Here is a 57,671-nt window from a genome sequence, read left to right on the forward strand (position 1 = left end):
AGGCGCCCCGTCAAACACGCTGGCCGAACGCAGGCTTGAATCCGTGGGTAACCCGGCAGGACGCCGGGTTAGCCGCCCCGCGCCATGGATGGCGCGTGGCGGCGGCCCACGGATTCAAGCCGGAGTGAGGGCACACCGAGCCTAGGCGAGGTGCCGAGTGTTGGGGCGAAGCGTTTTTGGTTACTTTTGGCGCTCTTCCAAAAGTGACCCGCCGTAAGGGCGGAACCCATTTCAGCCGTTACCTAAACAACGGATATGTACCCCACCCACACCACCAACATCGACAAAAGAGCACATCCTGCGATCAATACCATTGCTGTCTTTATCCAACTCAAGACCGAACACTACCGCAAAAAAACAGGGCGATCATTGATCGCCCCAAACGGTACATCGAGAGGTCCTTTCCAAAGCCTTACAAACTGATCTGCTGACGCTCCTCATCCGTCAACCGCGCCCGCGCCTGCTCACTCAGCGGCCCCGCGCCCAGCACCTGCACCGGGCTGCTGGGGTTGTACCCGGAAGTTTTCTGCGCCGGCTCCGGCTCACGCGGCAGCGGCTCACTGCCCAGGCTCAACACCTCAACCGTCATGATCGACGGCCGACCCTGCTTGGCCGCCGCCTGCTGACTGCGCGCCGCATCTTCCGCCGCCTGGGACGCCGCCGCCCCCGCCGCGCTGGCCGAGCTCATGGCCCCGGTGTTAACGGTGGCCGACACCGGTACCCCGGACGACTTGCCCTGGCTCTGGATGTTCGCCGCGTTCACCACCCGCAAGGCAGCGATGTTGACGTTACCCGACACCCGAATCCCCGCCTCCCCCGCGTCGATGGTGCCCATCGGTGCGATCAGGTCGATATCCCCCGCCGGCACTTCCGGAATCGGGTTCAGCGTGGCGATCCCCGCACCGGTACTCGGTACCGACGGCGACAGGCCCACGTTGCCCCAGTTGTCATAGACGCGCTTGGGCGGCGTGTACACCACCGTGGTCTTGGAACCGCGCCCGGCGTTGATGTCGCCCTCGCTGGTCCAGGCCATGATCGATCCGCCGAAGGTGGTCATGATGCGGCTCTGGCCGAGCAGGATGCTGCCCAGGGAATACAGCTGAATATCCCCCGAACCCTGGGTGATCAGACCCGCTGTCGACGGTGGCGCAGCGCCTTCGATGCCGAACGTCTGGCGGCCACCCGGCGTGAGCATCTGGATCGAGCCACCGAAGTTGGTGTGCACGCCCGCGCCGCCGAACATCGTGATGTCGCCTTTGTAGGTGATCGGGTTGCCGGCCACGTCGGTCTCGGGGAACAACCGGGCAATCGCCGTACGGCCACGCACATAGCTGCCCTGGCGCACACTGCCGTCCTGGTTGTACTCACGGCCGGCGGCCTTGAGTTCGGCGAAGTACACGTCACGGGCGAAGATCCGTTGTTGTTCGGCGGGCAGTGCGGCGTAGTAGGTACGGGCCTGTTCGCTGTCGCCGGCGAAGCCGAAGCGTTCGGTGAGCCAGGACACCAGTTCATTCTCGTAGGTCTTGGCGACTTTGCTGCCCTGCAACGACTCACCCGGTTGCGCCAGGTTGGCGGGGTTCAGGTAGGCCTCGACGAAGCGGCGGTAGTCCGGGCCGTTGGGGCCCATGCCGGCTTGCATGACGATGCTTGCGCCAGGGCGGCTGTCGCCGGCCGCGACAGCGCCCAGACTGTTCACCGCGACTTTGTCTTCCATCTGAATGTTGCGCCCCGCCGTCAGCTCCAGGGTACCGGGGCCGGCAACGTTAAAGCTGCTGTAGAGGATGTCGCGGCCAGCGCTGGCGATGGAGATATCGGTGGGGCTGTTGTGCACGAACAGGTTGCCGGTAAAGGTGTATTGACCCGTATCCGTGACACCTGCGCTGGCACCGCTCAAGCGCGTGCCGCTGCCGACAATATCGCGTCCGGCTTGCATCCATACCGGGCCTGCGCCTTCGTAAAAGGTTTGCCCGAACCGAGCGTCACCCACCCCCGTGATCGTGAGGGCGCGCCCACTGTTGACGCCCAGCAGGTCCCCACTCAGTGCATAGAAACGCGCGGGCTCCAGGGCATCACCCCAAGCCATGCTGGCGGTGTTGGGGCCAAAGGCAAACAGTGGAGAAACCGTTAAGGTTGCAATGTTGCCATCGCTGGAAAGATTGCCACTGCCCACTATTGCCGTTTTTTGATCAGTCAGGAAACCGGCGAAGGCCGGACGCAGAATAGTCGCCAGGCTATTGGGTGCCGCACTGGAGCGGCTGATCGTCAGATCGCCGCCGGAGATCGAATCACCGGCCAGCAATTCCAGTTGCCCATTGGACGAAGGTGCGAGTACCAACGCCCTGAGCGGCTGCACGTCGCCAGGATTACTGGTCGAGGCGCTGCCGTAATAGAGACTGCCATTAGCAGCAACCGCACGCAATGTCGCGGGATAGACCGCCGCCATATCGGTTTCCAGGGTCTGGGTCAGGGGCGTGAGGTTGCCCCCGGCAGAGAACAGGTCCACTGCTGTGCGGTCGGTCCACAGGCTGAACCAGCTTTGCCCAATCCCGTTGACCCCCTTATTGACGTAGGTCAAGGCGTTCATCTGCGGCGCGCGCCCAGGGTCGGCGACGTCCTGCAACACCAGGTCGCCACGGGTGGACAGGCTGAAAGTGGCGTCGCCCGGCAATAGGCTCAAACCTCCCGCAGCAAAGGCCGAAGTGGCGCGCAACGGATCATAGGCGCGTACCTCACTGGGACTCTGGTCTTTGCGTTGATTGCCATACCGCAGCGTCAGACTGCCCAGGGCGCCGCCGGTCAATTGCACGTGCCCACGCAGGTTCACCAGTGCACCATTGAGGTGCTCTACAAAGGTCTGGCTGGCGGGGTTAACCGCTCCGCCGACCCGCAGGTTCAGATCACCGCCACCCGTCAGTTGCACACTGCCATCGGCCCCGACCCGACCGGTACTGCCGACTGCCAGTACCAGGCCTTGGCTGCGCCGACTGACGTTCAGAGCTGTTGACGAGACAGGGCTGATGAGTCCTGCATCGCCACCCACATCAACATTCAGGTTGCCGCCTCCCAGGGTGCCAAACCCGGTGAACCCGACCATCTGGTCCGCCCGGTCGGTAGCGACGTAGGAACCAAAATTGATCCACCAGGCGGTGGCTTGCGCCTGGCTCCCACTGAGCCCATTGCCCTGACGCCACAGCCAGTTGCCGACGTTGGCTGAATCCTGCCCCTGGTCGCTCGGTACCGGACGACCAACGCCATTCTGCGCCGGGCTGGTGATATTACCCGTCAGGTTGCCGCCCACTTTAAGCAGCAAGTTGCCGCCCGTATCCGGGTACCAGGCACGGTACAGACTGCCGGTGTCTGCGTTGACCAGCTTTTCGTTGCCCCCGGCGTTAGCCAATACCTTGCCATTGCTGCCCAGGGCTCGCTTGAGGTTATACGGATCGTTGGTCGAGGTGCCGGTGGACGAGCTGCCTGCCGTGTAGACGCCGAACAGCGACTCCATGCTCAGGTTGCCGGCGGCCAGCAGGTCAAGGTCTGCAGCGCCAGTGCGGATTACGCTGAAGCGACTACTGCCGCCCACCAGCAGCGTATAGGCCTCACCACTGACAACGCAGTATTCCGGGAAGTCGTCACATACACCTGGGTATTGTATTGCGTCGAAATCAACCGGTTGGCCTACCATGCTGTCATCGCCGAACCACCCTATAGAGCCCTCCTCGGTCCAGACCTGGGCTCCTTTCCCGAACGCCCCATAGTGACTGTCCGCCAATCGCAGATTGCCGCTTACCGGATGCGGTTGCAGCAGGCGACTGTCCGCCGCCTCGGTATCGGCCCCCGCGACCAGGCGAATCGACCACGACTGCGCACCCTCCTCCAGCATGGGTGCAATTGCCCAGTTCTTGCCCGGATGGCCGGCGTCACGCAACGTCACCGACTCCACGCCGCCCGGCAGCTTCACGTCTGTCCCCGACGGCAACAGGGCGCCCCGGGGCAGCACTTGGCTGGCGGTCAGGGTCACCTTGGTGGCCAATGGCACGCCCTTGGGCCAGATCAAGCCGTCGACACTGGCTGACGTGCTCAACAAACTGCCGGCATCCAGGACACTGCCGATGGCGAGGGTCTGGCTCTGAGTCAGCAACGTGCCCGCCGCGAACAGCACATTGCCCGAGGCATCCCGAACAGCCGCCGCCAACACCGTACCCGCCGGGAGTACCAACGGTTGTTTGAGCGTAGCCGCGACGGGCAATCGGGTGCCCGGCGGCAAAAACAGGGGGTTGGTCAGTACATCGAAATTAAGCGCAGCGCCCGCGGGGAACACGGTGCCCACCTCCAGGGTCACGCCGCTGCCCGGTATCACCACGGTGCCGCCGGTGTAGTCGATACCGGCGCGCAGCACCCAGCCATTGTCATCGTCGGTGGCCGGTGGCGCGGCAAAGCCGTCGTTGATGCTGCCATAGATATTCAGGTCGCCACCGGCACGCAGGGTCAGGCTGCCGGACTCGGTCTTGGCCGTTGATTTGAGGCTGGCGTAGCGATAGCTGGAGAGGTCCAGATCGCCCTGCACTACCAGGTCTCCATCCGGGGTTTTGCTGATGATCTCTACGCCGGGGCGCAGGTGGAAAACATCGCCGTACGTGGCGTTGTTCAAGCCGGCGAGTTTGCGCAGCAAGTTGTCGTTAACGCGCGCAGCGTCGATGAATGTCGTATTCGCGTCATTGACGCCCTGCAGGTAGGTCTGATCAATCACTTGGTACGGGCGGCCATTGGGCGTTTCGTCGGTTTTGGTCGGGGCATCGTCGTAGGTTCTCATGCCATTGAGCGCAATCGAACGCGCGCCTTGGATAGTCAACTGCCCACGGGCGTCGATGGCGATGTCATTGCCGCCCACTCGCGGCGCGTTGAGTTCCAGCGTGCCACGGCTGCGCCCGTCATTGCCGGTCGCAGCAGCAGTACCGTGACGCAGGTCGATGCGCGCCCCCTCGGCCAGGGTCAGTTGGCCCAGGCCCGAGCCCAGCACCACGATGGCGCGGTTGGGCGAATCGATGATCTTGCCGTAGCTGTCCACCCGCAGTTGGCTGCCATGGGCATCGAGCACCGCCGTGCCGTCCAGGCTCAGGCCGTTCTTGGCCGCCAGGTTGATGCTGCCCACGCGCTCGCCGCTGGCATCCACCAGGCCGGTCACGCGCAGGCTGCCATTGTCGATCGAGACGTTGACGCTGTTGGCCTTGACGTCATTACCTATCGTCAGGTCGCCCTGCTTGAGCTGGAAGCTGCGCGCACCGTAGACCTGGCCCTGGTTGAGGCGTTGGTTGAGCGCTGCGAACTGGTCGCTGAGCGTACCGCTGCCGCCCAGGCGCTGGGCCTGGATCTCCACCGCACCCGCGAGGTAGGGCACCCGCGTGCCACCGGCATCGTAGTCACCGCTGCTGCCAGCGATGATCTTGCCTGCCAAGTCGACGATCCCCGCAGCACCGTCCACCGCCACCGCGCGCAACTTGCCCGCCTGGTTGTGCTGCGCCGACAGGTCGATGGTCGAACCGGCGGCCTGCTGCACATTGCCGGCACGGCTTTCCAGCAAGACCTCGCCGCCTGCGCTGTATTTGGTCAGGTCGTTGAAGGCAATGGCCCGGCCGGACACATCAATCGAGGCGGCATCGGTCAATACCACGTCGCCCCGCGCGCCCAAGGTCACCTTGCCGCTGGGCAGTACCACGGCAGTGGCCAGGCGAAGGCTATCGCCTTGCAGTGACAATTCGCCGCCGATACCGTCCACCTTGCCTACTGCGCCAGCCGAGGCGCTGACATCAATCGCGCCACCGGCGGTAATACGGTTGACCGAACCGGCTTCACCGGTCATCAGCGGCGTGAGGATATTCAGGTTGCCGCCGCTGTAGGCAAAGCCCTTGATCGCATCAAACGCGCCCTGGCTCTGGTACACCGAGAGGCTGCCCTTGTGGTTGGCGGTGATGCGCTCACTGGCAATGAGGTTGACGTTGGCAAAGCCCAAGGCGAGGCGGTCGAAGGTCTTGGTCGTGCTCGGCTGGGCAAAATCCCCATAGCCGAATTCGATACGCTCGGCATTGATGTCCAGGCGCCCGCTGCCGGTGCCAGCACCGCCGGTCACCGCCGCCACAGGCGGCGCGACGGCACCTTGCCAGATCAGGTTGGCGGTGTGGACAGTCGCCACGTCGTTCAAGCCGCCAGAGCCGTAGATCGCCGGCGTAGAGAGCATCAGGTTGCTCAGCATCGACTTGCCGGTCACGGCGTCATAAGTGTCCAGGGTGGTGGTGCCGTAGAAGTTAAAGCTGTCACGCGCTGACAGTTGCAGGGTTTCCAGGGCCGGGGCGCCGAATTGGGTGTCACCGCGCAGCAGGCGTTCCAGCACTTGCTGGTTGAGGGTCATGCCTACCGGCAGGCGATTGTTGGCGGCTGCAGCGGCCAGGGCTTCGGGACTGCCGACGTTGATGCTGGACACGCCCAGGTTCAGGTGACGGGTGCCATAGCGCACCTCATCGCCCATCTGCAGGGAGCTGTCGGTCAAGGTAACGATGCTGCCTTCGGAATACAGGGCTGTCTGGCCGCTGCAGGGCGCGCTGTTGCACACGCCTAACTGGATGCCCCCACTGATGACTTCGCCCAATGACGGCGCGGCGACTACGTTGAGCAAACCGTTGGACACCGCCAGCACATTGCTCAGGTTGTAGATAAAGCCGTCACGTGCGTCGTAGCTGGCCTTGCCCTGGCCTATCGTGTTGATCGAGGCGCCTTGTTCGAGCGTAATTTTTCCGGTGGAGGTCACCAGTAATACCTCCGGTGCCGCCAGGTTCGCGCCGTCGCGCAGGATGATGGAACTGGTGATACTGCTGGGGAGGTTGATGTAGTTGCCACCCTGGCCGTACGTGACATAGGTCATTCCACCGATCAGCAGGCGAGCCGCGCCCATTGCATTCAGGCTGTCCGCATCCACCGTAATGCCTTTGAAATTGGCGGTAGCCGCGTTGCCTGCCGCGACAATTTCGATGTCCCTTCCCAAGCTGCCCTTTTCTTCGTTTATCAGCGATACGGTACCGCCGTAACCGCCATCAGCGGCCTCGAAGCGGCCGATCCCCTGGAACGAAAAGGCATCCGCACCTGCGCCTGGCCGCAGGGCCAGTTGCAGGGTTTTGGCATCCACCGGCAGCAGTGCCCGAGGTATACCAAGCCTGGTGGCGTCGGCCACGGCGAACTGTGCGTAGCCGGTTTCGTTGTATTGGGAGTAACGACGCAACATATCGGCCGACGTGAGAATCACCTGGCTGGCCGTGCTGTTGCTGATACCGGTATTGGCGATGGACAAGCGCCCTGCCGTGGCCCATGAGCCATTGCGCAATGCCTGGGTCGCACCGTCGGCGCCCATCCCGGCCAGGCCGTTGATCTCCAGCCGGAAAGCCCCAGGCATCAACGCATAGGTGGACGGCATCAGGGTATAGGTGCCGGCCGCCAGGCCCGGCACGCCGGCGCCGATTGTGATCTGCTGGCCGATCAACGGATCGACCGCGCCACCTTCCGGCGCCACCGGGGCATAGCCCGGTTGCACGCCCGGCACAATCGCATAGATCGGGTTGGTGCTCAGACCCGGCAGTACAAACCCGCCGTTCGCACCGAACTGTACCAGTGGGTTGTAACGTGCATCCGTAGACCCCCCGCGCCCGGAAATAAATCCAGCGCCGAGCAGTTCACCACCGCCGGACAGATCCAACGTCGCCTGCGGCAGCACCTCCACCGCCTGGCCACCGAGAATCACCCCGACGTTCAGACTGCCTGCAACGTTGCCGCCACCTTGGCCTATAAACGTTACTGTCTTGCCGTTGTACTTGTAGATCTGCCCATCCACGGTCCCGCCGTAAGGCAATACCAGGCCCTTGCCACTCACCGACGTGAGGCTGCCCGGCAGCAGTTGCACGTCTGTAGAACCCAGGTTGCCGATCTCGATCAGCCCCAGGGGCGCACGCACCACCCCGCCCTGCTTGATGGTCGGCCCGCCCAATTGCAGACGACCAAAGACCGAGTAAGGCATGGCGGCATTGCTATTGGCGGTGCGTGCGATGGTCAGGGTGCGTGTCGGATCATAATTGAAGCCTGTGCCATTGCTGGCAGCATTATTCACATAGCCCGCCAGTACCCGGGCGCCGACTTCAGTCGCCGGATACAACTGCGCCGCACGCAGGGTCATGTCACCACCGGTCACTAATTGCGTGCTGATGCCCTGGGCAATCACATCCGCACCGGCCCCCGCCAGGAAGCGCAAGTCGCCCTGGCTGGTCAGTTGCACATCATCAAACCCACGCCGTTCAAGGCTGGCCTGGCTGTTGTCGGGCCGCAACAGATAGCTCTTGTTGCCGAACACCACATTGCCACGCACGTCGATCAGGTTGGCGTTGGCGTTGAACTGCGCCGTGGTGGCCAGCACCGATGGATTGGGCAAAACCGGCACTGCACGGGTGTAGGCCTCCTTGCCGGTTTCTGCGGGCGCGAGCAGGCCGGCCAACAGCAGGTACGGCGCCGACAGGTTGACCCGTGAATTGGCCGCGGCGCTTTCACTGAGGTTATAGCTGCCACCGTACAGGCGCAGGCTCTGGCCCATGTTCAACGACACATCACCGTCAAAACTCAGCAAGCCGTTGCTGAGCAGCGCAAGATTGTCAAAGCCGCCGGCGGTGACCTGGTCCACCCCGAGATGGCCATGGCCGTATTCCAGGTTGGCGTTCGGGCTGGTTTGATGGGTCTGGCTGAGCACCAGTTCACGTACGTTGAGCACACTGTCGTTGACGCCGGCCTTGAGGTAATACGGGCTTTCCAGCGCAAGGGCCAAGCTGCCGCCCGCCGCCCCCGCCCCGCCCGCACGGGCAACGAAGCTGCCGTCCAGGTACAGGCCGTTGTTCGACGCAAAGCTGATACTGCCGCCATTGCTGGATACCGGCACACGGCCCTGACCGGGCACGTCGAGCATCGCCTGGGCACCGGACGCGTCCAGGCGCGCGCCCTCACGGACCACCACAAACACATCGCCGGCACTGGCAATCCCGGTGGTCAGGTTGATATCGCCGCCAATGCTGATCTTGCCGCCATTGAGGACCTGGCCGTACACGTTGCCCCGATTGCTCACCGCCGTGACCGCTCGCGATGCAACGTCAATCAGCGCATTTTCTCCCACCCAGATCGAGCGGTCATGGCCAGCCGCAATCGGCTGTTCCCAGGCCTGTGGCGACACGCTCAGGCCGCCCAGGCTGACACTGCCACCCCAGGCATTCAGGCTGCCGTTCAGGGTCAACTGGCCAACGCTGCGCAGGTTGATGCCCTGGCCGGGGTCGACATTGATCACCGCGCCCTGGCCCACGGTCAGGGCGGTGGTCGCCAGTTGTGCGGCGGTGGAGTCCTTGGAGCCAGCCGTCAACGTGAGGCTGGCACCGCGACGCTGGGTCAGGACGCCTTGGGTCGGGTTTTCCTGGTAGAGCGCTGGCGTCCAGCGTTCCAGTGCGTTGGCGGGGTCGCTGCCACTCGACGCAGCCAGTGTCTGCTCGCCCAAGCGGTAGACCGGCGTGGTGACATCCACCCGAGTGCCGTCAGTGACGAGCAGCCCTTCGTTGCCGGTGATGTCATAGGCCGAGAAGCCCTTATTGAAGAAATCGCCCGACAGTTGCACGGTGCCCGCGTCGGGCGCCGTGGCGCGGGTGCCGATCTGTACCTTGCGTGCCTGCAACGCCAGGGTGCCGCCACCGCTGACGCCATAGCCGCGAATCTCGCCGTCCAGCCCGAGGCTACTGAGGGACGCCAAGGTCACATCGCCGCCCTTGCCACCGATGAGCTTGCCATCCAGGCCGAGGATGCCGCCGGAGGATGCATCCACCACACTGCCGGCCGCCAGGTTCACGTTGCCGGTGCTGCGCAACGACACCTTGCCGCCGTTCACATAAGCCACGCCGCTGTTGTTGGTCGGTTCCAGCAGCAGGTTGCTCCAGCGCCCAGTGGTGTCCAGCTTGACCCCGGAGGCCAGGTTGACGCCGCCATTCCCCGCCACGATTGCATCGAGGACAGTGCCTTTGAGCGGATCGACCTGGTTGAGGATGTTACCGGCATTGATGCTGCCGCCGTGGGCGGTGAGATTGGCAGTGATATTGACGCCAGGCCCGAACAGGGTGATATCACCACCGTCCGCCACCTGGAGCGCGCCGTTGACCGTGATCTGCCGGGTGGCCCCGACCTTGATCGCGCCCAGCTCATAGCCATTGAGCTGATCACTGTCGAGCACCATCTTGCCCTGGCGATCCGCCGGCAAGGCGGTGGTGAGGTCCAGGCCGTCGGCGATTTTCTGCGTGTTGCTGTCGATCAGTACCTGGTCGGCGTTGCCGGTCAGGGCATACCGCAGGGTACCGGTGGTCTTGTTGTAGACCGGCGTGTACCCGCCAATGATCAACTGCGCGCGCTGGGCCATGGCCTTCTGCGACTGTTGGTAGCCGTCGAGGTTGATGTTCGGGGCCTGGGTCTGGCGGGTGCCCTGGAACACGTCGCTGATCACCTGGCCTTCGAGCACTGCGCTGGTGGTGCCGATCACCAGCTTGCCGGCATCACGGCCGACGGTGTAACCGCTCTCGTAACGGCGTTGCTTGGCGATCATCGGGTTGTAGTAGTAATCGGTCTGGCCCCAGCGCTTGCTGGTGTCTTCGTAGCCCTTGTAGAACCCGGAATAGAGAATATCGCCCGGCGCATTGGACAGCTCATACAAGCGCCCGTCCGGGCCCTTGAGCCAGGTCTGCTGGATATACCCGGCCTGCACATCCACGGTGCCGCCCGACAGGTTGATCTGCGCGCCCTGCTGGGTCACGACATCCTTGCCGGTAAAGGTCACGGTGCCGCCCTGGGCCATCCACTCGCCCACCGAGTGACCCTGGGTGCCGAGGTAACCGCCCACCTCCAGCAAGCCGCCGGCGGTGTACCAGCGGTCCGTTGCGTAACCGTTGGTACCGGCCGGCACAAACACCAGCTCACGCAGGTCGACCCACACGTCATTGTTGATCAACTGGCCGCCGTCACGGTTGACCGGCGCATCGCGCTGCTCGTTGCCCTGCACGTTGATCTTGATGTTGTTGGACTCCATCGACACCCTGACGCCGATGGCACCAGACACGTCGATCATCGCCCCATCACGCACCAGGCTGCGCCCGGCCGCGCTGACCGCCACCTGCCCGCCCGTGGCCAGGGTGGTCGAGCCTTTCTGGAAGTCCACGGTGCCGCCGCTGACGATCTCGATACGCGACTGGTCGGTGCGGTCGGCCACGGCGCTGAGGTTGTTGAACGCGCCGGTAATCAGGTTGGCGGGGGTGCCGTCGAGCTTGATCAGGCCGTTGCCCTTTTGGCTGTTCAGCGCGGTACTGCCGCTGCTGTCCAGCAGGATCGCGGTGGTGCTGCCTTCGCCCAGGGTCACGCTGCCGGTGCTGTCGCTGGCAGCGTTGAGCAAGTGAATGGTGCCGCGGGTGTCCACCGACGTGCTGGCCAGCGCAACGCCGTTTTGCTGCACCTGATGCCCGGTCAGGGTGATGTCGCCGGTAGAGGCCATGATCAGGCCGCTGTTGGTGACCTTGCCGGCGCTGCTGCCGGCGTTGAGGCTGGTTGCCACTTCGTTGCCACGGGTAGTAGAACGATCGTTGCCGGTGGTGCCCACGCCCTTGCGGATGTAGAAGCTGTCGCCGGCTGCGAGGGTGGCCTGGCCCTTGGCAGTAGTGATCGTGCCGGCGTTTTCCACTTCCGAACCGAGCAGCAGGGCGTAACCGCCCGAATCGGTGGAGGTCGCCGGGTTGTGGGTCTGGATCAATGCACCGCGCTGCACCTGGACCTTGCCCGCCGCGTCGGTAAAGGTCGGCTGGGAGCCCGTGCCATCGACATAAATCCCGCGCTGGGTGAACTGCTCATCGGTGATGTTCGCGGCGGCGGCCACCAGGTTACGTACGTTGACCTGGCTGGTGCCACTGAAGACCACACCGTTGCGGTTCACGATCATCACCGTACCGGCGCCATTGATCTGGCCCTGGATCTCACTGGGCCGCGCATTGGGGTCGTTGACGCGGTTGAGCACGGCCCAGCTGGACTGCTGCTGGAAATCCACGGTGGTGTTGCGCCCGACGTTGAAGGTCTCCCAGTTGAGGATCGCCTTGTCGGCGGTCTGCTCGATGGTCACCGTGGTCTTGCCGCCGGACTGGCTCTGGGTCGGGTTCTTGGCGTTGATCCAGCCCTGGGTCAGGCTGTTGTCGACCTGCAGGCCGCCCTTGCCCAGGCCATCCGGAATCGTCGAGACCTGGCCGAACGCCGCCTGGCGTCCCGCCGCTTGCGCGGCCTGCTGCGCGGCAATCGCCGCCACACTGGTATTCAGCGTACTGATGGAGCGCGCCAACTGCTGGTTGACCCGCGCTTGCTCGTTCAGCGACGGAATACCCGGCACCTGCCCAGCACTGAGCCGCGCCGCCGTTGCCGCCTGGGTCGCGCCTTTTTCGGCAAACCAACTGGAACTGAACGCCGTGGCTGCATGGGCATTACCGGCCACCATCAACAAGGCAATGGCCTGAGCCAGGGGCTTGAGGCGCAGCACGGTTTCTTGGGCTTTCAGGTTGACCGGTGATTTGCAGCGGACCATCGGGGTTCTTCCTTCTTTGTTATCACGCAGGGAGCAAGACAGGCTCACGTATGAGGGTTAGGCGGTTGGCGAGGGGCGCGACTGAACTTCTGTCATGCAAAGTTCATAGAGGGCTGGTAACGGGTCGAAAAACCGCACAAACGCAAAAATCAGCAACGGCACGGGCCGTTGCTGATCAGGGGGTGCAGGTCGTTGAAAGCGTGGGTTACAGCGGACGACCGATACCGTTGCAGACGTTGGTGTTGCCGATGCTCAGGGCGTTGCTCGCGGTCAGGAAACTGGCGCGAACGGTGGCTTTCCAAGCGGTTGGCAGTGGAACGAAAGCGTTGGCGGTGATGGCTGCATCGTTGTTGTTGGAGGCGCCGTAGTGCTTGGTGAAGAAATCACGCACTTGGGTGGTCTGGGTCGCGTCGGCGTAGCACTGGCTGAAGATCAGGTTGGTAAAGCCCAGGATCGGGTAGCCCGAGGTTGGGTAAGGCTGTACACCGGCGGTGTTGTCCGGACCGAAGACTGGAACCCAGGCGTCCGGGTTGGAACGATCAGCGGCAGCCGGTACCGGTACTGCGCCGATAGCGGCAGACACGTTGGCGGCGGCAGGCGAAACGCCCTGGGTGTTAGTGGCGACGTTTTTGCCCACGCGAGCCACTTTGGTAGCGTCGTCCAGACCGGCCAATGTAGGGGCGGCGAAGTCAGGGCTCATGTAGGTGATGCGGCCATCGCCGGCGGCCAGGGCAGTCATTACACCTTGGCTGCCAGTAGCAGCAACGGCGCCGGCAGGCAAGCCACCGGAGAAGCTGGTGCCGAAGGTGGTGGTGACGGCGAAGTTGCCTGTTTCTGCGTTGCACTTGGCATTGAGGAAACGGGTGAACAGCTCAGTGGTACCACTGCTTTCGCTGCGATAAACCACAACGATCGGACCGGTACGGCCAGAACCGGAAATACCGTCCCAGGTATTGATACGGCCCGAGAACACGCCGCACAACTCTTGAACGCTCAGGTCTACAGCGGCGGAACCGCTTTTATTGAAAGGAATGGCAACCGAAGTCCCCACCGATGGCACCTGGATCAACTTGCCCCAGGTCGGTTGCTTGGCAGACGCGTAGGTCGACAACTCAGTGGCGCTCAGCTTGGAGTCGCTGCCCGCCCAGTGCACGTTCTTGTTCGTCACGCCAGCCTGGAACTTGGTGTAGTCGTTGTTCAGGAAGGCTGCCTTGCCGTTACCGCTGCCGACACCAATGTACTGGGCGAAACCGGCAGTCAACACGCCGGAGGTCTGGTACAGCGCTTGTGGCAGGGTGGCACCACCGCCATTGATGTCAGCCATTGCAGCCTGTGCCGAGCACAGTGCAGCGAGGGTCATGGATACCGCGAGAACGTTGCGCTTAAACATGAAGAATCTCCTTTCGTCGTGTTTGTACGTTGGGGTAGATGGCTCTTGCATGACGCCATGGCTTCGGTCCCAAGCCGGTTTGCGGGGGTGGCGAGGGGTGAGGCCATGGGTAGGAAATTTCGCAGCTTCCGATGACAGCAAAAGGAAAAAACCTCGGGAGGAAGGGCTTGATTTTTAAAAAGATTCTCGGGTGTTTTGGTCATGGTTTTGAGCGGTTTGGAGGGAAGTGACAGCGAGGTTTCAGCCTGCGGGCCTGGAGGCCGCGTAGGGGGCGAGATGTGACGGAATGAGGAACCCGAGAACGCTGAAGAACCAATGGGGCCGCTTCGCAGCCCAGCGCGGGGCAAGCCCGCTCACCACAGGAAGTCCGCGCACCACAGGCAGCTCGCTGCCGTATTTGGAGGGGGTCCGGTCAGTGCGCTAAGTGACCAGTTGGTTGATCTCGATGATCGGCAACAACACCGCCATGACGATCACCAGCACCACGGCACCCATCACCACGATCATCAGCGGCTCCAGCAACGCGGTCATGCCCATGGCGCGGCGTTCGATGTCCCGCGACAGCGTCTGCGCCGCGCGCTCGAGCATGGGGGGCAGCGAGCCGGTTTTTTCGCCGCTGGCGATCAGGTGGATCAGCACCGGCGGGAACACCTTTTCTACCGCCAGTGCCGGGGCCAGGTTGACGCCTTCGCGCACTTTGGCGGTGGCGTCGTTGACGCACTGGCTCAGGCGGTCATTGGACAGGGTCTGCCGCGCCGCTTCCAGGGCACGCAACAGCGGCACGCCGGCCCCGCCGAGAATCGCCAGGGTCGAGGCAAACCGCGCGGTGTTCAGGCCCAGCACAAAACGCCCAATCAGCGGCAGGCGCAAGACGCGGCTATGCCAATTCAAACGCGCCACCGGGTTGCGCAAATACAGGCGCCAACTCCAGAAACCGCCGACGATCCCGGCGAAACACAGCCAACCCCAGGCGCGGATAAAGTCACTGGCGTTGAGCATCGCCAGGGTCAGCCCCGGCAGGTCCTGGCGCGCCTGGGAAAACGCGCTGACCACCTGGGGCACCACGTAGCTCAACAGGAAAATCACAATGCCAATGGACACCAGCCCCACTACACCGGGGTAAATAAACGCGGTGAGGATCTTGCCGCGCAGGTTGTTGCGCTCCTCGATGTAATCGGCCAGGCGCTCCATCACCTGGGCCAGGTCGCCGGACTCCTCCCCCGCCGCGATCAGCGCGCGGTAGATCGACGGAAAATCCCGTGGCCGCGCCGCCAACGCCTCCGCCAGGCGCATGCCGCCACGCACATCGGCGCGCACACCGGCGAGGGTCTGGGCGATGTGTTTTTTCTCGGCCTGCTCCACCGTGGCGCTCAACGCCGCCTCCAACGGCAGGCTGGCGCCCAGCAGGCTCGCCAGTTGCCGCGTGGCCCAGGCCAAATCATTGTCTGAGAGTTTGGCAGTGAACAGGCTGCTGCCCGCCGCCGCTGGCTGGCCGCCTTCGATCTGCACCAGCAACGCGGTCAAACCCCGGCTGCGCAAACTGGCGAAGGCCGCACTCTGGCTGTCGGCCTCCACATGCCCGGCCTCGACTTTGCCGCTGGCATCGGCGGCCTCGTAGCGATAGCGATTCATCAGGCGTCCCGTGTCACGCGCAGGATTTCTTCGGGCGCGGTGGCACCGCTGCGCACCCAGCGTTCGCCGTCTTCACGCATGCTGAACATCCCGGCGCGGCGTGCGGCCAGGCGCAAGTCCTGCTCGTTGGCGCCCTGGTGGATCAGGCTGCGCACATCGTCGTCGACGCAAAACAATTCATGGATACCGGTACGCCCGCTGTAGCCGATCTGGTTGCACTGCGCACAGCCCACCGGGCGCCAGGTGCCGGGCGCCGCAGGGTCCTCCTGCTTGCAGTGCGGGCACAGGCGGCGCACCAGGCGCTGGGCCAACACGCCGAGCAATGACGAAGCCAACAGAAACGGTTCAACGCCCATATCGATCAAGCGATTGACCGCCGACACCGCATCGTTGGTGTGCAAGGTCGCCAGCACCAGGTGACCGGTGAGCGAAGCCTGCACGGCGATTTGTGCGGTCTCCAGGTCACGGATCTCACCGATCATGATGATGTCGGGGTCCTGGCGCAGGATCGCGCGCAGGGCCAGGCCGAAGGTCATGTCGATCTTGGCGTTGACCTGGATCTGGCTGATGCCCGGCAGGTCGTATTCCACCGGGTCTTCCACGGTGAGGATATTGCTGGTGCTCGCGTCCAGCCGTGCCAAGGCGGCGTACAGACTGGTGGTCTTGCCGCTGCCGGTAGGGCCGGTGACCAGCACGATGCCGTGGGGCTGGCGGATCAGCGTATCCAGGCGCGCCAGCAACTGCGCCTCCATGCCCAGGGTTTCCAGCTGCAAGCGCCCGGCTTGTTTGTCCAGCAGCCGCATGACGACTCGTTCGCCATGCCCGGTGGGCACGGTCGACACCCGAATGTCGATGGGCCGCCCGGCCACACGCAGTGCAATACGCCCATCCTGGGGCAGGCGTTTTTCGGCGATATCGAGCTGGGCCATGATCTTGATTCGCGACACCAGCGCGCCATGCAAGGCCTTGCGGGGTGAGACCACGTCCCGCAGGGTGCCGTCGACGCGGTAGCGCACCACGGAGTGGGTTTCGTAGGGTTCGATGTGGATGTCGCTGGCCTCGTCGCGGGCGGCCTGGGTGAGCAACGCGTTGATCATGCGGATCACCGGGGCGCCGTCCTGGGTGTCGAGCAGGTCGGTGATTTCGGGCATGTCTTGCATGAGGCGGTCGAGGTCCACCTCGTTTTCCGCCGCGCCCACCACGGCGGCGGCGCTGCCAGTGTCGGCGTAGGCGCTGGCCAGGAGGCCGTCGAGTTCGTCATCGCGTATCTGCTCAACCTGCGACTGACCGAACTGGCGCTGCACCTCGCTGATCGACCAGCCGGGGGTTGAGGGGCAGACGGTCAGCAGCATGCCGTTCTCGCCGGGGCGCAGGAGGATGCGTTGGGATTTGGCCCAGGCGTAGGGGAGCAGGCTCATTGGGTTGGGCCTTTTTTTGGGTGTACATATCCGTTTTTTAGGTGATGGCTGATAGGGGTTCCGCCCTTACGGCGGCTCACTTTTGAAAAGCGCAAAAGTAAGCAAAACGCTCTTGCCCCAACACTCGGCACCTCGCTCACGCTCGGTGTGCCCGTAATCCGACAGGAATTTGGGGGGCCGCCGCCACGCGCCATCCATGGCGCGGGGCGGCTAAACCGGCATCCCTGCCGGTTTACCCCCCAAATCCCTGCCGAATTCCGGCCAGCGTGTTTGACGGGGCGCTTGAGATCAAGATCAAAAGCAAAAGCACAGCGGCCTGACAGCCGGCTTGAGTGGTGTGAAGCAAAGGCAAAGGCAAACGCGGCGGCCTTAAGGCCGACCAGTATTGAGAGCCGATCTCGGTTCAAATGTGGGAGCTGGCTTGCCTGCGATGGCATCACCGGGGTATCCCTGACGTACCGAATCGCCTGCATCGCAGGCAAGCCAGCGCCTACATCTGCCTGCTTTTGATCCAACCACTCAGGTCGGCTGTCAGGCCGCCGTGCTCTTGCTTTTGCTTTTGATCTTAGGCGCCCCGTAAAACCACGCTGGCCGAACGCAGGCTTTGGAGCGTGGGTAACCCGGCAGGACGCCGGGTTAGCCGCGCTGGGCCAAGGATGGCCCATCGCGGCGGCCCACGCTCCAAAGCCGGAGTGAGGGCACACCGAGCCCAGGCGAGGTGCCGAGTGGTGGGGCGAGGACCTTTTGGTTACTTTTGGGTCCTTCCAAAAGTGACCCGCTGTAAGAGCGGAACCACCAGCAGCCGTTACCACAGGAATGGATATGTACACCGACCCAACGCCTTCGCGGGCAAGCCCGCTCCCACATTTGAGGCGTGGGGCATCAGGTAAAGGGTGGTCGGCCGTCGGGCCGCCTTCGCGGGCAAGCCCGCTCCCACAGAAAAGCAGATCCGCGTTTGATCTGGCTTTTGATTTTGATCTCAGGCGCCCCGTAAAACCACGCTGGCCGAACGCAGGCTTTGGAGCGTGGGTAACCCGGCAGGACGCCGGGTTAGCCGCGCTGGGCCAAGGATGGCCCATCGCGGCGGCCCACGCTCCAAAGCCGGAGTGAGGGCATGCCGAGCCTAGGCGAGGTGCCGAGTGGTGGGGCGAGGACCTTTTGGTTACTTTTGGGTCCTTCCAAAAGTGACCCGCTGTAAGAGCGGAACCACCAGCAGCCGTTACCACAGGAATGGATATGTACACCGACCCAACGCCTTCGCGGGCAAGCCCACTCCCACATTTGGAACGTGGGGCATCAGTTAAATAGGGGTCGGCTATCACGCCGCTATCGCAGGCAAGCCCGCTCCCACACTGGAATCGCGTGCACACCGTCAAATCCCACATAGCTCACGTAACAGTTCAGTATCCAAATGGTTTTCCACCAAGTCAGCCAGACGCTCAATATCACGCTCGCGCAAGGCGTGATAGTCCACTGCCTGCACATCCTCCAACCCCGCCCAACGCAGCAAAGCACTGCACGCCGCCGCCGTTTCGAACAAACCGTGCAGGTAAGTGCCAAGGATCTGCCCATCCGCACTCTGGGCGCCATCGCTGCGCCCGTCATCCAACAACACCGCAGCATTCGACAGGCCATCGCCGGTCGTCACGCCCGCATGGATCTCATACCCGCTGACCTGCGCATCCTCGAGCAACAAACGCCCGCGCACGTTGCGCAGCTGCTTCTCTTCTTCCAGCGTGGTGCTGAACGCCAGCAACCCCAGGCCATCGCTGGAACCGGCGGGCCCTTCGAGGCCCAGCGGGTCATGCACCTGCTCGCCGAGCATCTGCAAACCGCCGCAAATACCGAGCACCTTGCCGCCATAGCGCAAGTGCCGTGCCACGGCGGTTTCCCAGCCGTTGGCGCGCAGATAGGCCAGGTCACTGCGCACGCTTTTTGAGCCTGGCAGGATGATCAGGTCGGCGGCAGGAATCGGCTGGCCTGGGCCGACGAACTGCAGATCCACTTGGGGATGCAGGCGCAGCGGATCGAAATCCGTGTGGTTGCTGATACGCGGCAACACCGGCACCACCACCTTGAGCACCTGCGCCGCCTTGTCGATCTGACGCCGGTCGATGCCGTCTTCGGCTTCCAGGTGCAGGTCCATCACGTAAGGCAATACGCCCACCACCGGTTTGCCGGTGCGTGCTTCCAGCCAATCCAATCCCGGTTGCAGCAATGCAATGTCGCCGCGAAAACGGTTGATGATGAACCCTTTGACCCGCGCCTGTTCCGTGGGCGACAGCAATTCCAGGGTGCCGACCAGGTGGGCAAAAACACCGCCGCGATTGATGTCGGCGATCAGCAGCACCGGGCAATCCACCGCCTCGGCGAAGCCCATGTTGGCGATGTCATTGGCGCGCAGGTTGATCTCGGCCGGAGAGCCTGCGCCTTCTACCATCACCACCGGGTAGGCCTCGCTCAACCGTGCGTGGGAGGCCAGCACCGCTTGCATCGCGATGGCTTTGTAGTCGTGATAGGCCACAGCGTTCATGCTAGTCACGGCGCGGCCATGGATGATCACTTGGGAGCCGGTGTCGCTGTTGGGCTTGAGCAGCACCGGGTTCATATCGGTGTGCGGCGCCAGGTTGGCGGCCTGGGCCTGCACCGCCTGGGCGCGACCGATCTCGCCGCCTTCGGCCGTCACCGCGCTGTTGAGCGCCATGTTCTGCGGTTTGAACGGTGCCACCGCCACGCCCTGGCGTATCAGCCAGCGGCACAGCGCCGTCACCAAGGTACTTTTGCCGGCGTCTGAGGTGGTGCCTTGCACCATCAGCGTACTCATGCAGTTTCCTTATAGGCGGCCAGGGCCTCGTCGAGGCGCAGCCAGTCGACCTCAGTGCCGGGCAAGCCAAAACGCAGGCTACTGTCGTGAACAAACAGGCGCAGCAGGATGCCGCGCTGGGCCATGAATTCGTACAGGCGTTCGGCGTGGGGCGTGATCAGCCATTGGAATAAGGCGCAGCCGCCCTGGGGTTGAAAGCCGTGGCGCTCAAGCAAGGCGAACAAGCGCTGTCCCGCCTCGATGCAACGCACGCGTTGCCGCGCCTGCCCGGCGGTGTCGCGCAGGCACACTTGGCCCAGCACCCGCGTCGGGCCGCTGACGGCCCAAGGCCCGACCTGTTCGGCGAGCAGCTTGAGCAGCTTGCGTTCGGCCAATACAAAGCCCAGTCGCACGCCGGCCAGGCCGAAGAATTTACCGAACGAGCGCAGCACAATCAGGCCGACTTGATGCGCCTGGCCCGCCAGGCTCAGTTGCGGGGTGACGTCCATGAAGGCTTCGTCCACCACCAGCCAGCCGCCGCGCCGGGCCAGCCGCGAATGCCAGTCCAGCAAGCGTTGCGGGGTGAGGCTCAGGCCAGTGGGATTGTTGGGATTGACCACCACCAGCACGTCGAGGCTATCGAGAAAGAAGTCGACCTCCTGCTCCTGCACTTCGCGCACCACGTAACCGGCACGGCGCCAGGCTTCGGCGTGTTCGGCATAGCACGGCGACAACACCCCGACCTTGCCGGCACGGCGCAGGCGTGGCAGCAACTGGATGGCCGCCTGGGAGCCCGGCACCGGCAATAAGTGCGCAGCGCCGTAATACTCGCCGGCAGCCTGCTCCAGGCCGTCGTCGGTTTCCGGCAGGCGCGCCCAGGCGCGCAAGGGGATCTCGGGAATCGGCCAGGGCCAGGGCGCGAGGCCGCTGGACAGGTCAAGCCAATTGGCTTCGGCTATCCCGTACTGAATCGCTGCCTTGCGCAGCCGGCCACCGTGTTCAAGCATAGAATTGCGCCCCCGCACATAGGATCAGCAGCCACAACCATACGCCGCGCTGCACCAGTTGCCAGCCCCGGTCGATGGAATCGGCATCCGCCGCCGGGCCTTCGCCCAATGGCGGGCGCTGGTGCACTTCACCGTGATAGATCGCCGCGCCGCCCAGCTCCACGCCCAGGGCGCCGGCACCGGCAGCCATCACCGGACCGGCGTTGGGGCTGTCCCACGTCGGGCCTTGAGTGCGCCAGCATTGAAGCGCCAGTCGGGTTTTGCCGAGTACGGCGTAGGTCAACGCCACCAGGCGCGCGGGAATGTAGTTCAACACATCGTCGATTTTTGCCGCCGCCCAGCCGAAACGTTCAAAGCGATCGTTGCGATAGCCCCACATGGCATCCAGGGTGTTGCTCAGGCGGTAAAGCACTACGCCCGGCACGCCAGCGACCACAAACCAGAAAATCGCGGCGAATACCGCATCGCTGCCGTTTTCCAGCACCGACTCGGTGGCGGCGCGGGCGACTTCGGTGCGGTCCAGCTCACTGGTCTGGCGACTGACCAGGTAGCTCACACGCTTGCGCGCTTCCTCCAGGTCATCGCTGCGCAGGGCCTGGGCCACGGGCATCACATGTTCGCCGAGGCTGCGCATGCCGAGTGCGCAGTACAACGCCAGGATCTCCAGGACCCAACCGATATACGGCGCCCACGACAAGGCGGTGGCCAGAAGCGTCAACGGCACCACGGCGATCACCCACGCGGTCACGCCATGGCTGCGCCAGCCGCGACCGCCGCTGTTGAAACGTTGCTCGATGCGCCCGGCGAAATTGCCGAACGCCACCAGCGGATGCCAGCGCCTCGGTTCACCCAGCAGCGCGTCCAGCGCCACGGCAGCGACACACAGCAAGGCCACACTCATTGACTCACTCCCCACACATTCTCATACAACATGTCACTCAATGGCCGAGGTTCGGTCCAGCCTTCGAGCTGCAACATCGGTGCCGGGTAGAACGCGTCCACTGGCCCCAGGCACAGCACGGCCAAGGGTTTCGCGCCGGGCGGCAAACCCAGCAGATCGGCCAGGGCCTGAGGCTCGAACAGCGACACCCAGCCCATGCCCAGGCCTTCGACGCGGGCCGCCAGCCACAGATTCTGGATCGCACAGGACAACGACGCCATGTCCATTTCCGGCAAGGTACGCCGGCCGAAGATGTGCCGCTCGCGATCGTCCATCAACGCCGCCACCAAGACTTCGGCGCAATCGTGAATACCTTCGACCTTGAGCTTCATGAACGCGTCGGAACGTTCGCCCAGGGCCTCGGCGGTACGCACGCGCTCTTCTTCCACCAACTGTTGAATCTGGCTACGTAACACGCGGTCGCTGATGCGGATAAAGCGCCAGGGCTGCATCAGGCCAACGCTGGGGGCCTGGTGCGCGGCCTGCAGCAGGCGGTGGAGCAATTCGGGGGCGACAGTGCCGCCGCTGAAGTGACGCATGTCGCGGCGTTCGGCGATGGCACGGTAGACGGCCTGGCGGTCGGCCTCGGGGAAGGCGTTGTCGGTCATGGCCTCTTCGCGGGCAAGTCGAATCGTCGCACCGCCCCTCCCACAGGTTGATCTGTGAACACTGTCGAGGTGGGAGCTGGCTTGCCTGCGATGGCGGTCTCAAGGTCCGGCGCAAACAAGGCGGCCACCGCGGCCGGATTCGACGGGAAATAAAAATGCACGTAGGAAGCCGTCATCCGTCCCTGCCGATACACCGCCTCGGCCCCGCGCCCACCGTTGGGGCTCAGGCCACGGGCAATCGGTTGCCACTCGGTGCTGGTCAGGGAGTGATGATAGGTATGGCCGCGCAGGGTGCCTTCCGGCAACTCGACACTTTGCAGCGCCAGGGCCGCCAGTTTCTTTTGCATCACGGCATCGCCTTGCAGCAGGCCGAGCAGTTTGGCACGGGTGCCTTCGACGTCAGTCAGCGAGTCGAGCAGGTAGAGCATGCCGCCGCACTCGGCGAGCAAGGGTTTGCCGGCCACGTGATGGGCACGGATGGCGTCGAGCATCGAGGTATTTTCCGACAGCGCCTGATGATGCAACTCCGGGTAACCACCCGGCAGATAGAGACTGTCGGCGTCAGGCAATTCGCGATCGTGGATCGGCGAGAAGAAGCTCAACTCGGCCCCCATCGCACGTAGCAGGTCGAGGCTGGCGCCGTAGGTAAAGGCAAAGGCTTCGTCGCGGGCCACAGCGATGCGCACGCCATTGAGCAACGGCTCAGCGGGGATCACTTGCGGCGCGGCAAAGGTCACGGGTGGCGGCAAGGCCACTTCGCAACTGCTGCCCAGCGCTTGCGCAGCGGCGTCCAGGCGCACATCGAGGTCATTCAGTTCACTGGCCTGCACCAGGCCGAGGTGCCGGCTGGGTAATTCGATACCAGTCTCGCGGGACAATGCGCCGTACCAGCGCAAGCCTTCGGTGAGGCTGCCTTCAAGCAATTGCGCATGCCGCAGGGTGCCGACGCGGTTGGCCAGCACGCCCGCGAACGGCAGGTCCGGCTGATAACGCGCCAAGCCCAACGCCAGCGCGCCGAACGTCTGCGCCATCGCGGTGCCGTCGATCACACCCAGCACCGGCACGCCGAAGTGCCGCGCCAGGTCGGCGCTCGAGGGTGTACCGTCGAACAGGCCCATCACGCCTTCGATGAGGATCAGGTCCGCCTCCCCTGCCGCTTCCCACAGCAAACGGCGACTTTCCTGCTCGCCGACCATCCACATGTCCAATTGATACACCGGCGCACCGCTGGCACGTTCGTGGATCATCGGGTCGAGGAAGTCCGGGCCGCATTTGAACACGCGCACCTTGCGCCCCAGGTTGCGGTGCAAACGGGCCAGTGCGGCGGTGACGGTGGTTTTGCCCTGGCCGGACGCCGGTGCGGCGATCAATACGGCCGGGCAATGACGGGGCTGATTCAAAGTTCGACGCCCTTCTGTGCCTTGATACCGGCCTGGAACGCGTGCTTGAGCATGCCCATTTCGGTGACGGTGTCGCCCATTTCGATCAGCTCAGGCTTGGCGCCACGGCCGGTGACCACCACGTGTTGCATCGGCGGGCGGGCTTGCAGGTCGCTGAGGACCTGGTCCAGGTCGAGGTAGCCGTGCTTGAGGGCGATGTTCAATTCGTCCAGCACCACCAGGCCGATGGTCGGGTCTTGCAGCAATTCACGGGAAACCGCCCAGGCGGCTTCGGCGGCGGCGATGTCGCGCTGACGGTCCTGGGTTTCCCAGGTGAAGCCTTCGCCCATCACATGGAAGCGCACTTGCTCGGGGAAGCGGCGGAAGAACAATTCTTCGCCGGTGCTGTTGCGCCCCTTGATGAACTGCACCACGCCGCACTGCATGCCGTGGCCCATGGCCCGCGCCAGCATGCCGAACGCGGAGCTGCTCTTGCCTTTGCCGTTGCCGGTCAATACCAGCAGCAAACCGCATTCGTTGGGGGAATTGGCGATGCGTTCGTCGATCACGGCTTTTTTGCGCAGCATGCGCGCCAGGTGGCGTTCGTCGCGTTCGGGGGAATCGGTCATGGCAGCTCTCCGTTGGGGCTGGACAAAAACGGCGGGCAGGAAAAAGAAACACAGACAGCCAAGCATCGCCCACCGTGATGCTGTTGGATGTTTCAGGCCGGTCTCCGGGCTCATGAGTGGCGCTTGCGTTAATCAAGCAGGCAGGCCGACGGTGCGCCTTCCCATATCGCTGGCGATACAGTGGCAAAAGGCACCGTCTTGACTCATTTACCGTTGCGGGGGCAGCGCCGGAATTGCGGCAGCACTGTGTACAAGTGCGCTCACTCACCGGCTTCCCTGTTTCACTCCGTCGACCCATGGGTCACGGAGCACCTGGAACAAGCCGCGAAGGTTAGTGGGTTGGGGGTGGAGCGTCAATTAAAGCTGGCCTTGGACTTGAACCAACGCCTCGGCTACCTCCTCTACCCTTACAGGTATTAAGGAGAACACCATGCATAAAACCAGACTTGCCCTACTCATCATGGTCGCCGGCACCCTCGCCGCCTGCGGTGAAAGCTCCACCCTCCAGGTCTCCGACGGCACCGGGCCTTCGCCCAAATTGCCGGAACCGAACAAAACCCTGATCCCCACGGTGAATATCGCGCCCGCCATCGGCTGGCCCGAAGGCGTGAAGCCAACCGCCGCTGCCGACACTCAGGTGGCGGCGTTCGCCGAGGGCCTCGACCACCCGCGCTGGCTGTATGTACTGCCCAACGGCGACGTGCTGGTGGCGGAAACCAACGCGCCCCCCAAGCCGGATGACTCCAAAGGTATTCGTGGCTGGGTCATGGAAAAGGTCATGGGCCGCGCCGGTGCCGGGGTACCGAGCCCGAATCGCATCACACTGCTGCGTGATGCCGACCACGACGGCGTCGCGGAAACCCGCACGGTATTCCTGGAAAATCTTAATTCGCCCTTTGGCATGACACTGGTCGGCAACGACCTGTACGTGGCGGACTCGGACAAGCTGTTGCGCTTTGCCTATCAACCGGGCGAAACCGCGATCAAGCAAGCCGGTACTAAGGTGGTCGACCTGCCAGGCGGGCCGTTGAACCACCACTGGACGAAAAACGTGGTGGCCAGCAAGGATGGCAGCAAGCTGTACGTGAGTGTCGGTTCCAACAGCAACGTGGGGGAAAACGGCCTTGAAGCGGAACAGGGCCGTGCGGCGATCTGGGAAGTGGACCGCGCCAGCGGCCAGCACCGCATTTTCGCCTCCGGCCTGCGCAACCCCAACGGCATGGCCTGGGAACCGCAGACCGGCAAGCTGTGGACAGCGGTCAACGAGCGCGATGAGATCGGCAGCGACCTGGTGCCGGACTACATCACCTCGGTCAAGGATGGCGCCTTCTATGGCTGGCCGTTCAGCTACTACGGCCAGCATGTAGACGTGCGCGTCAACCCACAGAATCTCGACCTGGTGGCCAAAGCGATTGCACCGGATTACGCGGTAGGCCCCCATACGGCGTCGTTAGGCCTGACATTCGCAGAGGGCAGCAAGCTTCCAGCGCAATTCAGCCACGGCGCGTTCATCGGCCAGCATGGTTCGTGGAACCGCAAGCCGCACAGTGGCTACAAGGTGATCTTCGTGCCGTTCGAAGGTGGGCAGCCCAAAGGACAGCCGGTGGACGTGCTGACCGGGTTCCTCGACAAGGATGAGAAAGCCATGGGCCGGCCGGTAGGTGTGGTGATTGATCAGCAGGGGGATTTGCTGGTGGCCGATGACGTGGGAAATAAGGTGTGGCGCGTGTCGGCGGCTAAATAAACACCGCAAAGCCAATGTGGGAGGGGGTTTGCTGTGATTAGGGGAGGCGCGAAGATTCGACTAGTCCCCCGCCGGGTTCACTGAGGATCCGGTGGGGCCGCTTCGCAGCCCAGCGCAGGGCAAGCCTGCTCACCACAGCAAGCCCACCTTTGGGCCTGGGTTTAATTCAGGGATTACGCGCCAGATTCGCCGGCAACACGCGTTTGGCGCTCAGGTAGGCATTCTGCCAATACGCCTTGGACAGGGTATCCAGCTTCACCGTACCGCCGGTTTGCGGCGCGTGCACAAAGCGGCCCTCCCCCACGTAGATCCCGGCATGGCTGACCTGGGAACCGCCACCGGTGGCGAAGAACAAGAGGTCGCCGGTCTGCAGGTTTTGCTCGCTGACATCCTGGGCGCGCATCACAATCAGTTCACGGGTGGTACGCGGCAAGGAGATCCCGGCAGCATCACGGAAGACAAACCCAATCAGGCCGCTGCAATCAAACCCCGAGTCCGGGGTATTCCCCCCCCAACGGTACGGCGTGCCGACCAGGCCAAGCGCACGGAAAAGCACGTCTTCGGCCGCAGGCGAGAAATTCTGGGTGGAGTAGTTGAACACCGGCTTAGGTTTCACCGCGACAGGCGCGGGCGACGGTGGACGGCTTGCGCAGGCGCTGAGCAGCGCGGCGCAAACAATAAGAATCAGGCGGGCCGAGGTCGACATGTGCAGAACAATCCTGGTCTGGATGCGGCTTTCGCTGCCGAACGCTGAAAACCAGAACGCGCAAGCAAAGCTCGCGCGAACGGATTACAACAATGTCCAGGGATTCTAGCGCTTACACGTCAAACTTCAAGTATCACTTTAAGTTTACTTGCTAGCGGTAACCGTAGTCGGGGCCATGGCGAGTGCGCGCTTGGCTTCGATGAAGGTTTTGCTCCAGTAGCTGTCACCCAGGTTGTCGACTCGAACACCGCCACTGCGACGGCTGCTGGAGTGGATAAACTGGTTATCGCCCAGGTAGATACCGGCATGGCTCACTCGACCACGGCCAGCTGTACTGAAGAAAAGCAGATCACCGGGCTTGAGGTTGTTGCGTGCGACCAACGGTGCATTCACGTTGATCATTTCGCGGGTAGAACGCGGCAGGTTCATGCCAGCTTCTTCGCGAAACAGGTAACCGATGAAGCCGCTGCAGTCGAAACCGGCTTCAGAGGTACCACCGAAACGGTAACGGGTACCGATCAGGGACATGCCGCGTTCGAGGATGCTGTCGGCCAGCACTGGAAGCTGATAAGGCTTGCTGCCGGCGAAGTTGGCCAGCTCTTTTTCGGTTGCCATTTCTTCTTCGTAAACAGAAGCAGACTGTGCAGCAACGAACTTTGCCTGATTTTGAACCTGTGGTTTTTGCTGTTCCGCCACCTGCTGAGGGTGGGAGGCGCAACCAAACAACAGGGTAACGAGTGCGAGAGGCACGAGGGGTGCGAAGCGATTTAGCATGGGCACGACCGTGGCTGATATGTAAAGAAGTCGAGACTATGCCCACTATCACATCGATTTGCAAATTCAATCGTGATCTATGTGACTTCGCGATTGGACTATGACATCTAAGCCGTAATTCCATTTATCGGTTCAAATGCGTAGCCAACGCGGCTCAAACGCAGGTTTCCTGGCGCCTGAAAACTGGCGAGCCCCGTAAATTCAACGAGTTACCAGCCCAACGTTTCCTTGAGAAAAGGGATCGTCAATTTTCGTTGAGCTTGCAAAGAAGCCTGGTCGAGCTGTTCGAGCAAGTCGAACAACGCGCTCATGCTGCGCGTGCCACGGGTGAGGATAAAATGCCCGACCTCGTCGGTGAGGTGCAGGCCGCGACGGGAGGCACGCAGTTGCAAGGCGCGCAACTTGTCTTCGTCGGACAGCGGGCGCATTTGGAAGATCAGTGCCAGGGTCAGCCGTGACTTGAGGTCGGCCAGCTTGATCGGCAGCTCCCGTGGCGAGCTGGACGCCGCAATCAGCAGGCGCCGACCGCTGTCCCGCAAGCGGTTGAATAAGTGAAACAGCGCTTCTTCCCAATCGGCCTTGCCGGCGATCGCTTGCAGATCGTCCAGGCATACCAGCTCGTATTGCTCGAGGTGGTCGAAGATGCCGATGCCACGGTCCATCAACTCAGCCAGAGGCAAGTAAACCGCCGGCTCACCCATCTGCTCGAAACGCAGGCAAGCGGCCTGCAACAGGTGGGTACGCCCTACGCCGTGCTTGCCCCACAGATAGATCAGGCTTTCGGTCCACCCGGCGTCGGCTTCGCAAAGCCGCTCGACATAGCCGAGTGCAGCGGCATTGGCGCCTGGGTAGTAGTTGATAAAGGTGGCGTCATCACGCAGACGCACACCCAAGGGCAGCTGAATCGGTTTCATGCTGACTGAACGGCTCCAAACGAACCGTTAGTGGCCTCTGTGTAAAGTTTGCAAAGTTTATACCCGTGACGCCGGGCGCACAATGCAACAGACCCCAAGCAAAATCAAAGGTTTGCGTTAACTTGTTGGATTTACGCAGATTGTTTGACGCCGCTGCTCCAGAAACAACAAACCCGGCCTGGGCCGGGTTTGCAAAGAAGCGGTTACAGGTCGGGGTCTTCGACCCCTGTATACACCTCCGAATCCTTGTACAGATCATGCACATGGCGCACCAGCACCATGATCACCGCCGCCACCGGCAGCGCCAGCAGGATGCCGGTAAAGCCGAACAGCTCCCCGCCCGCCAGGATCGCAAAGATCACCGCCACCGGGTGCAGGCCAATCCGATCGCCTACCAGCAACGGCGTCAGCACCATGCCTTCCAAGGCCTGGCCGACCATGAACACCGCCACAATGCCCAGCATCGGATACAGGTCACCGCCAAACTGGAACAGCCCGGCCACCAGTGCCGCACCGATACCGATCACAAAGCCCATGTACGGCACGATCGCGGCGAGGCCGGCGATCAGGCCGATCAACAGGCCCAGTTCCAGGCCGATGGCCATCAAGCCGGCCGCGTAGATGATCCCCAGGGCCAGCATCACCAGCAACTGCCCACGCACGAATGCACCGAGCACCTCATGGCATTCCTCGGCGAGCGAGACGATTCGCTCCTCACGGTTGCGCGGCAGCAGGCTGCGGATCTTGGCCATCATGATGTCCCAGTCGCGCAGCAGGTAGAACGCGACCACCGGGATCAGCACCAGGTTGGTCAACCAGCCAATCAGCGCCAGGCTGGATGCGGTTGCCTGACTGAGAATGACACCGACGATATCGGTGGTCTGCCCCATGTGCTCGCTGATGGCCGCCTTGACCTTGTCGAACTTCCAGAAGCCATCCGCCAGGCCTAACTTAGCCTGGGCCCACGGCATGGCCGTGTGCTGCAGCCAATCGAGCATCTGCGGTGCCAATTCATACAGGCGGAACAGCTGCTTGGCCAACATCGGCACCAGCACCAACACCAACGCCGTGATAATCAAGGTAAACAGCGCGAACACCGCCACCACCCCCCAGGTCCGCGACAGCCCGGCCTTCTCCAAGCGATCCACCACCGGATCGAACAGGTAGGCCAGCAGCAACGCGACCAGGAACGGCGTCAGGATCGAATGCAGCAAGAAGACAAAAACGCACAGCAGGACGACCCCGCCAAGCCACACCCAACGACGCGTATCCGCCATATACCACTCCACCTATATAAAGAAGAAAACTTCTACCAACGAAAACGCAGCTGCGCTTGAGGCTCAGGTGCTACCGCAGGCTGCGTGCCATCTGTCACGGGTTGCTGGGCCGGCGCCTCGCCTGCGGGAATCTCCTGCAACTTGGCCAAGCTCAACTGGATGCGCAACTGATCGGCACTGCCGTTGACGCGATACACAATACGATTGCCATCCACTAACTGTGGTTGGCCGCCAAAAGGCTCCAGCAGATGGCCCAGCGCTGCATAGCGCTCCAGGGTCATGCCTTGCACTTCGAGCAGTTGTTCCGTGCTCACACCCGGCTTGACCGCAAAACGTGGCGCCAGCTTCTGGCTGACCGCCAGCATCACCGCATCCGCCACGGCGCCGGTGTCGGCCCCTTGGGCGGTGCCCTGCTCGCTCTTGTCGCCCAACCACAAACGCCATTTGGCTTGCCATTGACTCCCTTCCTGGCGCGCATGCACAGCCAGCAAGGCGTCGGCGCCGTAACGCTCGGAAGCGGCACGCAAAGGTGTGGCGTCAGCACTTTCCAGATTCGGTGCGGTGGCGACCACCTGCTCATCCAAGTCACCCAGCGGCAGGCGCAGCGGCAGGCCACGGTGTTGTGCCGCACGACGCAGCGCCTGGGCCACGGCCTGGCCATCGCCCACCAGGCTGCTGCCTTCGGTGGAGTCGTTCAGCCACCAGCCGAGGATCGATGGCCGATTGCTGCCCCAGATCGACAGGCCCGCTTCACGCAGGACGCGATCAGTGCTCACCGGGTCGAAATCCACTTGCAGGCTTTCCGGCGGGCCGGCGTCGTAGCCGTATTGGCTGATGATTTGTTGCGGGTCCTTGCGAACCGCCGCCAGGCCCGGGCCATCGGCGGCCTTGGCGTCGCCGGTCAGGCGGATCACCAGGGTCTGCACGGCACGCTGGGTGGCTTGGTCGCGCTCTTGCGGCGATTGGCTGCTGACGGGTTCGAGTACTTGATAAAGGCCATTGAGGGTTTCGGCATGACTCGCCAGGCTGACCAACGACAAGCAGCCTACAAAGAAGAATTTACACAGACGCATGGAAGATTCCCGAACGACAAATTTAGCGGCTGGAACAGACCGCGTGAACTCGGTTTGGCAAGGCTGTGACCACAGCCACCGGTAAAACATTCACAGGGTCTTGGTAAGTTTTCGTACTGTCATAACGATAGCGGGTTAAAGGCTATACCTTAATACGCGCCGAAGCAGACCCCATCAGCATTTTTTTAACCGGCTTTTTTAACCTATATGGCCCTGCCCGTCGGCCCGAGGATGGCCGCTGCCCCTCAAGCCTGATAAAATCGCGCGCCTTCGCAGACCGTCAACGGCTGGGCCTTTTACCAAAAGCGCCTGCCCGCTCGGTCGTTACCCCTGAATCCCCCCTAAAGGCCTGGATCATGAGCAAGCAACCCTCCCTGAGCTACAAGGACGCCGGTGTAGACATCGACGCCGGTGAAGCATTGGTCGAACGCATCAAGAGCGTCGCCAAGCGCACTGCGCGCCCCGAAGTCATGGGCGGCCTGGGCGGTTTTGGCGCCCTCTGCGAAATCCCGGCCGGCTACAAGCAGCCTGTCCTGGTGTCCGGCACCGACGGCGTGGGCACCAAGCTGCGCCTGGCACTGAACCTGAACAAGCACGACACCATTGGCATCGACCTGGTTGCCATGTGCGTCAACGACCTGGTGGTGTGCGGCGCCGAGCCGTTGTTCTTCCTGGACTACTACGCCACCGGCAAGCTGAACGTGGACACCGCTGCCCAAGTGGTCACCGGCATCGGCGCGGGTTGCGAGCTGTCGGGTTGCTCCCTGGTCGGCGGCGAAACCGCTGAAATGCCAGGCATGTACGAAGGCGAAGACTACGACCTGGCCGGCTTCTGCGTCGGCGTGGTGGAAAAAGCCGAAATCATCGACGGCTCCAAAGTCGCTGCCGGTGACGCCCTGCTGGCCCTGCCCTCTTCCGGCCCACACTCCAACGGTTACTCGCTGATCCGCAAGATCATCGAAGTGTCCGGCGCCGACATCGAGAACACCCAGCTCGACGGCAAGCCGCTGACCGACCTGCTGATGGCCCCGACCCGCATCTACGTCAAGCCACTGCTCAAGCTGATCAAGGACACTGGCGCAGTCAAAGCCATGGCCCACATCACTGGCGGCGGTCTGCTGGACAACATCCCGCGCGTACTGCCAAAAGGCGCCCAGGCGATCGTCGACGTGGCCAGCTGGCAGCGTCCTGCGGTATTCGACTGGCTGCAAGAGAAAGGCAACGTTGACGAAACCGAAATGCACCGCGTGCTGAACTGCGGCGTCGGCATGGTCATCTGCGTGGCGCAAGAACACGTTGAAACCGCGCTGAACGTATTGCGTGAAGCCGGCGAGCAGCCATGGGTCATCGGCCAGATCGCCACTGCCCCGGAAGGCGCAGCTCAGGTCGAACTGAAGAACCTCAAGGCTCACTGATGCCTCAGACCTGTGATGTCGTGGTGCTGCTTTCCGGCACCGGCAGTAACTTGCAGGCCTTGATCGACAGCACGCGCACCGGCGACAGCCCGGTGCGCATTGCTGCGGTGATCTCCAACCGCAGCGACGCCTACGGCCTGCAACGTGCCAGGGACGCGGGTATCGAAACCCGCTCTCTGGATCACAAGACGTTCGATGGCCGCGAGGCCTTCGACAGTGCCTTGATCGAACTCATCGACGCCTTCAACCCCAAACTCGTGGTACTCGCCGGTTTCATGCGCATCCTCAGCGCTGATTTCGTGCGGCATTACGAAGGGCGCCTGCTCAATATCCACCCTTCCCTGCTGCCCAAGTACAAAGGCATGCACACGCACCAGCGTGCGCTCGACGCCGGCGACAGCGAGCATGGCTGCAGCGTGCACTTCGTCACCGAGGAACTCGATGGCGGGCCTCTGGTCGTACAGGCAGTGGTTCCGGTAGAGTCTGACGACTCGGCGCAGAGCCTTGCGCAACGGGTTCACACCCAGGAACACAGGATTTACCCGCTGGCCGTTCGCTGGTTTGCCGAGGGGCGGTTGATTCTCGGTGACCAGGGTGCATTATTGGACGGTCAGTTACTTGCGGCCAGCGGCCACTTGATTCGAACCTAGGAGATTTTATGCGTCGCGCCCTGCTCTTCGCTTTTGCGCTGTTCGCCTTGCCTGCCGTGCAAGCAGCAGACCTACACCCTTTCTCCGTCAGCTACACCGCCGACTGGAAACAGTTGCCCATGAGTGGTTCGGCCGAACGCAGCCTTGCCAAGAATGGCGATGGCACTTGGACCTTGAACTTCAAGGCGTCCATGATGATCGCCAGCCTGACCGAAACCAGCGTGATCCAGTTTGACAAGGACACCCTGCAACCGAAGAGCTACACCTTCGAACGCGGTGGCCTGGGCAAGGCGAAGAAGATCAACCTGGACTTCGACCAGACCGCCAAGAAAGTCACCGGTTTTGAAAACAAAGACCCGGTCAACGTCGCCCTGCAAAGCGGCATGCTCGACAAGTCGACCTACCAGTTGGCCCTGCAGCGCGATGTGGCTGCCGGCAAAAAGAGCATGAGCTACAACGTGGTCGAAGGCACCGACGTCGACACCTACGACTTCCGCGTGATCGGCCCGGAAAAGGTCCAGACCAAGGTCGGCTCCATCGACGCCATCAAGGTCGAGCGCGTGCGTGACCCGACACAAAGCAAGCGCATCACCCAGATGTGGTTTGCCAAGGACCAGGGCGGCATCCTGGTTGCTCTGCGCCAGGTGGAAACCGACGGCAAGGAATACAACATCATGCTGCAGGACGGCACCGTTGACGGTAAGGCTGTCAAAGGTAGCTGATCGGTAGCTGGAACAAGGAGCCTCGCGAATGCGGGGCTTTTTTTCGCCTGTCGATTGAGCTGCCCCTGACGCGAACATGAAACTTTTGTCATAAAACTCAGCACCCTGCGGCGCAATGTCGCGGTTTACGCGGCCTGCAGGACTGTTGCATTTGCTGCAATGAATTGTTGCGCGAAAAGTCGGTTTACTTAGCAAGCTAACAAAACATATAACAAAGGCCTGCGACGACTTGCCGCAGATCCACCAGAGATTGGAGCAAGCAGATGACTGTAAAAGTAACTGAACGCGACGACGAACATATGTCCCACGAAGCACTGGGCCATGGGATTCACATCTGGGATGTACACCAGCAAGACCTGCTGGTCGGCATGTTTCACAATGAGAGCGACGCTCATAATTATAAAAACGAGCTTGAATCGCTTGAGATGAAACGCCAGGCACAAAGCTCCTGAAGTTACCGTGTAGTGAGCGGGCTTGCCCCGCGCTGGGTGGCGAAGCCGCCCCACAAAAAACGCCGCATTCTTTCAGGGAGAATGCGGCGTTTGCGTTTTCGGGGCCGCTTCGCAGCCCAACGCAGGGCAAGCCTGCTCACCCCAGGCAAGCGCGCTCACCAAAGGACAAGCCCGCTCAGCACAATGGGTTGCTACCGCCTTACCACATCAGATCATCCGGGATCTGGTAGGCGGCGTACGGATCATCCTCGTCCGGCACCTGGCTTTCGGTGAGGATGTTGAGCTGCACGATACGCTCAGGTGCGCGCTCCTGGATCTTCAGCGCCGCTTCGCGCGGGATCACCTCATAGCTGCCACCGTGATGCACGATCGCCAGGGAGCCATTGCTCAGCTTGTTGCGCATCAGCGTGTTGACCGACAGGCGCTTGACCTTCTTGTCATCCACGAAGTTGTAGTAGTCCTCGGTGGTCAGCTTGGGCAGGCGCGAGGTCTCGATCAGTTGCTTGACCTGCGCCGTGCGGGCCTTGGCCTCGGCTTTTTCCTGCTGCTGGCGGTTCAGTTCCTGGTCGCGCTTGACCTTCTCGGCATGTGCCTCGGCTGCCAGGCGGGCCTGGGTGTCATCGACCTCGGCCTGGCCTTTGTGAACCAGGCGTTGCTGTTTCTGTTTCTCTTTGCCGACCTGCTTGGCCTGCTTTTGGTTGACCAGACCTGCTTTGAGCAACTGGTCGCGAAGGGAAAGGCTCATGGTGCTTACTCACTTAGGCAACTGCTCAACCGCAGCTGGACACGTTCTTTTCCTGACGTTTGGCTTCGCCCCAGAGGGCATCCAACGTTTCGAGGGTGCAATCTTCTATGGGTTGGTGCGTGTCGCGCAATGCCTGTTCGATAAATCGGAAACGTCGTTCGAACTTGGCATTGGCCCCACGCAAAGCGGTTTCCGGGTCGACCTTGAGGTGACGGGCCAGGTTGACCGCGGCAAACAGCAGGTCACCGACCTCATCGGCAATGGCCGACGGATCGTTATCGGCCATGGCCTCGAGCACTTCATCCAACTCTTCGCGCACGTTATCCACCACCGGCAAGGCAGACGGCCAGTCGAAACCGACCTGGCTGGCGCGCTTTTGCAATTTGGCGGCACGGGACAAGGACGGCAACGCGGTAGGCACATCGTCCAGCAGGGATAGTTGCTCCGGTGCGTCGGACTTTTCCGCGCGCTCCTCGGCCTTGATCTGCTCCCAACGTGCCTTGACCTGCTCTTCGCTCAGGTGCGGGATATCCAGCGGCGCATACAGATCGCCGGTGGGGAACACATGGGGATGGCGACGGATGAGCTTGCGCGTAATGCTGTCGACCACTCCGGCAAATTCGAAGCGTCCTTCCTCCCGTGCCAGCTGGCTGTAATACACCACCTGAAACAACAGGTCGCCCAGCTCGCCTTGCAGGTGATCGAAGTCACCGCGCTCGATGGCGTCGGCGACTTCATAGGCTTCTTCCAACGTGTGCGGGACGATAGTCGCGTAGGTTTGCTTGATGTCCCATGGGCACCCGTATTGCGGGTCGCGCAGGCGGTTCATCAGGTGCAGCAGGTCTTCGAGTGAATACATCGGTCTCTTTCCGCTGAAGATCAAATGTGGGAGGGGGCAAGCCCTCTCCCACATTTATGACCGCATCAAGGGGTGCGGTTGCGCCGGGTTTCAATGATGTTCGGCAACTGGGAAATCCGCCCCAGCAACCGCCCCAATGCGTCCAACCCCGGAATCTCGATGGTCAGGGACATCAACGCGGTGTTGTCCTCTTTATTCGAGCGGGTGTTGACCGCCAGCACGTTGATGCGCTCGTTGAGCAGCACTTGCGACACGTCACGCAGTAAGCCGGAACGGTCGTAGGCGCGGATGATGATGTCCACCGGGTAGGTGAGCACCGGTACCGGCCCCCAGCTGACCTGGATGATCCGCTCCGGCTCACGCCCGCCCAGTTGCAGCACCGAGGCGCAGTCCTGGCGGTGAATACTCACGCCACGGCCCTGGGTGATGTAACCGACGATGGCATCGCCCGGCAACGGCTGGCAGCAGCCGGCTATTTGCGTCATCAGATTGCCCACGCCCTGGATCTGGATATCGCCGCGCTTGCCGGGCTTGTAGCCGGTGGCCTTGCGTGGGATCAGTTCCAGCTGTTCGCTGCCGCGCTCCGGCTCGACCAACTGCTGGGCCAGGTTGACCAGTTGCGCCAGGCGCAAGTCGCCGGCACCCAGCGCGGCAAACATGTCTTCGGCGATCTTCATGTTGGCTTTTTCGGCCAACTTGTCGAAGTCCACCTGAGGCAGGCCCAGGCGTGCCAGTTCGCGTTCAAGCAAGGTTTTACCCGCCGCGACGTTCTGGTCACGTGCCTGCAACTTGAACCAATGGACGATCTTCGCCCGCGCCCGCGACGTGGTGATGTAGCCGAGGTTGGGGTTCAGCCAGTCACGGCTCGGCGTGCCGTGCTTGCTGGTGATGATCTCGACCTGCTCACCGGTCTGCAGGCTGTAGTTGAGCGGCACGATGCGCCCGTTGATCTTGGCGCCCCGGCAGTTGTGACCGATTTCGGTGTGTACGCGGTAGGCAAAATCCAGCGGGGTGGCGCCCTTGGGCAGGTCGATGGCGTGTCCGTCGGGCGTGAAGATATAGACCCGGTCCGGTTCGATATCCACACGCAACTGTTCGGCCAGGCCGCCGATGTCGCCGAGTTCTTCGTGCCATTCCAGCACTTGGCGCAGCCAGGAGATTTTCTCTTCGTACTGGTTGGACCCGGCCTTGACGTCGGTGCCCTTGTAGCGCCAGTGCGCACAGACACCCAGCTCGGCCTCTTCGTGCATGGCGTGCGTGCGGATCTGCACTTCCAGCACCTTGCCCTCGGGGCCGATCACCGCCGTGTGCAAGGAGCGATAGCCGTTTTCCTTGGGGTTGGCGATGTAGTCGTCAAACTCCTTGGGAATGTGCCGCCACAGGGTATGGACGATACCGAGCGCGGTGTAGCAGTCACGCATTTCCGGCACCAGCACACGTACGGCACGCACGTCGTAGATCTGGCTGAAGGCCAGGCCCTTGCGCTGCATTTTGCGCCAGATGGAATAGATGTGTTTGGCGCGACCGCTGATGTCGGCCTCGACGCCGGTGGCCTGCAACTCGGAGCGCAACTGGTTCATCACGTCGGCGATAAAGCGCTCACGGTCGAGCCGCCGCTCGTGCAGCAAGGTGGCAATCTGTTTGTATTGATCGGGTTCGAGGTAGCGGAAGGACAGGTCCTCCAACTCCCATTTGATATGGCCGATACCCAAGCGGTGCGCCAGGGGTGCATAGATGTCGAAGACTTCGCGGGCAACGCGGTTGCGCTTTTCGTCGTCGGCCGTCTTCACCGCCCGGATGGCGCAGGTGCGTTCGGCCAGCTTGATCAGGGCCACACGAACGTCATCGACCATCGCCACAAGCATCTTGCGCAGGTTCTCGACCTGGCCCTGGGTGCCCAGCACCATGGATTGACGCGGGCTGAGGCTGGCGCTGATCGCGGCCATGCGCAGCACGCCGTCGATCAGCTTGGCCACCACGGTGCCGAAACGCTGGCTGACGATGGGCAACGCGATGTGCCCTTCGCGCACGCCGCGATAGAGTACGGCGGCGATCAGCGAGTCCTGGTCCAGTTTAAGATCGGCGAGGATCTCGGCGATCTCCAAGCCGGTGCGAAAACTTGAAGTGCCTTCGGCCCACAGGTTCTTGGCCGCATTGTCTTGCTGCTCAGACTCACGAGCGAACTCGCAGGCTGCTTTCAAGGCTTCACGGTCCAGTGCCGGGTCGACACTGACGGCATGATCCAGCCATGCCTCGAGATTGATACTGCCGTCGGTGTTGATCGGCTGGTGTGCTCTCACCTGTACCATCTTGCTTACCTTCCCTACGACGCACCTTGGATGCGTCAAAAATCATCGCTGACCTGCTTTACCTTGATAAAGCTTACACACACTCCCTGGCAGGTCGCGGCCTTGGAGAATGCAGGCCAGTCGGATTAAACGGGCATCCTAGCCCGCTTCAAATAACGCCATGGCCTCGACATGCGCGGTTTGCGGAAACATGTCGAGGATCCCGGCACGTTTTAGCCGGTAGCCTTGCTTGACCAACTCAACCGTGTCCCGCGCCAGCGTGGCCGGGTTGCAGGACACATACACCAGACGCTTGGCCTTGAGGGTCGCGAGCTTGCGCACAACCTCCAGGGCACCGTCACGAGGTGGGTCCAAGAGTACCGCAGAAAAGCCCTGTTTGGCCCATTCCGCGTCGGTCAAAGGCTGAGACAAATCGGCCTGAAAAAACTGCGCATTATGCAAATTGTTGCTGACGGCGTTGACGGCCGCCCGGTCCACCATGGTCTGTACGCCTTCCACCGCCACCACTTCGCGCACTTGGCGAGCGAGCGGCAGGGCGAAATTGCCCAGGCCGCAAAACAGGTCCAACACCCGCTCATCGGGTTGGGGCGCCAGCCATTCCAGGGCCTGGGCGACCATCGCCGCGTTGACCCCGGCGTTGACTTGGACAAAGTCTCCAGGCCGGTAAGCCAGTTCCAGATCCCACTGTTCCAATCGAAACCCCAGAACCGCATCGGCGTCGACCGGTTCCGGCTGACCCTCGCCATGCAGCCACAGCTGGGCATCATGAAAGGTGCAGAATTCTTTCAAAATGTGCAGGTCCGCTTCGGACAGCGGCGCCATATGCCGCAGCAACACGGCGATGGACGTCCCACTGAACACTTCCACATGCCCCAGCGCCTGAGGTTTGCTCAGGCGGCGGAGCATGTTGGGCAGACGCTGCATGATCGGTTGCAAGGCCTGTACCAGTACCGGGCAATCGTCAATGGCGACGATGTCCTGGCTGGCCACGGCGCGGAAACCGACTGCCAGATGCTTCGCCTTGGCGTCCCAACGCACGGCCACACGGGCGCGGCGACGGTAGCCGAATTCCGGCCCACTTAAGGGTGCGGCCCACTCTTGCGGTTCGACACCGGCCACACGGGACAGTTGCTCGGCGAGCATGCGCTGTTTCAGGGCAAGTTGTTCGGCGTGGGGCAAGTGCTGCACGCTGCAACCGCCGCAGCGGCCGAAGTGCGCGCACGGCGCCGGACGCCGGAGTTCGCTGGACTTGAACACCCGTTCGGTGCGCGCCTCGACGATTTTGCCGTGGGTGCCCAGCACGCGCGCTTCCACGTCTTCGCCGGCCAGTGCGCCGTTCACAAACCAGGTGCGGCCTTCAAAGAACACGATGCCGCGGCCGTCATTGGCCAGGCGCTCGATGGTCAAGCGTTGTTTCTTGCCTACCGGAATCTGCGGGGCCCGGCTGCCGCCCGTCGGCTGGAAGCGCAGGCCTCTCTCGTGCTTGGCCATCAGTTGGGTTCGTCGAAAATGCCGGTCGACAAGTATCGGTCGCCTCGGTCACAGATGATCGCGACGATCACCGCGTTTTCCACCTCTTTGGACAAGCGCAACATGCCGGCCACGGCACCACCGGAGGACACACCGCAGAAGATGCCTTCTTCACGGGCCAGGCGGCGCGTGGTGTCTTCGGCTTCACGCTGGGCCATGTCGATGATGCGGTCCACGCGGGTCGCGTTGTAGATCTTCGGCAGATACTCTTCGGGCCAGCGGCGGATGCCCGGGATGGCCGCGCCTTCCATCGGTTGCAGCCCAACGATCTGGATCGCCGGGTTTTGCTCCTTGAGGTAGCGCGAGTTGCCCATGATGGTACCGGTGGTGCCCATGGAACTGACGAAATGGGTGATGGTGCCCTGGGTCTGGCGCCAGATTTCCGGACCGGTGGTGGTGTAGTGCGCCTCGGGGTTGTCACCGTTGGCGAACTGGTCCAGCACCTGGCCACGGCCTTCGGCGGCCATGCGCTCGGCGAGGTCGCGGGCACCTTCCATGCCCTCTTCCTGGGTCACCAGCACCAGTTCGGCGCCATAGGCGGTCATCGCCGCCTTGCGCTCGGCGCTGCCGTTGTCGGGCATGATCAGCACCATCTTGTAACCCTTGATCGCCGCGGCCATGGCCAGCGCGATCCCGGTGTTACCGGAGGTGGCTTCGATCAGGGTGTCGCCGGGCTTGATCTGCCCGCGCAACTCGGCGCGGGTGATCATCGACAGCGCCGGGCGGTCTTTTACCGAACCGGCCGGGTTGTTCCCTTCAAGCTTGAGCAACAGGGTATTGCTGGTTTCACCCGCCATGCGTTGCAAGCGGACCAGGGGGGTGTTGCCGACGCAATCGGCGATTGTAGGGTACTGCAAGGTCATGGCGTATTCGCAATCCAGACTGCGGGGGCGAACATCATACCGGGAAAGGCCGGCGGGCCATATCACGCAAAGTGCGGTGCTTATGGCTTATAGGAATAAGCGAGCGAGGTGGTGGCTGGGCAGACGCTATCGGGAGCAAGCCCCCTCCCACATTCGCGCGCATTCTCATGCTGGAATTCGGTCAACTGTGAGAGGGGGCTTGCCCCCCGATGGCCGCACCTCGACAACCCGCCTAGCCCAAATGTCGATCGCCATGGTTTTTCTGAAAAACCTCCTCCCCCATCGCCGCAATCTGCCCGTCGATCAGCGCCTCAAAGGGTTTGAGCAGCAGCTCGAACGATGCCGGTGCCTCCAGCACCTGCAACGCCTGCACAATGGCCTCAACCGTTGACAGGGCTCCCGGCCCGGGCGCTTTGCGCAGCCGATAACGCGACACAGCGCCCTCGGCCAGCGTGACCCGTGGCAGCGCTGCCAGCAACGGATTGAGGTGCAGCAATTTGCGCGCCTTGCGCCAGGTGCCGTCGGGAACCACCAGCAACAGCGGTTGATCCCCAGGCACATAGGCTTGCAGCGGCTGGGCGTCGTCAGCCGGAAACAACAGCCGCACCTGATAGCCAGGCGGGTTCAATAAGGCCGGCAGATCATCAAAGACCTCACCCACTATCAACTGCGCATTGTTCAACCCCAACGCCGCCAACCGCGCGGTATTGAGCGCATGGTTGACCTCGCTCGGGTGCTGCAACAGCAACACGCGGGTGCGGCTGTCGAGGCTCGGGATCAGCGCGCACAGGCAATGGGTGGCGGGTCGCAGGCAGCGCGGGCATTGGGGTCTGGACATGGATTATCAGGCCTGGTTGAGCTGGGCTTTGAGCAGATCGCGGAAGGTCTGGATCAACGGTTCACGGCTGCGCCCGCGGCGCATGATCATCGAAAACGGCGCCTGGTAACCGAAGGTGGCCGGCAGCAATACGCGCAAATCCCCCTTGTCGGCCCAGGCCTGGGCGTAGTGCTCAGGCAGGTAGCCGATATAGGCGCCGGACAGCACCAGGATCAACTGAGCCTCCATACTTTCCACGGTCGCCGCGCTGTGTTTGAAACCATGGCGCGCCAGTTCGGCCTGGCTCCAGTAGCCGCGACCGACCATGCGTTGCTGGGTGATCACTTGCTCCGGGATGCGGCGCTCGTTGAACAGCGGGTGCCGGGTGCTGCAATACAACCAGTGCTGCTCGCGGTACAGCGGCATGTAGATCAGCCCGCTCATGCGGTTGGAGAAAGCGCCGATGGCCAGGTCGAGGCGATTGTCCTGCACACCGAGTTGCAGTTCGTAGGGGCTCATCACCGACAAATGCAGGTGCACCGCCGGGTGCTCCTGGCTGTAGGCGCCGATGACTTCGGCGAACGGCAGCGCCTTGTCGCTGACGGTAGAGTCGAGCACCCCGAGCTTGAGGGTGCCACGCAACTCGCCTTTCAAGGCTGCGGCGTATTGCTCGAAACCTTCCAGTTCGCCCAGTAACCGCAGGGTTTCCTGATGGAACAGCTCGCCTTTGCTGGTCAGGCTGAAACCGCCCCGGCCGCGATGGCACAGCACCAGGCCCAACGCCGATTCCAGTTGGCTCATGTAAGTGCTGATGGCCGACGTGGACAGGTTGAGTTCGTGCTGGGCATTGGCGAATCCCTGATGCCGCACGACGCTGGCGAAGATCCGCAGGAGTTTCAGGTCGGGCAAGGCGTTGGCCATGGGGTCTCCAAGATGATCGGGCTACTTGTAGTGAGCGGGCTTGTCCCGCGCTGGGGGGCGAAGCCGCCCTAATGAGGACGCCGCAGTGTTTCAGAGAGACCGAGGTGCCTGGGTTTAGGGCGGCTTCGCCCCCCAGCGCGGGGCAAGCCCGCTCACTACAGTCCAGCTGTCGTAGTTTAACCGCTGGTATTAGTTTAGAAAAATCTGAACTAAGTATTTGCCCCTGCCGATTCTTTCGTATCGGTGTATTTCGCAGAATCGGCCCCTAATAAACAAAACAACGATGAGGCACTCCCGTGGACAAGATTTTCCACCAACCACTGGGCGGCAACGAAATGCCGCGCTTTGCCGGCATCGCCACCATGATGCGTCTTCCCCACCTGCAAACGGCCAAAGGCCTGGATGCCGCCTTTATCGGCGTGCCGCTGGACATCGGCACCTCGCTGCGCGCCGGTACCCGTTTCGGGCCGCGTGAAATCCGCGCCGAATCCGTCATGATCCGCCCCTACAACATGGCCACCGGCGCCGCACCGTTCGACTCGCTGTCGGTCGCGGACATTGGTGACGTGGCGATCAACACCTTCAACCTGCTGGACGCCGTGCGCATCATCGAAGAGGCCTACGACGAGATCCTCGAGCACAACGTAGTCCCGATGACATTGGGCGGCGACCACACCATCACCCTGCCGATCCTGCGGGCGATCCACAAGAAACACGGCAAGGTCGGGCTGGTGCACATCGATGCCCACGCCGACGTGAACGACCATATGTTCGGCGAGAAAATCGCCCACGGCACCACCTTCCGCCGCGCGGTTGAAGAGGGCTTGCTGGACTGCGACCGTGTGGTGCAGATCGGCCTGCGCGCCCAAGGCTACACCGCCGAAGACTTCAACTGGAGCCGCAAGCAGGGCTTCCGTGTGGTCCAGGCCGAAGAATGCTGGCACCACTCCCTCGCGCCGTTGATGGCCGAAGTGCGTGAGAAAGTCGGCGGCGGCCCGGTGTACCTGAGCTTTGATATCGACGGCATCGACCCGGCTTGGGCGCCGGGCACCGGTACGCCGGAAATCGGCGGGCTGACCACCATCCAAGCGATTGAGATCATCCGCGGCTGCCAGGGCCTCGACCTGATTGGTTGCGACCTGGTCGAAGTTTCGCCGCCCTACGACACCACCGGCAACACTTCGCTGCTGGGCGCCAACCTGCTGTACGAAATGCTCTGCGTACTGCCTGGCGTGGCCCATCGCTGATGAGCACCCACGAAGTGCTGCAAGCCGCCGCCGACCTGGTCGCGGCCTTTGCGCGCAATGACCGCGCCGCCTACTTCGGCGCGTTCACCGCCGATGCGAGCTTTGTGTTCTACACCCTCCCCCAGCCACTGCTGAGTCGCGATGCCTACCAGGCGTTGTGGGACAGCTGGCGCCGGGACGAGGGGTTCGAGGTGCTGTCCTGCACCTCAAGCAACGCCGTGGTCAGCCTGCAGGGTGACGTGGCGATTTTCATGCATGACGTGGCCACCGAGTTGCGCATGAACGGGGAGCAATTTTTTAGCCAGGAACGCGAGACCATCGTCTTCACACGGCAAGGGTCTGGCAAACAACAAAAACAAGGCCTGTGGCTGGCCTGTCACGAACATTTGTCCGCTATGCCGGAAGGGCTGCCGCCCCCTTAGCCAATGTGATCGGAGCTGATCATGAATAATAAAAACAACGATAAAAGTATTCGAAAGATAGAAACCAACGGGGTCGAGCAGATCCCGGACCACGAACGTACCGCCGGCCCCAAGGATCTGTTCCGACTGATCTTCGGCGGTGCCAACACCTTTGCCACCGCCGTGCTGGGCTCCTTCCCGGTGTTGTTCGGCTTGTCGTTCCAGGCCGGCGTCTGGGCGATTGTGCTGGGCGTGCTGGTGGGTGCGCTGATCCTGGCGCCCATGGGCCTGTTCGGGCCGATCAACGGCACCAACAACGCGGTGTCTTCCGGTGCGCACTTTGGTGTGCACGGGCGGATTGTCGGCTCGTTTCTCTCACTGCTGACGGCGATTGCCTTCTTCTCACTGTCGGTGTGGAGTTCGGGCGATGCGCTGGTGGGGGGTGCGAAACGTCTGATCGGCCTGCCGGAAACCGACTTGACCCTGGGCCTGGCCTACGGCGTGTTCGCCATTCTCGTACTGACGGTGTGCATCTACGGCTTTCGCTTCATGCTGTGGGTCAACCGCATTGCGGTGTGGGCGGCGAGCCTGTTGTTCCTGTTGGGCATCTTTGCCTTCGCGCCGGCGTTCGACAGCCACTTCGCGGGCACTGTAGCCATGGGCCAGACGGGCTTCTGGGCCGCCTTCATCGGCGCCGCGCTGGTGGCCATGAGCAACCCGATTTCCTTCGGTGCGTTCCTGGGTGACTGGTCGCGCTACATCCCGCGTGAGACGCCGAAAATGCGCATCATGCTGGCAGTGGTGCTGGCGCAAATCGCGACGTTAATCCCTTTCCTGTTTGGCCTGGCCACCGCGACCATCGTCGCGATCAAGGCGCCGGACTACATCGCGGCGAATAACTATGTCGGCGGGTTACTGGCGGTAGCGCCGACCTGGTTCTTCCTGCCGGTGTGCCTGATCGCGGTGATCGGCGGCATGTCCACCGGCACCACGTCGCTGTATGGCACCGGACTGGACATGTCCAGCGTGTTCCCGCGCCTGTTGTCACGGGTGAAAGCCACGCTGCTGATCGGGGTGATGTCGATTGCCTTCATCTTTATCGGACGTTTCGCCGCCAACCTGGTGCAAAGCGTGTCGACGTTCGCGGTACTGATCATCACCTGCACCACGCCGTGGATGGTGATGATGATCATCGGCCTGATCGTGCGTCGCGGCTTCTACTGCCCGGATGACCTGCAGGTGTTTACCCGCGGTGAGACCGGCGGGCGCTACTGGTTCAGCCATGGCTGGAACTGGCGCGGGTTGGGGGCGTGGATTCCGAGTGCATTGGTGGGCCTGTGTTTCGTCAATTTGCCGGGGCAGTTTGTGGGACCGCTGGGCAATTTGGCCGATGGCATTGATATCAGCTTGCCGGTGACGCTGGGGTTGGCGTCGGTGGTGTACCTGACCTTGCTGCGGGTGTTTCCGGAACCGGCGGCTGTCTACGGGCCGACCGTTGTGGCGAGGGAGCTTGCTCCCGTTCGACCGCGAAGCTGGAGCCGGCTTTTTTGGGGCCGCTTCGCAGCCCAGCGGGAGCAAGCTCCCTCGCCACAACACGCGCCTTCACCACAGCAAGCACGCTCACCACAATAAAAAATAATTGGAGAACCGCCGTCATGGCTTTGGATTTATTCGTCGTACTCATCTACGCCGCCGGCATGCTCGTGCTCGGCTATTACGGCATGCGCCGCGCCAAGACCCACGAAGATTACCTGGTGGCCGGACGTAACCTGGGCCCGTCGCTGTACATGGGCACCATGGCCGCCACGGTATTGGGCGGTGCCTCTACCGTCGGCACCGTGCGCCTGGGCTATGTGCATGGCATCTCCGGCTTCTGGCTGTGTGCCGCGCTGGGCATGGGCATCATTGCGCTCAACCTGTTCCTGGCCAAGCCGCTGTTGAAGCTGAAGATCTTCACCGTGACCCAGGTCCTCGAAAAACGCTACAACCCCATGGCCCGCCAGGCCAGTGCGGTGATCATGCTGGCCTACGCGCTGATGATCGGCGTGACCTCGATCCTGGCCATCGGCACCGTGCTGCAAGTGCTGTTCGGCCTGCCGTTCTGGATCTCGGTGCTGCTCGGCGGTGGTGTGGTGGTGGTGTACTCGACCATCGGCGGCATGTGGTCGCTGACCCTCACCGATATCGTGCAGTTTGTGATCAAGACCGTCGGCCTGATGTTTATCCTGCTGCCAATCTGCCTGTACCGCGTCGGCGGCTGGGATGAGCTGGTGGCCAAGCTGCCCGCGTCGAGCTTCAGCTTCACCGCGATCGGCTGGGACACGATCATCACCTACTTCATGATCTACTTCTTCGGCATCCTGATCGGCCAGGATATCTGGCAGCGCGTGTTCACCGCCCGTGACGAAAAGGTCGCCAAGTACGCAGGCACTTTCGCCGGTTTCTACTGCATCCTCTACGGCCTGGCCTGTGCGTTGATCGGCATGGCGGCACACGTGCTGATCCCGGACCTGGACAACGTCAACAACGCCTTTGCCGCTATCGTCAAAGTGTCACTGCCGGACGGGATTCGTGGCCTGGTGATTGCTGCCGCACTGGCGGCGATGATGTCCACCGCCAGTGCCGGCCTGCTCGCCGCCTCCACCGTGCTGACTGAAGACCTGTTGCCGCGTTTGCGTGGCGGCAAACAGTCGAGCCTGGCCGTCAACCGCCTGTTTACGATGCTGACCGGCATTGCCGTGCTGGGCATTGCGCTGGTGGTGAGCGATGTGATCAGCGCACTGACACTGGCCTACAACCTGCTGGTGGGCGGTATGTTGATCCCACTGATTGGCGCGATCTTCTGGAAACGCGCGACCACGTCGGGGGCGATCACCTCCATGACCCTGGGATTCGTGACCGCGCTGGTGTTTATGCTCAAGGATGGGCTGGACGCGAACACGCCGATCTACTACAGCCTGGCCATTGGGCTGGTGAGTTTTGTGCTGGTGAGCGTGTTGTCGCGCCGGCCAGAGGGTGTGGCGACCCGCGCCGTTTGATCAGCAACAGGCGTTAAAGCGGTTTCTTCAGCGGGTGCGACGTCGGATGTCGCACCCGTTTTTTTATTCGTCGCTATTGCGCCGCGCCTTCAAACAAATCACCGCAATCCTTGCAGCCAAAATACTGCTCGGTCGCCGGGCACTCAATTTCCCCGGTTGCCCCCGCCCTCACCCGCCAGACGCAGGCCGTTTGCTGATATTTCAGCGTGCCTTCAAGGTAACAAGGGGCCCAGTCAAACTCATCGTGCAGCGTGCGACCATCAATAAGCGCGGCGCGTTTGAAAAAGGACGCTATCTGCCGCTCATCCAGCGCAACGTCACTGGGTCGGCAGCGTTCGGGCTCTTCGGAGTGAAAGCCAGAGATGCGAATGTCGTCGAGATCCAGCTGGGAGGATGAGCATCCGGCGAGTAACAGGGAAAAGGTGAGGATGACGGATAAGCAGAAGGGTCCGACGATGAAGCGCACCTCATCACACAGGGTACGCATCAAATGACGGCTGCGCGCAGATGACAGGCGCCTCATCACGCCATGAAAAACGCCCGATAGTACAGCGCCCGCACGGTGCGGTTGCGTGAGCGCTTCAGGGCTTACCTGCGACGTGGGCGACGCTGCTCATCATCGGTGCGAATCGGCACGGGTTGCAACGGCGGCTCGATCAAGCCCAGTGCAACACCCAGATCATGGAGCCAGTTTTGAATTTTCTCTTTCATGGTTGCCCCCTTTGAGGGTAATGCTGGTAGGCGCAAGTTCTTTCGCCTTTTCCTACACTGATAGTAGCCCTAAGTCCTACGTATTGCTTGAACGAAAACACAACGAACTATTACTGAATTGATCCAAATCCTGACGGATCGCTCAAGCAATCGCGCGTGCGTCGTGCAGCGCCTCAGCCCTGTCGGCTTGCTGCAGGTCGATCCATGCGTTGAGGTTAGCGCCGAGCATACCCTTTCGCCACATCAGCCAGGTGGTCGCAGTGGCAAAAGGCCCTGTCAACGGATGAACGGACACACTGTCCTTGCCTGGCAGGCTGTTGAGCATGGACTCGGACATCAACGCCACCCCGGACCCAGCGATCACACAGGCGAGCATGCCTTGGTAGGACTCGATCTCAATCGCCCGCCCCATGGCCACGTGCTCGTGGGAAAACCAGGTTTCCAGCCGCGCGCGGTAGGCGCAACTGCGGCGGAAGGTGAACACCGACCGGCCCGCCACATCCTGCGGCCCGCGTACCGGCGGGTGATCGGCCTCGCAGATCAGCACCAGACGCTCCTCGCACAGGGGAACACCGTCCAAGGACGCGATGGTGATAGGACCGTCCACAAAGGCAGCATCGAGGCGACCGGTAATCAAGCCTTCGAGCAGCTCGCCACTCGGCGCCGATTGCACCTGTAGGTTCACCGTCGGGTAAGCCTTGTGGTAACGCGCCAGCAGCTTCGGTAAATGAACGGCGCCCGTGCTGTACATGCTGCCTAATACAAAGTCGCCAGCCGGTTGCCCACCCTGCACGGCGCCGTGAGCTTCGTCGTGCAGGGCCAGCAGACGGGCGCTGTAGTCCAGCAACACTTTGCCCGCCGGAGAAAGCTGCAGGCGTTGGCGCTCGCGCACGAACAGCTCCACACCGAGCTGTTCCTCCATCTGCTTGAGCCGGGTCGACAGGTTTGACGGCACGCGATGCAGGCGCTCGGCGGCACGGGTAATGGAGCCCTCTTCCGCCACCGCCTGGAAAATGCGCAATTGACTGAACTCCATACCTTTCTCCAAAACTGAACAAGTTGCTCACTATTATTCAATTTTACAGAAAGTCAATGCGCTTTAGCCTGAGGGTATTCGCTTATCCGCAGGAAACCTGACCATGTCCCCCTTGATTCGCTTACTTGCCAGTGGTGTCGCCTTGATGATGGCGATGGGCATCGGCCGCTTCGCCCTCACCCCACAAATGCCGCATCTGCTCAGCGAGGGGCAGATCGACCTGACCGGCGCTGGCCTGATCGCGGCCGCCAACTACCTGGGCTACTTCGTCGGTGCGGTGGATTCGATCTTTGCGCGCAGCCATCAGCATGTGCGTGGGCGCTTGTACGGCGGGTTGTGGCTGTGTGTGCTGCTGACCCTGGCGTCCTACTGGGCTCATGGCTTCTGGCCGCATCTGTTGCTGCGCTTTGGTACCGGTGTCGCGAGTGCCTGGGCATTGGTGATGATCACCAGCCTGAGCCAGCCGCTGGCGATTGCCGCCGGGCGTCCGCGCCTGGGCGCATTGGTATTCGCCGGGCCCGGACTGGGGATCCTGCTGACCGGGTTGCTGGCGTTGGGCTCCAACTTGCTGGGGCAAAGCTCGGCAACCTTGTGGTGGGTGTACGGCACGGTGGCGCTGGTGATGTTGTTGGCGATTCTGCCGTTCCTGCCCAAGCCTTCTGCCGCCAGTGCCTCGGTTGCCAGCCCTACGGACGCGGGCAGCAACGGCAGCATTGCGCATTTGTGCTGGATCTATGTGTTGTTCGGCCTTGGCTACATCATCCCGGCGACGTTCCTGTCGCAGATGGCCAGTGCGCAGTTCAAGGGCGCCTGGCAGGCCGATCTGTTCTGGCCGTGCTTTGGCCTGGCAGCCGCGATGGGCGTCGGCGTGGCGACCCTGCGCCGCAAGGATCCGCACACGACTCGCCGCTGGCTGATGACCACCCTATGGCTGCAAGCGGCCGGCGTGTTTGCCTGCTTGCTGGGCAATGGCTGGGGCCTGGCATTGGGGGTGTTGCTGTGCGGCGGGCCATTCCTGGCGTGCATGCAACTCGTGATGGCACGTTTGCGGGACGTCGCGCCCCACGGCTACCAGCGCAGCACCGGGCTGCTGACCGCAAGCTTTGCCATCGGCCAGTTGAGCGGCCCTTTGTTGGCATCGGTGAGCAGCCACCTGAGCGGCGGCCTGCAACCGGCGCTGGTAGTCGCCGGTGCAGGCTTGCTGGTGGCGGGTTCGGTGTTGGTCAGCCGGCAACCAAAGGCGCAGGTGCGCGCACCTGTTCACGCCGTGCCAGCACCAGGAAAAACAGCCCACCCAGGAAGCATCCGGTAAACCAGGCGAAGTTGGCCATGCCCTGCAACGCAGGGGTGAAGGTGATCGCAACGCCCGCCAGCGTTGCGGGCACCAACGCCTTGACCGCCGTCCAGTTCACGCCACCGTCGAAGTAATAGCGCCCGCTGGGGCTGTCATCAAACAGCGCATCCACATCGATCTTCTGCTTTTTGATCAGGTAGAAATCCACCAACAGGATCCCGAACAGCGGTCCGATAAAGGCCGCGAGGATATCCAGGGTGTAGTGGATCATCAGCGGGTTATTGAACAGGTTCCACGGTGTAATGAAGATCGATGCCACGGCAGCGATCATCCCGCCTGCGCGCCAGCTGATTTTGCTGGGGGCGACGTTGGCGAAGTCAAACGCCGGGGAGACGAAGTTGGCAACGATATTGATGCCAATGGTCGCAGTGACAAACGCAAAGGCGCCGAGCAATACCGCCACGTTGTTATCGATGCGCGAAACCGTGGCGATCGGGTCGTGGAGCATTTCACCAAACACCGGCAACGTGCCCGAGACGATCACGACGGTGACCAGGGAAAACGCCAGAAAATTCACCGGCAGCCCCCAGAAATTGCCGCGTCGTACGTCGTTCATACTGCGGCAGTAGCGGCTGAAGTCACCGAAGTTCAGGGTCGGCCCGGAGAAATACGACACCACCAGCGCCGTCGCCACGATCACCTGGCCAAACGCCTGCCATCCCGACAGCGACTTCTCCGCCAAGGTAAAGCTGATGTTCGACCAACCGGCCTTCCACACGATCCAGCCGGCCAAGGCAAACATCACCGCATACACCACCGGCCCCGCCCAATCGATAAAACGGCGGATGGACTCCATGCCCGCCCAGAACACCGCCGCTTGCAACAGCCACAGGCTGAGGAAACCAAACCAACCAAGGTAGGAAAGCCCAGCGAAATGCGGCTCTGCGTACACGGCCATCTGTGGGAAGAAACGCAGCACCACGATGATCAAGGCACTCGACGCCAAATACGTCTGAATTCCGTACCAGGCCACCGCGATCAAGCCGCGAATCACCGCAGGAATATTCGCGCCGAACACCCCAAACGCCAACCGACAAATGACGGGGTAAGGCACAGCGGCTTGCTGGCTCGGCTTGGCCACTAGATTAGCGATCAATTGCACAATGCAGATACCGGCGAGCAAGGCGATCAACACCTGCCAACTGGCCAGCCCCAAGGCAAACAGGCTGGCGGCAAACACATAACCGCCGACGCTGTGCACGTCACTCATCCAGAAGGCGAAGATGTTGTACCAGTTCCACTTTTGCGGCAGTGGCCCAAGGTCCTGGTTATACAGGCGCGGGCTGTAGCCTTTGGGCAATTGTTCGGTCATCGCTGGGCTCCTCGAAATACCAGCCTGCACGTGCGTCGCGGTGTGCATACGGAAGGCGGCATGGTTTGTATACGAGAGAGTCAGCAGAATACGTGCCAATTGAACGCAATCCCTCTGGCACGGCGCTCCAAAGGGATTGATATGGGTATAGACATGGGACGATGCTCAGCAACGGTGCACCGAAATCCTGTACACAATCAGCGGTGCACTCGATGTGCACACCAATGACCCACCGTGCAGCACGCGGCAGTCAGGAAGGTGCCCCAGGCCATGTCCATGATCGCTAAATGGGCTGACCAGCCCTGCAGCGTGGCCCAGTTACTCAGGTCGTAGGTGCCATAAGCGACCAGCCCAAGCAACGCCCCCCTGCGCGCAGCGCGCTGCCAACTGGCACTGGGCAGAACCACGAATACCACGCAACCGAACACATAGAGGAGGTAGAAGAGCAGAGCCGGCAATAGGCGGGGCTGGTCCAGCATCAGCGGGCCCAGCAGGGACTTGTAGGTTGGCCCCATGAGCACGCCGAGCCAAAGGCCGTCGAGGACCAGGAAAGCCAGCAACGTGCCGAGGTAGGCGAAAGATGTTTTCTTGGTCATTGATGCACCTCTGTAAGCGCCAACGGGCGCCTACAGAAGAGCAAAGCGTACTCAGCTTAGTTCAATGCGATCCGCGTGAATCACAATCTGGCCCTGCTTATACAGCGCACCAATGGCTTTCTTGAAGTTACCCTTGCTCACGCCGAACAAGTTGCTGATCACCGCCGGGTCGCTCTTGTCGCTGACCGGCAAGGTGCCGTTGTTTTCACGCAACTTGGCAAGGATCTTCGAGTTCAGGCTCGAGGCTGCTTCCTGGCCAACCGGTTGCAGGCTCAGGCTGATATTGCCATCCGCACGGATCTCCTTGATAAAGCCTTTTTCTTCCTTGCCCGGGCGCAGGAACTTGAACACTTCATTCTTGTGGATCAGGCCCCAATGCTTGTTGTTGATGATCGCCTTGAAGCCCATGTCGGTGGCTTCGGCCACCAGCAGGTCGACTTCCTGGCCCACCTGGTAATTGGCAGGCGTCTTGTCCAGGTAGCGGTCCAGGCGTGCGGTGGCCGTGATGCGCTTGGTGTGTTTGTCGAGATAAACGTGCACCACGCAGTATTCGCCAGCGGTCATCTGACGCTTTTCTTCCGAATACGGCAGCAACAGATCCTTGGGCAAGCCCCAGTCGAGAAACACGCCGATGCTGTTGACTTCCACCACTTTCAAACTGGCGAATTCGCCCACTTGGACTTTGGGCTTTTCGGTAGTGGCGATAAGTTTGTCATCGCTGTCCAGATAAATGAAAACGTTTAGCCAGTCTTCATCTTCACTGGGAATATCTTTGGGGATATACCGATTAGGCAAGAGGATTTCGCCATCTTGCGCACCGTCCAGGTACAAACCAAAGTTAGTGTGTTTAACCACTTGCAAGCTGTTGTAGCGCCCGACTAAAGCCATTTCCAAATACCCTCATTGCGTGGGCGGCATTCTACCCGAGTTGCGCTCGTCACGCGCGCGCGCCTGAAAAATCACGGCCTGGCGTGGCCTTGCGATGGCATCGCCCCGCTCGTCCGATCAATCCGGCTGATTTTTCTCAGGCAACCCACCGCAGCCAGCACCAGGGTTTCGAATTAAAACAGTAAGTTAGGGGTTCATTTCAAAGATGAAACTTGGCTATTTTCAGCCGCTGCACTTATTCTTCGAGGATATTTACCAAGCAATTGTCAAGTATTTCCTGTACGATGCCTGGCCAAGTTAATTTTCTACAGGTTAGTGGCCGCCATGCGTGTAAAAGCATCCAACAGCAAAGCAAAGCCAGCTCCCGCCGTTGAAACCAGCGAATCGATCAACAGCCAGATTGCTGCTTTCCTCAAGTCCGGCGGCGAAATCCAGCAAATTGCCAAGGGCGTCAGCGGCCAGACTTTCGGCCCATCCAAGCAGATCAGCCTGGGTAAAAAGTAATACCGCGCAACACCACTGGTCCCTAAGCGTCTTGCCTTCAAGGCGCTAGGACTAGAGCCCGAAATACCCTCGCTGCCTATTTTCCATTAGCGCTAATCGACGAACGGGCCTCACCTCCCGACATTCGCCGGTATCCTTGCACACGTCTAGCACGGGCATCTGCCCGATTCCTTCGTCACTGCTCCTCGCTTTTCATGGAGTGAAGCATGCTCAAACCGTGCATTTTTCTGGTCAGCGCCCTTGTCGCGTGCCCCCTTGCCCAAGCGCAAATATTCCAGCGTGAACTGGGCGACTTCGACCTGAAATTGGGCACCACCCCCAGCCGCAGCATGGCTCAGGGCCTGGTCAAGCCGACGTCTCCCGGCAGCGACTCGTTCCACGGCGGGCTGGACCTGAGTCATGACAGCGGCCTGTATTTCGGCCAGTTCTCACCAAACATGGGCCTGTCCTCGGCCAGCACCCTTGAAGTCGATTCCTACATGGGCTTCAAACACCCTTTCGACCAGACCCTGGGCTATGAAGTCGGCTTGATCCACTACAGCTACCCCAAGCTCAGCCCGCTCGACAGCCAGGAGTTCTACGGCGGCCTGAACCTGCTGGGTAATCGCTTCGGTGCCTCCTTCAGCAACGATCCGGATCGCCAGGACAGCACACTGTTCGCCGACCTGGGTGGCACCCAGCCTTTCGGTATTGGCGTCAGCATGAAATACACCACGCATCAGTTGGGCACGCCGGTCTCAGTGGACGGCGGCTCCATTCGCAGCTTCAGCGACTGGTCGGTGCAATTCTCCCGAGAATGGATGGGCGTTGACCTGAACCTCATCTACAGCGACTCCAGCCTCAGCGGCGGGGACTGCTCGGCCTATTCCGGACACAATTCGCAATGCGATGGTCTGTTGACGCTGAAGGCGGCGCGGTCGTTTTATTAATCGGCTGAACTGTCGCCCCCCGCGCAGGCTCACATGTGATAACCCACATTGCGAAGGACCCGCCCATGCTGCGTCGGCTCAAATTACTCGTCGTACTGCTGACCCTGAGCCTGGTGCTCGCCGGCTGCAATCGCGTAGGCCTGGCCTATCGCAACCTGGACGTGATCATTCCCTGGACCCTCAACGACTACCTGGACATGAACGCCGGGCAGAAGAGCTGGTTCAACGACAAGCTCAAGGAGCACCTGGCCTGGCATTGCACCACACAACTGCCGGGCTACCTGGACTGGCTGGACCGCCTGCAGCAGATGGTCGACGACAACCAGGTTACCGACGCGGCCTTGCAGACGCGCACCGTAGAGGCCAAGCAGGCCATCGCCGAGGTCGCCCGCGAGGTCACACCGTCGGCCATCGAGTTGTTGCAGGGGCTGGACGATCAACAGGTCAAAGAGATGAACGACGCGTTGGCCAAAGACCTGCGCAAGCGCCAGGACGAGTACCTCAAGCCACCGCTGGCCAAGCAGATCCAAGAACGCGCCGAGCGCATGAATAAACGCCTGGATGCGTGGATGGGGCCGCTGAGCGATAGCCAGAAAAACCGCGTCACGGCCTGGTCTATCAGCCTGGGTGAGCAAAACCAGCAATGGATCGGTAACCGCGCGCACTGGCAGGCGCAATTTATCGACGCCGTGAAGCAACGCCAGAGCGCCGACTTCCCGCAGAAAATGCAGCAACTGCTGGTGGACCGGGAAAGCCTGTGGACGCCGGAGTACCGCGTCGCCTACGCCGAGACGGAAGCGGCGGCACGCAGCCTGATCGTCGACCTGATGGCGCAAAGCAGCGTGCAACAGCGCCTGAAACTGACGCAAAAAATCGACGGCGTACGCAGCGACTTCAAGGCACTGAAATGCCTCAAAGGCAGCGCAAGCTAATGTGAGAGGGGCTGGCCCCCGCCCACATTAGATGAGCGCAGTGGCCGATCAGGCAATCTGAGCCTTGGAAGCCACCTCGGCAAAGGTCGCCGGATCCAGCGCGTCCGCCTGCTCATCCAGCACCTGACGCGGGTGATCATTGCCGGGAATCGAACTGTCGATCAGCGCCAACAGTTGTGCGCCCAGCGGAGTGAGGATGAAATTCTCGCCATTTCCGCCCTCTTCCTCAGGGCGCGACTCAATAAAGCCACGTTTGAACAGCAGCGCTTCATAATCGGCCGCCGTCTTCTTGAGCGCATCCAGGTTGCCGGTGGACTCGCCCGCCGTGGCCTTTTCGGCCGCTTCCTGCTCGGCGTATTTGCGCGGGGCGAAGCTGCCCTCGCCGTTCTGCACTTCATGCAGCAGACGTTCGATCAGATCCCAGTTGTAAGTCGTCATCCTGATTCCTCCTGCAGGCTGGTGGAAAGTAGCCCGTCAAGGTTGTGACAGGCCGGGTCACTGGCCGTTCAGCCGAATAGACGGACGTCATTTCTCTGAACTTTCCAGACGTTCGCGCCCTCAACAGCACATAACCGCCAAGGAGGTCTGCCCATGAAAACCCTGATGAACCTGGCCATCGTCGCCACGCTAACCGCCGCCCTGCCCGCTTGGGCCTGCACACCCGACGAAGCCACGGCCAAGCGCGAGCAACTGGCCCAGGAAGTGGCCAAGCTGACCGAACAGAACCCGACCAAGGCCAAGGAGATGAACGACGAGCTGCAGAAGATGGACCTGGATACCGAAAGCGCTGAGTTCCCCGATAAATGCCAGTTGATCGACGCCCGTCTCAAGGAGCTCAGGGAAGCAGCGGCCAAAGCCAAAAGCTGATGGCATAAAAAAACCGGACAAAGGTCCGGTTTTTTCATGTCACTCAAGCCTTATTCAGCAGCCGGCGCTTCCGGCTTGCGGCGTTTGAGTGGCGCCATGCCGTCCTTGCTGACGAGCGACAGGTTGTCGGTCTTCGGCCGGTTGGCAATCTTGCGTTTGGTCGGCGACTTGGCGCCGGCCTTTTTCTTGTCGCCCTTGGCGTCGGTCTTTTTCTTCTTCACGCCAACGGCCTTGCCCGATGCCTTGACCTTCTTCGGCCCGGTGTAGGTGCCTTTGACTTCTTTGATGGTGCGACGCTCGAACGACTGCTTGAGGTAGCGCTCGATGCTCGACATCAGGTTCCAGTCGCCATGGCAGATCAGCGAGATCGCCAGGCCATCATTGCCGGCACGCCCGGTACGGCCGATGCGGTGCACATATTCGTCGCCACTGCGTGGCATATCGAAGTTGATCACCAGGTCCAGGCCGTCCACGTCCAGGCCGCGCGCGGCAACGTCGGTGGCCACGAGGATCTTCACACCGCCGGCCTTGAGGCGGTCGATGGCCAGCTTGCGGTCCTTCTGGTCTTTCTCGCCGTGCAGCACGAACGCCTTGTATTCCTGGGCAACCAGGCGGCCGTAGATACGGTCGGCGGCAGCGCGGGTATTGGTGAACACGATGGCTTTCTGATAGGTCTCGTTGGCCAACAGCCAGTTGAGGATCTGCTCTTTGTGCACATTGTGGTCAGCGGTGACGATCTGCTGGCGCGTGGTCGCGTTGAGGTCGCTGACGTTGTTGACCTGCAGGTGCTCAGGGTTGTTCAGCACCTTGGCGACCATCTCGCGCAGGGTGGAACCGCCGGTGGTGGCGGAGAACAGCATGGTCTGCTGGCGATTGATGCACTCGGCCACCAGGCGCTGCACGTCATCGGCAAACCCCATGTCGAGCATGCGGTCGGCTTCGTCGAGCACCAGCACTTCGACTTCCTTGAGGTCGAGGTTGCCGGCGTTGAGCTGCTCGATCATGCGGCCTGGGGTGCCGATCAGGATGTCCGGCACCTTGCGCAGCATGGCGGCCTGCACCTTGAAGTCTTCACCGCCGGTGATCAGGCCGGACTTGATGAAGGTGAACTGCGAGAAGCGCTCCACTTCCTTCAAGGTCTGCTGGGCCAGCTCGCGGGTCGGCAGCAGGATCAGGGTCTTGATGCTGACGCGGACTTTGGCCGGGCCGATCAGGCGATTCAAAATCGGCAGGACGAAAGCGGCGGTCTTGCCACTCCCGGTTTGAGCCGTCACCCGCAGGTCACGCCCTTCGAGCGCGAGCGGGATGGCCGCTGCTTGCACCGGCGTAGGCTCGACAAATTTAAGCTCGGCCACGGCTTTGAGCAGGCGTTCGTGCAGGGCGAATTGGGAAAACACGGGTGCTACCTCGAAGAAATACAAAAAATCAGCTGCATAGGGTACCGGTTTCGGCCGTCCAAACCGAGTTTCTTTACGCGAACGGTGTCATTCAGGCGCTTTTTTGTCAGGGCATTTGTCCATGACATCAACTTTGTTGCACTTAAATGCTCTAATCGCCCCGTCTTGTCCCATAGAAGAATCGGTTTCACCCATGGATATCAAACAGCTCTGGCTCA

The 57,671-nt window shown here is 61.9% G+C and carries 45 protein-coding genes and 1 riboswitch (1 of these 46 running past the window's edge); of the genes, 15 read left to right on the top strand and 30 right to left on the bottom strand.

Annotated features, from left to right (window positions below; all coding sequences use genetic code 11):
* Window positions 1-412: 412 nt before the first annotated feature.
* The 10 genes from K7431_RS19670 to cobO form a co-directional block, all read right to left on the bottom strand.
* Window positions 413-12,664: a filamentous haemagglutinin family protein gene (locus K7431_RS19670; RefSeq protein WP_012723649.1), complete on the bottom strand. Its 12,252-nt coding sequence runs from the start codon at window positions 12,662-12,664 to the stop codon at window positions 413-415.
* 205 nt (window positions 12,665-12,869) lie between these two features.
* Entirely contained in the window at window positions 12,870-14,054 is a 1,185-nt protein-coding gene (locus K7431_RS19675) for a substrate-binding domain-containing protein (RefSeq protein WP_012723648.1), read from the bottom strand.
* A 420-nt stretch (window positions 14,055-14,474) separates the two neighbouring features.
* Entirely contained in the window at window positions 14,475-15,686 is a 1,212-nt protein-coding gene (gene gspF, locus K7431_RS19680; RefSeq protein ID WP_012723647.1) for a type II secretion system inner membrane protein GspF, read from the bottom strand.
* Window positions 15,686-17,104, bottom strand: a complete 1,419-nt coding sequence (gspE, locus tag K7431_RS19685; RefSeq protein WP_012723646.1) for a type II secretion system ATPase GspE — start codon at window positions 17,102-17,104, stop codon at window positions 15,686-15,688. Before gspE ends, gspF begins: the two co-directional genes overlap by 1 nt.
* Before the next feature lie 1,372 nt (window positions 17,105-18,476).
* A complete protein-coding gene (locus tag K7431_RS19690; RefSeq protein ID WP_015885236.1) occupies window positions 18,477-19,928 on the bottom strand; it encodes a cobyric acid synthase in 1,452 nt (483 codons plus the stop codon).
* A complete protein-coding gene (cobD, locus tag K7431_RS19695; RefSeq protein ID WP_015885237.1) occupies window positions 19,925-20,914 on the bottom strand; it encodes a threonine-phosphate decarboxylase CobD in 990 nt (329 codons plus the stop codon). Before cobD ends, K7431_RS19690 begins: the two co-directional genes overlap by 4 nt.
* Window positions 20,907-21,815 carry an adenosylcobinamide-phosphate synthase CbiB gene (cbiB, locus tag K7431_RS19700; protein WP_015885238.1) on the bottom strand — a complete coding sequence of 303 codons (909 nt, stop codon included), beginning with the start codon at window positions 21,813-21,815 and terminating at the stop codon, window positions 20,907-20,909. The genes cobD and cbiB overlap by 8 nt, the downstream gene beginning before the upstream one ends.
* Window positions 21,812-22,462 (bottom strand): 5,6-dimethylbenzimidazole synthase, encoded by a 651-nt coding sequence (gene bluB / locus K7431_RS19705; RefSeq protein ID WP_015885239.1) that lies wholly within the window; start codon window positions 22,460-22,462, stop codon window positions 21,812-21,814. Before bluB ends, cbiB begins: the two co-directional genes overlap by 4 nt.
* Window positions 22,459-23,862, bottom strand: a complete 1,404-nt coding sequence (locus tag K7431_RS19710) for a cobyrinate a,c-diamide synthase (RefSeq protein ID WP_015885240.1) — start codon at window positions 23,860-23,862, stop codon at window positions 22,459-22,461. The genes bluB and K7431_RS19710 overlap by 4 nt, the downstream gene beginning before the upstream one ends.
* Window positions 23,859-24,470 carry a cob(I)yrinic acid a,c-diamide adenosyltransferase gene (cobO, locus tag K7431_RS19715; protein ID WP_015885241.1) on the bottom strand — a complete coding sequence of 204 codons (612 nt, stop codon included), beginning with the start codon at window positions 24,468-24,470 and terminating at the stop codon, window positions 23,859-23,861. Before cobO ends, K7431_RS19710 begins: the two co-directional genes overlap by 4 nt.
* Before the next feature lie 78 nt (window positions 24,471-24,548).
* A riboswitch (cobalamin riboswitch) is annotated at window positions 24,549-24,801 on the bottom strand.
* Between the two features lie 99 nt (window positions 24,802-24,900).
* Here cobO and K7431_RS19720 point away from each other — a divergent pair.
* Window positions 24,901-26,214 (top strand): PQQ-dependent sugar dehydrogenase, encoded by a 1,314-nt coding sequence (locus tag K7431_RS19720; protein ID WP_015885242.1) that lies wholly within the window; start codon window positions 24,901-24,903, stop codon window positions 26,212-26,214.
* A 166-nt stretch (window positions 26,215-26,380) separates the two neighbouring features.
* Here the strand turns inward: K7431_RS19720 and K7431_RS19725 are convergent, their stop codons facing one another.
* From K7431_RS19725 to K7431_RS19745, 5 genes are all read right to left on the bottom strand, one after another.
* Window positions 26,381-26,920 carry a C40 family peptidase gene (locus K7431_RS19725; protein ID WP_015885243.1) on the bottom strand — a complete coding sequence of 180 codons (540 nt, stop codon included), beginning with the start codon at window positions 26,918-26,920 and terminating at the stop codon, window positions 26,381-26,383.
* Window positions 26,921-27,064: 144 nt separating this feature from the next.
* Window positions 27,065-27,694 (bottom strand): C40 family peptidase, encoded by a 630-nt coding sequence (locus tag K7431_RS19730; RefSeq protein ID WP_043205719.1) that lies wholly within the window; start codon window positions 27,692-27,694, stop codon window positions 27,065-27,067.
* Between the two features lie 209 nt (window positions 27,695-27,903).
* The gene (hda, locus tag K7431_RS19735; protein WP_015885245.1) at window positions 27,904-28,608 is read right to left on the bottom strand and encodes a DnaA regulatory inactivator Hda; all 705 of its coding nucleotides are present in this window, start codon (window positions 28,606-28,608) and stop codon (window positions 27,904-27,906) included.
* A gap of 203 nt (window positions 28,609-28,811) precedes the next feature.
* Window positions 28,812-29,885, bottom strand: a complete 1,074-nt coding sequence (locus K7431_RS19740) for an AI-2E family transporter (RefSeq protein ID WP_015885246.1) — start codon at window positions 29,883-29,885, stop codon at window positions 28,812-28,814.
* 32 nt (window positions 29,886-29,917) lie between these two features.
* Window positions 29,918-30,958: a DUF2066 domain-containing protein gene (locus K7431_RS19745; protein WP_015885247.1), complete on the bottom strand. Its 1,041-nt coding sequence runs from the start codon at window positions 30,956-30,958 to the stop codon at window positions 29,918-29,920.
* Between the two features lie 356 nt (window positions 30,959-31,314).
* On the opposite strand from K7431_RS19745, the gene purM reads away from it, so the two are divergent.
* The 4 genes from purM (at window position 31,315) to K7431_RS19765 (ending at window position 34,197) form a co-directional block, all read left to right on the top strand.
* A complete protein-coding gene (gene purM / locus K7431_RS19750; protein WP_015885248.1) occupies window positions 31,315-32,373 on the top strand; it encodes a phosphoribosylformylglycinamidine cyclo-ligase in 1,059 nt (352 codons plus the stop codon).
* Complete coding sequence (gene purN, locus K7431_RS19755) at window positions 32,373-33,023, top strand: phosphoribosylglycinamide formyltransferase (RefSeq protein ID WP_015885249.1); 651 nt, start codon at window positions 32,373-32,375, stop codon at window positions 33,021-33,023. Before purM ends, purN begins: the two co-directional genes overlap by 1 nt.
* An 8-nt stretch (window positions 33,024-33,031) precedes the next feature.
* Window positions 33,032-33,745, top strand: a complete 714-nt coding sequence (locus K7431_RS19760) for a DUF3108 domain-containing protein (protein WP_015885250.1) — start codon at window positions 33,032-33,034, stop codon at window positions 33,743-33,745.
* A gap of 263 nt (window positions 33,746-34,008) precedes the next feature.
* Window positions 34,009-34,197, top strand: coding sequence for a hypothetical protein (locus K7431_RS19765; protein WP_003175379.1), 189 nt, complete (start codon window positions 34,009-34,011; stop codon window positions 34,195-34,197).
* A gap of 199 nt (window positions 34,198-34,396) precedes the next feature.
* On the opposite strand, the gene K7431_RS19770 is transcribed toward K7431_RS19765, so the two are convergent.
* From K7431_RS19770 to K7431_RS19800, 7 genes are all read right to left on the bottom strand, one after another.
* A complete protein-coding gene (locus K7431_RS19770) occupies window positions 34,397-34,942 on the bottom strand; it encodes a DUF2058 domain-containing protein (RefSeq protein WP_003230516.1) in 546 nt (181 codons plus the stop codon).
* A 25-nt stretch (window positions 34,943-34,967) separates the two neighbouring features.
* On the bottom strand, window positions 34,968-35,801 hold the full coding sequence (mazG, locus tag K7431_RS19775) for a nucleoside triphosphate pyrophosphohydrolase (protein ID WP_015885251.1): 834 nt from the start codon (window positions 35,799-35,801) through the stop codon (window positions 34,968-34,970).
* 65 nt (window positions 35,802-35,866) lie between these two features.
* Window positions 35,867-38,110, bottom strand: a complete 2,244-nt coding sequence (gene relA, locus K7431_RS19780) for a GTP diphosphokinase (protein ID WP_015885252.1) — start codon at window positions 38,108-38,110, stop codon at window positions 35,867-35,869.
* A 138-nt stretch (window positions 38,111-38,248) separates the two neighbouring features.
* Window positions 38,249-39,601, bottom strand: a complete 1,353-nt coding sequence (gene rlmD / locus K7431_RS19785) for a 23S rRNA (uracil(1939)-C(5))-methyltransferase RlmD (RefSeq protein ID WP_015885253.1) — start codon at window positions 39,599-39,601, stop codon at window positions 38,249-38,251.
* Window positions 39,601-40,503, bottom strand: coding sequence for a cysteine synthase CysM (gene cysM, locus K7431_RS19790; protein WP_015885254.1), 903 nt, complete (start codon window positions 40,501-40,503; stop codon window positions 39,601-39,603). Before cysM ends, rlmD begins: the two co-directional genes overlap by 1 nt.
* 232 nt (window positions 40,504-40,735) lie before the next feature.
* Window positions 40,736-41,341, bottom strand: coding sequence for a tRNA-uridine aminocarboxypropyltransferase (locus K7431_RS19795; RefSeq protein ID WP_015885255.1), 606 nt, complete (start codon window positions 41,339-41,341; stop codon window positions 40,736-40,738).
* 6 nt (window positions 41,342-41,347) lie between these two features.
* A complete protein-coding gene (locus K7431_RS19800; protein ID WP_015885256.1) occupies window positions 41,348-42,241 on the bottom strand; it encodes a LysR family transcriptional regulator in 894 nt (297 codons plus the stop codon).
* A 296-nt stretch (window positions 42,242-42,537) separates the two neighbouring features.
* Between K7431_RS19800 and speB the strand changes: the two genes are divergently transcribed.
* The 4 genes from speB to K7431_RS19820 are packed head-to-tail and all read left to right on the top strand — an operon-like array spanning window position 42,538 to window position 46,927.
* Window positions 42,538-43,488 (top strand): agmatinase, encoded by a 951-nt coding sequence (gene speB, locus K7431_RS19805; RefSeq protein ID WP_015885257.1) that lies wholly within the window; start codon window positions 42,538-42,540, stop codon window positions 43,486-43,488.
* Window positions 43,488-43,910: a YybH family protein gene (locus tag K7431_RS19810; protein ID WP_043205728.1), complete on the top strand. Its 423-nt coding sequence runs from the start codon at window positions 43,488-43,490 to the stop codon at window positions 43,908-43,910. Before speB ends, K7431_RS19810 begins: the two co-directional genes overlap by 1 nt.
* Before the next feature lie 21 nt (window positions 43,911-43,931).
* Window positions 43,932-45,521 carry a purine-cytosine permease family protein gene (locus K7431_RS19815; RefSeq protein WP_015885259.1) on the top strand — a complete coding sequence of 530 codons (1,590 nt, stop codon included), beginning with the start codon at window positions 43,932-43,934 and terminating at the stop codon, window positions 45,519-45,521.
* Window positions 45,522-45,544: 23 nt separating this feature from the next.
* The gene (locus tag K7431_RS19820) at window positions 45,545-46,927 is read left to right on the top strand and encodes a sodium:solute symporter (protein ID WP_015885260.1); all 1,383 of its coding nucleotides are present in this window, start codon (window positions 45,545-45,547) and stop codon (window positions 46,925-46,927) included.
* Window positions 46,928-47,000: 73 nt separating this feature from the next.
* Here the strand turns inward: K7431_RS19820 and K7431_RS19825 are convergent, their stop codons facing one another.
* The 3 genes from K7431_RS19825 to ptrR form a co-directional block, all read right to left on the bottom strand.
* Entirely contained in the window at window positions 47,001-47,414 is a 414-nt protein-coding gene (locus K7431_RS19825; protein WP_148270933.1) for a hypothetical protein, read from the bottom strand.
* A gap of 101 nt (window positions 47,415-47,515) precedes the next feature.
* The gene (locus tag K7431_RS30905; RefSeq protein WP_003193089.1) at window positions 47,516-47,638 is read right to left on the bottom strand and encodes a PA1414 family protein; all 123 of its coding nucleotides are present in this window, start codon (window positions 47,636-47,638) and stop codon (window positions 47,516-47,518) included.
* Window positions 47,639-47,780: 142 nt separating this feature from the next.
* Window positions 47,781-48,674 (bottom strand): putrescine utilization regulator PtrR, encoded by an 894-nt coding sequence (ptrR, locus tag K7431_RS19830; RefSeq protein ID WP_015885263.1) that lies wholly within the window; start codon window positions 48,672-48,674, stop codon window positions 47,781-47,783.
* A gap of 103 nt (window positions 48,675-48,777) precedes the next feature.
* Between ptrR and K7431_RS19835 the strand changes: the two genes are divergently transcribed.
* On the top strand, window positions 48,778-49,986 hold the full coding sequence (locus K7431_RS19835; RefSeq protein WP_015885264.1) for an MFS transporter: 1,209 nt from the start codon (window positions 48,778-48,780) through the stop codon (window positions 49,984-49,986).
* Here the strand turns inward: K7431_RS19835 and K7431_RS19840 are convergent.
* The 3 genes from K7431_RS19840 to K7431_RS19850 form a co-directional block, all read right to left on the bottom strand.
* Complete coding sequence (locus tag K7431_RS19840; RefSeq protein ID WP_015885265.1) at window positions 49,898-51,340, bottom strand: NCS1 family nucleobase:cation symporter-1; 1,443 nt, start codon at window positions 51,338-51,340, stop codon at window positions 49,898-49,900. The two genes, K7431_RS19835 and K7431_RS19840, sit on opposite strands and share 89 nt — an antisense overlap.
* A 197-nt stretch (window positions 51,341-51,537) precedes the next feature.
* Window positions 51,538-51,936: a DUF2177 family protein gene (locus K7431_RS19845; protein WP_015885266.1), complete on the bottom strand. Its 399-nt coding sequence runs from the start codon at window positions 51,934-51,936 to the stop codon at window positions 51,538-51,540.
* Window positions 51,937-51,987: 51 nt separating this feature from the next.
* Window positions 51,988-52,824 (bottom strand): CvfB family protein, encoded by an 837-nt coding sequence (locus K7431_RS19850; RefSeq protein ID WP_015885267.1) that lies wholly within the window; start codon window positions 52,822-52,824, stop codon window positions 51,988-51,990.
* A 324-nt stretch (window positions 52,825-53,148) separates the two neighbouring features.
* On the opposite strand from K7431_RS19850, the gene K7431_RS19855 reads away from it, so the two are divergent.
* From K7431_RS19855 to K7431_RS19865, 3 genes are all read left to right on the top strand, one after another.
* On the top strand, window positions 53,149-53,328 hold the full coding sequence (locus K7431_RS19855) for a hypothetical protein (RefSeq protein WP_003193095.1): 180 nt from the start codon (window positions 53,149-53,151) through the stop codon (window positions 53,326-53,328).
* Between the two features lie 206 nt (window positions 53,329-53,534).
* Window positions 53,535-54,257, top strand: a complete 723-nt coding sequence (locus K7431_RS19860) for a TorF family putative porin (protein WP_015885268.1) — start codon at window positions 53,535-53,537, stop codon at window positions 54,255-54,257.
* 65 nt (window positions 54,258-54,322) lie between these two features.
* Window positions 54,323-55,189 (top strand): DUF6279 family lipoprotein, encoded by an 867-nt coding sequence (locus K7431_RS19865; RefSeq protein WP_043205729.1) that lies wholly within the window; start codon window positions 54,323-54,325, stop codon window positions 55,187-55,189.
* Between the two features lie 48 nt (window positions 55,190-55,237).
* Here the strand turns inward: K7431_RS19865 and K7431_RS19870 are convergent, their stop codons facing one another.
* Window positions 55,238-55,627 carry a hypothetical protein gene (locus K7431_RS19870; protein WP_015885270.1) on the bottom strand — a complete coding sequence of 130 codons (390 nt, stop codon included), beginning with the start codon at window positions 55,625-55,627 and terminating at the stop codon, window positions 55,238-55,240.
* Between the two features lie 153 nt (window positions 55,628-55,780).
* On the opposite strand from K7431_RS19870, the gene K7431_RS19875 reads away from it, so the two are divergent.
* Complete coding sequence (locus K7431_RS19875) at window positions 55,781-56,056, top strand: hypothetical protein (protein WP_015885271.1); 276 nt, start codon at window positions 55,781-55,783, stop codon at window positions 56,054-56,056.
* Between the two features lie 50 nt (window positions 56,057-56,106).
* On the opposite strand, the gene K7431_RS19880 is transcribed toward K7431_RS19875, so the two are convergent.
* Window positions 56,107-57,453: a DEAD/DEAH box helicase gene (locus K7431_RS19880; protein WP_043205730.1), complete on the bottom strand. Its 1,347-nt coding sequence runs from the start codon at window positions 57,451-57,453 to the stop codon at window positions 56,107-56,109.
* Window positions 57,454-57,646: 193 nt separating this feature from the next.
* Between K7431_RS19880 and K7431_RS19885 the strand changes: the two genes are divergently transcribed.
* Window positions 57,647-57,671, top strand: the 5' portion of a protein-coding gene (locus tag K7431_RS19885; protein ID WP_015885273.1) for a mechanosensitive ion channel family protein. It continues 1,274 nt past the right edge of the window; 25 of the gene's 1,299 nt are visible here — the first part of the coding sequence; its start codon is at window positions 57,647-57,649; its stop codon lies off the right edge, out of view.

Source organism: Pseudomonas fluorescens group sp. (genome assembly GCF_020093335.1).
Lineage (GTDB): Bacteria > Pseudomonadota > Gammaproteobacteria > Pseudomonadales > Pseudomonadaceae > Aquipseudomonas > Aquipseudomonas petroselini.

Excerpts from the sequence above, each read along its gene's own strand:
- K7431_RS19670 (WP_012723649.1), bottom strand. The coding sequence starts at position 12,664 with ATGGTCCGCTGCAAATCACCGGTCAACCTGAAAGCCCAAGAAACCGTG.
- K7431_RS19675 (WP_012723648.1), bottom strand. The coding sequence starts at position 14,054 with ATGTTTAAGCGCAACGTTCTCGCGGTATCCATGACCCTCGCTGCACTG.
- gspF (WP_012723647.1), bottom strand. The coding sequence starts at position 15,686 with ATGAATCGCTATCGCTACGAGGCCGCCGATGCCAGCGGCAAAGTCGAG.
- gspE (WP_012723646.1), bottom strand. The coding sequence starts at position 17,104 with ATGAGCCTGCTCCCCTACGCCTGGGCCAAATCCCAACGCATCCTCCTG.
- K7431_RS19690 (WP_015885236.1), bottom strand. The coding sequence starts at position 19,928 with ATGAGTACGCTGATGGTGCAAGGCACCACCTCAGACGCCGGCAAAAGT.
- cobD (WP_015885237.1), bottom strand. The coding sequence starts at position 20,914 with ATGCTTGAACACGGTGGCCGGCTGCGCAAGGCAGCGATTCAGTACGGG.
- cbiB (WP_015885238.1), bottom strand. The coding sequence starts at position 21,815 with ATGAGTGTGGCCTTGCTGTGTGTCGCTGCCGTGGCGCTGGACGCGCTG.
- bluB (WP_015885239.1), bottom strand. The coding sequence starts at position 22,462 with ATGACCGACAACGCCTTCCCCGAGGCCGACCGCCAGGCCGTCTACCGT.
- cobO (WP_015885241.1), bottom strand. The coding sequence starts at position 24,470 with ATGACCGATTCCCCCGAACGCGACGAACGCCACCTGGCGCGCATGCTG.
- K7431_RS19720 (WP_015885242.1), top strand. The coding sequence starts at position 24,901 with ATGCATAAAACCAGACTTGCCCTACTCATCATGGTCGCCGGCACCCTC.
- K7431_RS19725 (WP_015885243.1), bottom strand. The coding sequence starts at position 26,920 with ATGTCGACCTCGGCCCGCCTGATTCTTATTGTTTGCGCCGCGCTGCTC.
- K7431_RS19730 (WP_043205719.1), bottom strand. The coding sequence starts at position 27,694 with ATGCTAAATCGCTTCGCACCCCTCGTGCCTCTCGCACTCGTTACCCTG.
- hda (WP_015885245.1), bottom strand. The coding sequence starts at position 28,608 with ATGAAACCGATTCAGCTGCCCTTGGGTGTGCGTCTGCGTGATGACGCC.
- K7431_RS19740 (WP_015885246.1), bottom strand. The coding sequence starts at position 29,885 with ATGGCGGATACGCGTCGTTGGGTGTGGCTTGGCGGGGTCGTCCTGCTG.
- K7431_RS19745 (WP_015885247.1), bottom strand. The coding sequence starts at position 30,958 with ATGCGTCTGTGTAAATTCTTCTTTGTAGGCTGCTTGTCGTTGGTCAGC.
- purM (WP_015885248.1), top strand. The coding sequence starts at position 31,315 with ATGAGCAAGCAACCCTCCCTGAGCTACAAGGACGCCGGTGTAGACATC.
- purN (WP_015885249.1), top strand. The coding sequence starts at position 32,373 with ATGCCTCAGACCTGTGATGTCGTGGTGCTGCTTTCCGGCACCGGCAGT.
- K7431_RS19760 (WP_015885250.1), top strand. The coding sequence starts at position 33,032 with ATGCGTCGCGCCCTGCTCTTCGCTTTTGCGCTGTTCGCCTTGCCTGCC.
- K7431_RS19765 (WP_003175379.1), top strand. The coding sequence starts at position 34,009 with ATGACTGTAAAAGTAACTGAACGCGACGACGAACATATGTCCCACGAA.
- K7431_RS19770 (WP_003230516.1), bottom strand. The coding sequence starts at position 34,942 with ATGAGCCTTTCCCTTCGCGACCAGTTGCTCAAAGCAGGTCTGGTCAAC.
- mazG (WP_015885251.1), bottom strand. The coding sequence starts at position 35,801 with ATGTATTCACTCGAAGACCTGCTGCACCTGATGAACCGCCTGCGCGAC.
- relA (WP_015885252.1), bottom strand. The coding sequence starts at position 38,110 with ATGGTACAGGTGAGAGCACACCAGCCGATCAACACCGACGGCAGTATC.
- rlmD (WP_015885253.1), bottom strand. The coding sequence starts at position 39,601 with ATGGCCAAGCACGAGAGAGGCCTGCGCTTCCAGCCGACGGGCGGCAGC.
- cysM (WP_015885254.1), bottom strand. The coding sequence starts at position 40,503 with ATGACCTTGCAGTACCCTACAATCGCCGATTGCGTCGGCAACACCCCC.
- K7431_RS19795 (WP_015885255.1), bottom strand. The coding sequence starts at position 41,341 with ATGTCCAGACCCCAATGCCCGCGCTGCCTGCGACCCGCCACCCATTGC.
- K7431_RS19800 (WP_015885256.1), bottom strand. The coding sequence starts at position 42,241 with ATGGCCAACGCCTTGCCCGACCTGAAACTCCTGCGGATCTTCGCCAGC.
- K7431_RS19810 (WP_043205728.1), top strand. The coding sequence starts at position 43,488 with ATGAGCACCCACGAAGTGCTGCAAGCCGCCGCCGACCTGGTCGCGGCC.
- K7431_RS19815 (WP_015885259.1), top strand. The coding sequence starts at position 43,932 with ATGAATAATAAAAACAACGATAAAAGTATTCGAAAGATAGAAACCAAC.
- K7431_RS19820 (WP_015885260.1), top strand. The coding sequence starts at position 45,545 with ATGGCTTTGGATTTATTCGTCGTACTCATCTACGCCGCCGGCATGCTC.
- K7431_RS19825 (WP_148270933.1), bottom strand. The coding sequence starts at position 47,414 with ATGCGTACCCTGTGTGATGAGGTGCGCTTCATCGTCGGACCCTTCTGC.
- K7431_RS30905 (WP_003193089.1), bottom strand. The coding sequence starts at position 47,638 with ATGAAAGAGAAAATTCAAAACTGGCTCCATGATCTGGGTGTTGCACTG.
- ptrR (WP_015885263.1), bottom strand. The coding sequence starts at position 48,674 with ATGGAGTTCAGTCAATTGCGCATTTTCCAGGCGGTGGCGGAAGAGGGC.
- K7431_RS19835 (WP_015885264.1), top strand. The coding sequence starts at position 48,778 with ATGTCCCCCTTGATTCGCTTACTTGCCAGTGGTGTCGCCTTGATGATG.
- K7431_RS19840 (WP_015885265.1), bottom strand. The coding sequence starts at position 51,340 with ATGACCGAACAATTGCCCAAAGGCTACAGCCCGCGCCTGTATAACCAG.
- K7431_RS19845 (WP_015885266.1), bottom strand. The coding sequence starts at position 51,936 with ATGACCAAGAAAACATCTTTCGCCTACCTCGGCACGTTGCTGGCTTTC.
- K7431_RS19850 (WP_015885267.1), bottom strand. The coding sequence starts at position 52,824 with ATGGCTTTAGTCGGGCGCTACAACAGCTTGCAAGTGGTTAAACACACT.
- K7431_RS19855 (WP_003193095.1), top strand. The coding sequence starts at position 53,149 with ATGCGTGTAAAAGCATCCAACAGCAAAGCAAAGCCAGCTCCCGCCGTT.
- K7431_RS19860 (WP_015885268.1), top strand. The coding sequence starts at position 53,535 with ATGCTCAAACCGTGCATTTTTCTGGTCAGCGCCCTTGTCGCGTGCCCC.
- K7431_RS19865 (WP_043205729.1), top strand. The coding sequence starts at position 54,323 with ATGCTGCGTCGGCTCAAATTACTCGTCGTACTGCTGACCCTGAGCCTG.
- K7431_RS19870 (WP_015885270.1), bottom strand. The coding sequence starts at position 55,627 with ATGACGACTTACAACTGGGATCTGATCGAACGTCTGCTGCATGAAGTG.
- K7431_RS19875 (WP_015885271.1), top strand. The coding sequence starts at position 55,781 with ATGAAAACCCTGATGAACCTGGCCATCGTCGCCACGCTAACCGCCGCC.